The sequence below is a fragment of the Chryseobacterium taklimakanense genome, assembly GCF_900187185.1.
In the GTDB taxonomy this organism is placed as follows: Bacteria; Bacteroidota; Bacteroidia; order Flavobacteriales; family Weeksellaceae; genus Planobacterium; species Planobacterium taklimakanense.
This window is the reverse complement of sequence record NZ_LT906465.1, coordinates 574464-632134: the sequence shown is the minus strand read 5'-3', so window position 1 is coordinate 632134 and position 57671 is coordinate 574464. Positions and strand designations below refer to the sequence as shown.

The window sequence follows — 57671 nt, the reverse complement described above, 5'->3', positions numbered from 1 at the left end:
ATATCAAAGAAATCAACGAAAAACTTTCTGTAGGTTCAACGAACATACTTTTAGCAATAGGATTGATTTTGATGATGTATCCACCACTTGCAAAAGTGGACTATTCCCTGCTTCCAAAAGCATTTTCCGACAAAAAAGCAATGTCGCTTTCGCTTTTTCTCAACTGGATAATCTGACCTGTTTTAATGTTCGTGCTTGCCATTATTTTCTTGCGAAATGAACCGGATTATATGGTCGGATTAATCTTAATTGGTTTGGCGAGATGCATCGCAATGGTGATTGTTTGGAACGATTTGGCAAAAGGAAACCGAGAATATGGAGCATTGTTAATTGCTCTAAACAGCATTTTTCAAGTCATAACTTATAGTTTTTACGCTTGGCTTTTCATCAATGTTTTGACACAAAAATTGGGATTTGGAAATTTCAATGTTCAAGTTCCAATGAAAGATGTTGCAGAAAGCGTTTTAATCTATTTGGGAATTCCTTTTCTGTTGGGCTTTTTAAGCAGATACTTTTTAATCAGACAAAAAGGAAAATATTGGTTCGAGAGAAAATTTGTGCCATTTATTTCGCCCTTTACTTTGTATGCGCTTTTGTTTACGATTGTTTTGATGTTCAGTTTGAAAGGCGACAAAATTTTGGAATTGCCTTTCGATGTTATAAAAATTGCGGTTCCTTTGATCATCTACTTTATGCTGATGTTTTTTGTGAGTTTTTTTATTGGCAAATCGATGAAAATTCCTTACGACAAAAACGCTTCCATCGCTTTTACAGCAACCGGAAATAATTTTGAACTCGCTATTGCGGTTGCCATCGCCGTTTTCGGCATTCATTCGCCACAGGCGTTTGCTGGTGTCATCGGTCCTTTGGTGGAAGTTCCTGTTTTAATTCTACTCGTTAAAATCAGTCTTTACTTAAAATCAAAATATTATAAAAATGAAAACTGAAATAGGTGAAATCATTAATGGTTTTCAGAAAAACAAAATTTCTGAAGAACGAAAGCAAGTTTTGCAACCGTTAATAGACTACATTCGAGAAAAACAGACACACAAAGAAAAAATACGACTGAATTTTATCTGCACTCACAATTCAAGAAGAAGCCATTTGTCGCAAATTTGGGCGCAAACTATGGCCCATTATTTTAGAATTGACAATGTAGAATGTTTTTCCGGCGGCACAGAAGCCACGGCAATGTTCCCTAAAGTTGCGGAAACCTTGGCAAAACAGGGTTTTGAAATCACCAAATTATCAGAAAATCAAAATCCGGTTTACGCTATAAAATTTGACAAAGATGAAATGCCTGTGGTAGGATTTTCAAAGAAATACGATGATCCCTTCAATCCCGAAAGCGGTTTTTGTGCAGTTATGACCTGTTCTAGCGCAGACCAAGGCTGTCCTTTTATTGCGGGAGCAGACAAAAGAATTCCGGTTCGCTACGAAGATCCCAAAATGTATGACGGACATGCGGAAATGGACGAAAAGTATCTGCAAAAAAGTTTAGAAATCGGCCAGGAAATGTTTTATGTCTTTTCAAAAGTTGCCGAAAAGTAACACCAAATATTTCAACTTTTATCAAAAAAATACACCGTCCGGAAATTTTCGGACGTTTTTTTGATAAATGTCAAAACTAAATTTAAAGGAAAGCCCGAACTTTGCCTTAACAAACAACAGGACAATGAAAAACAACTTTTTACTGCTGCTGATTTTCCTTTCGGGGTTTTTCTTTTCTCAGGAATATAAGCCGGATATTTTGGGAAACGGTTTTGAGCAGAAAACATTGAATTTCCCCAACGATTACGAAGGAAAAGTTACCGCAACTATCATCCGCAAAAAAGCGGAAAGTCCGACCCATAAGGCAGTGCTGTATATTCACGGGTTTAACGATTATTTCTTTCAGGCGGAAATGGCTGAAAAATTCAATGAAAAAGGGTTTGACTTTTATGCTTTGGATTTAAGAAAATATGGACGTTCGTATCTGCCGCATCAAACTTTTAATAATGTCAGAAATCTGGACGAATACAATGCCGAAATCGATGAAGCTTTAAAAATCATTGCTGCTGAAAATCATAACAGAATTCTGTTGGCAGGGCACTCAACCGGCGGCTTGATTACGACACGGTATATGAAATATCACACTGGAAATCCGAACATTACCGGACTTTGGGTGAACAGTCCGTTTTATGATTTCAATATGGGGTTTCTGGCAAAAAAAATTGGAGTTCCCATCATCAGCGGTTTGGGAAAATATTATCCTGACACGAAAATTGGCGGTGGATTTTCCACTTTCTACGGTGAAAGCCTGCATAAAGATTTTAAGGGCGAATGGAATTATGATTTAAAACTGAAACCCAATGCCAACGGGAAAGTGAATTTTGGCTTTATCCGTGCGATTCACCGCGCACAGAAAGACATCCGCAACGCAGAACTAAAGGTTCCGGTATTGGTGATGCATTCTGAAAAATCGGGCTATCCAAAAGTCTGGAATGAGGAAGTGACTTCTACCGATATCATCCTGAACGTGAAGGATATTCATAAAAATGCTGAAAATTTTAAGGGGAATGTCACGATAATTCCCGTAAAAGGCGGCATTCACGATTTGGTGCTTTCCAAAAAACCGGTGCGCGAAAAAGTGTATGACGAACTTTTCAGTTGGCTACAAAAGATTGATTTTTAATAGTTTATTTTTTAATGTTTAGTTTGTGAATAATGCCTCATTTTTTGGGGCATTATTTTTATTTTTGCACAAACTGAATCCTGATGACTTTTCCCGAAATGCTTGCCACCTACATCACCATCGACGATGATATCCGCAGTTTTCTGAACACCCAGACCGAAAAAATATCTGTGAAAAAAGGAACCGTTATCAGCGATCAGAACACTTTAAACCGCAAGGTGTATTTTGTAGAAAAAGGGCTTCTGCGCTCGTTTTATTTTGAAAAAGGAAAAGACATCACCACCAATTTTTACCCCGAAAACAGCATTCTCGCCAATAAAGACACCATTTTTGAGAAAATTCCGGCGCGGCATTCCATTGAAGCCATAGAAGACAGTGAGATTGTCTTTTTCCGTTACTCGAAAATGGAAGAGCTCTGCGAAACTTCGCTCACCATAGCCAATTTCAGCCGCCGTGTTTTGGGACTTCTGATGACGAATATGGAAAGGCGCATCAATTCCTTGCAGTATATGACGGCAAAGGAAAAATATATTCAGCTTTTAGAAGATAATTCTGATATACTTTTGCGTGCGCCGCTTGGGATGATAGCTTCCTATCTTGGCATATCTCAGGAAACTTTGAGTAGGATCAGAAGTGAAGTTTAGAAAAGTTATCAAAGTACAGACAGGGATGCTGATTGAGTGGCGGTGCGAAAAAAAGTTCAGCGTTTTGTAAAGATTTTATGCTTGCGTCTGAAAAACGGCTAAGTGACTAAAAAAAATGTATATTTACAACACAGACCATGAAGCAATGCCGTCTCTGCGGCTGTTGGCTGCGGTGCGTGCTTTGTTGTTAATTGCTTTCTGAACAGGTTTGCAACCTTTACAGCCTTAAAACGGTTGTGTTTATCTGGTAGTTTTTAAACGCAAAACAGATCAGTAATTTTAAGTGTAACGGAATAAATGTATAACTGGAATATATGAGCAGGGGATTTGTGAAAGAAGGTGATCAGGAGGAAATTCCGCTGATTCCGCCGCGTGCCGATTTACCGCCCGGTACGGTAAACTTCGTTACAGAAATCGGATACGCTCAGTTACTCGCCGAACGTGATCAAATGATTCACGAGCGCGACAATACCTTGATTTCGGACGAGAATGAAAATCGCATTACCGTAAATTTAATCAATGCGAAACTGCAACTGTTACTCGATCGAATTTCGTCTGCGAAAATTGTTAACCTTGCCAAACAACCCAAAAATATAGTGAAGTTCGGTGCTGAAGTGTATTTTACGGTTGATTCCGATCCCAAAATCCAGCATTATCAGATCGTCGGCGTTGATGAGGCAAATGTTGCAGAAGGAAAAATAGCGTTTACCTCTCCGATTGCGAAAATCTTTATGGACAGAAAGGTAGGTGATCGCGTGACATTGAAATTGGGAAAAGCGGAAAAGCAGTTTGAAATTGTGTCGATAAAATACTGATGGATTTGTGAAGTTTTGAAAAAACGGATGAAACCCACGAGCAAAAAAAAGAGACCTTTCTGGAAGTCTCTTTTGTTTTTTTAAAATTTTTTACGGTAAACGCGGAATGTTGAAAACTAACGAAGATTCCGTTTAATATGAGTTTATCTCAACCCTTTATTATTTATCATGTTTTGATAACTTTTCAATTCATTGGTGGCTGTTCAAGGCTAACAAAACTTTGGTTATAAGGCGGTATTTTATGTTTTAATTTTTCAATTAATAATTTAATTTTGTTTTTATTCTCAATTAATTTTTTGCCTGTTGTACTTGCTTTCCTGACATTTCCAATATTTGGAATCTTTAATTTTCCCTGCGACAGTGAATACATCCAAATTAAGTCTATAACGTTCATAAAGAGATTTATCCGATAGAATAAAGAAGGATTTTCTGTTTCAAACCCCATTTTTTCTAACGTACGGTTATTAAAAAAATAGGATGTCCCAACAATATTTACAGTTTCAGGTATATTCTTTTTCTCTATTAATTGGATAATATTCAACAAGCCTTCTAAATGATATTTTAATATCCTGTTTCTAAATTCAATTCCGGGTTTATGATGGGTCATTACCATTAAATAATCAAAACTGGTCCCATTATGCAAGTCTATTTGTTTGTCAGTAGCATTGTAGCCCAGAAGCATCGGAGAATAATACCTGTAAATGCCTGTTAGTGTGCAAAATGGTGTAAAGGCAAATTGCGCAACAGGAATGTAGATCATAAAAAATAAGTAATACAGTGGTTGATTACTTGCTTTTATTATGATTATAAACATTGGAAGCAGCGCACCCAATAATAATGTTATGGCAATTATCCATTGAAATATAAGTTTTTGCCTATAAAATTTATTCATACGAGGTGATTTTTTAAAATGTCGCCAAACTTTTGAAGTTTTATGGTCGGGTGGGAAACCGAAACACAAAAAGCCGGTTTTATTACTAAAGTTCAATTGAAAACTGGCGTTGATTTTTGCGCTTAACCCCGCCTGACGTAAAACCCTTATTCCATTAAACCTCCGATAGCTTTATTATTAACATATATGACTTACTGTTGTAAAGTTAATTAAAATAAAGTATGAAAACGACACAAAAAAAGAGACCTTTCTACAAGTCTCTTTAATCTTCTTAAAAAATTTTTTAGGATAAAACCGGAAGGTTGAAAATGCTCCCAAGCTTCCCTACATAAGGAGTTTTAATGTTGGAATTGCAAGTTAAAGGAAACACTAATTATTGGTCACCGATAATTTCACTTCAATATTATTTCTCGTGGCATTAGAATAAGGGCAAATCTGATGCGCTTTTTTTGTAAGTTCCTGTGCTTCTTCCAGGGAAACCCCCGGGATATTTACATCGAGTTCCACGGCAAGCCCGAATCCGCCGTTTTCAATTTGGCCTATGCTTACTTTGGCTGTTACGGTGGTTTCACCGGTTTCGGTTTTAGACAGCATAATGACTCTGTTCAGGGCGCTGTCAAAACAGGCGGAATAACCTGCCGCAAAAAGCATTTCCGGGTTTGCGAAATCATCATTCGCGCCGCCCAGTGCTTTTGGCATTCGTACTGCCAAATCTATAACGCCATTATCGCTTTTCACCTGGCCGTTTCTGCCACCCTTTGCGGTGACACTGGTTGTGTACATTGGTTTCATAAGTTACTTTTTTAAATTATTGATTAATTGGGTTAGGGTCTCTTTAAAATTTTCGAGATCTTCAATTTTAATATTGATCTGCGAAAGAAGTTTTTGCGGAATGCTGCACGCCTGCTGTCTCAAATCTTTACCCTGTTCGGTGAGGAACAGCAGCACCATTCTTTCATCGTTCTTGTTTCTGACTCTGGTGATTAAGCCTTTGCTTTCCAGTCTTTTAAGAACAGGAGTCAAAGTGCCGCTGTCCAGAAAAAGTTTTTCACCGATAGCGGATACTGCCAGGCCTTCCTGTTCCCACAGCACCATCATCACGAGGTATTGTGGATAGGTTAAATCCAGTTCCTCCAGAATAGGCCTGTACAGTCCCGTAATTTCCTTGGAAAGAACGTAGAGCGGAAAGCAGATCTGTTGATCAAGTTTTAAAGATTCCGATTTTTCCATCATTTGCAGGGTAAGTTCATTTATTGCGAAATAACGAATTCCTCCATTGGGACTCTTACTTTTTTCATATTGGAAAGCCAGTCTCTTTCTTCGTCTCGGTAGCCAAGATAAAGCAAACTTACACTTTTTAAGCCCATTTCGCGCAGACCTAAAATTTCATCCACCACTTCATTGCTGAAACCTTCGGCTGGGGTGCTGTCGATTTTCAGTTCGGCAGCCTGAGCCATTGCCAGAGCAAGAGCAATATAGGTTTGGCGCGCTGTATGTGCAAAATGCTGATCTGCAGTTTGCGCTCCGTACATTTTTTTCAACTGATCGGTATAGCTCCCGAATCTTCCTCTTGGCAATTCTCTCACATCGGTGTGATAATCATAAACTTTGTCAATTTTTTCCTCGGAATAGCTGTCCCAGGCTGCAAAAACTAAGACATGTGAACAATCTCTCATTACTTCCGGATTTAGAGCGCCTGCCACCATTTTTTCCTTTAGTTCCTGGTTCTCCACAGAAATAATTCGGAAGGGTTGAAGTCCGGATGAAGTTGGAGCCAGCCTGGCCGCTTCTAAGATGCGGTTTAAATCTTCCTTTGCAACTTTTTTGGTTGGGTCATACGCCTTTACAGCGTGTCTCCACTGTAGATTTTCTAATAATGACATTGATATTGTATTTTAAATTAGTGAAATATTTTTTTAAACTTTTATAGTCTAAAAAATTGTTTGGCAAATGTACCACCAATTTAAATTGCGAACAATATAATTGTGAAAAACTTAAATTAGATAGAATCTATCCGGTCAATGCAATGCTGAATAGTTTTTAACAATTTATATATTTGTGAGATCACAAAATAAAAGAGCGTCAATCAAAACCAGTTTCGCCATCGGCTCTGCTTTCGGATAATCGTCAGCTCACGCATTGTTTCGCTTGAAAACCTGGATTAGGTTTAGAAGTGAGGTTTTAAATTATTATTAATGAAATCAGAAATAAAATTCAGAAAGGCAACTCAGGACGACGCCGATATAATCTGGAAAATTCTCCAGCAGGCCATCGAAAGACGCAGGCGGGACGGCTCCCTACAGTGGCAGAACGGTTATCCAAATCCCGAAACTGTAAACTCAGACATTCAAAAGCAAATCGGCTATGTCCTGACCGAAAATGACCGTGTTGTCGCCTACTGTGCCGTGCTGTTGAACGATGAGCCGGCTTATGAAAATATTGAGGGTAAATGGCTTTCGGACGGCGATTTCAATGTGGTGCACCGCGTAGCAGTCTCTGATGAGGTTGCCGGAAAAGGTTACGCCACAGAGATTTTCCGAAGGATTGAAGATTTCTCCCGCCAAAACGGAATTTTCAGCGTAAAAGTGGACACGAACTTTGATAACGCAGCCATGCTTCACATCCTTAAAAAACTGGGCTATACTTATTGCGGTGAAGTTTATCTGTCAGGCGGTGTAAGGAAAGCTTTCGAGAAACTTATTTAATCATAAAATTTAAAAACCATATGCTTGAGAATCTTACATTTTACCTGATCCTGGTGATCATCATCGTTTTGCTGGTGATGCTTGCCAAAAAAATACGGGTTGCATATCCGGTTTTGCTGGTCGTGGCCGGTTTGGGCATCAGTTTTATTCCCGGCACGCCTACGATTCATATAGAACCTGAACTGATATTTTTTATTTTTCTGCCGCCGCTTTTGTATGAAGCTGCCTGGGCGGCTTCGTGGAAAGAACTGTGGCGCTGGCGCAGGATTGTGGTCAGTTTTGCTTTTGTGGTGGTGTTTTTTACCTCTTTGGTTGTAGCTTTTGTCGCCAATCATTTCATTCCTGGATTTTCGCTGGCGCTCGGTTTTCTTTTGGGTGGAATAGTTTCGCCGCCGGATGCCGTGAGCGCCGGAGCGATTTTGAAATTTGTAAAAATTCCGAAACGGTATTCCTCTATTCTTGAAGGTGAAAGTTTGCTGAACGATGCTTCATCACTGATTATTTTCCGCTTTGCAATGATTGCCGTTGCCACGGGACAATTCATCTGGCAGGAAGCTGCCCTGAGTTTCGTGTGGATGTGTATCGGTGGTGCCGGAATCGGAATCCTTCTGGGGATTTTCTTTATGAAGATGCACCGCCTGTTGCCCACTGATGCCAATATCGATGTCGTGCTCACGCTCGTGGCACCGTTCTTCATGTATCTGGTAGCGGAAGAGCTTCACGCGTCCGGTGTTCTGGCTGTAGTTTCCGGTGGTTTGTTGCTTTCCAACAGAAGTCATTCGTTTCTGGCTACTTCATCGCGTTTAGGGACGCTAAATGTCTGGAGCAGTTTGGTTTTTTTGCTGAATGGAATTGTTTTTATGATGATTGGGCTCGACCTTCCGCAGATTGTTTCAGGGCTTGAAACAGACTTGTCCACAGCATTCGGTTATGGCGTTTTGATTACCGTTATTCTGATGTTAACAAGAATCGTTGCGGCTTATGGCGCCGTATTCATCACGATGATTATGCGTAATTTCATCACGGTTGCCGACCGACAAAATCCAGGCTGGAAAGCACCTGCATTAATCGGTTGGACCGGAATGCGCGGCGTGGTTTCGCTGGCTGCCGCACTTTCTATTCCGCTGACTTTGCAGGATGGAACGCCCTTTCCCCACAGGAACTTGATATTATTCATCACTTTCGTGGTCATTCTGCTCACTTTGGTGGTTCAGGGTTTAACGCTGCCTTTTCTCATCAAAAAATTCAAAATTCAGGATCCTGATTTTACCCGATCTGAAAAGGAAATCGATTATGAAATCCGGAACGAGCTTGCAAAAATAGGGGTGAAGAGAATCCGGGACACCCATTTCGACAAACTTGAAAAATTCCCGGCGTTACAGGATCAGTTGCAAACCTGGGAAAACCGTGTGAACAGTTCGGAAGTTATTCTGAATTTTCCGGAATACCGTGAAATTTACCTGGATATCATCAACCAGCAGCGCGAATGGCTGATCTCCAAAAACCGTGAAGAACTTCTGCTGGATGAAGAAATTGTACGTAAACATTTAAAAATGCTAGACTTACAGGAGGAAAAACTGGCCATGCAGTAAAATTTTTAAAACAGTGCACTTTGTTGACGTGGAGAGTTATTCTTTTCTGATGAAAGATATTTCACCTGATTTTTTCTTAAAGGATAATTAACTTTAATTTAAAAATCAATTCATTTGGCAGCCGTAGCTTTGATAAGGTGAAAGGCGCAATGAAAAAGGCTATATTTCTCATACTTACCACGCTTTTATGGTCCTGTTCCAAAGACCGGAACTCTATCAAAATAAAGGGCTCCGATACCGAGGTTAACCTTGCCGTCGAACTGGCGGAAAAATTTTATTCCCAGAACAGCAATTTCAGCCTGGCAGTTTCCGGTGGTGGCTCCGGTTTGGGAATCGCTTCGCTGTACAATGGGCAGGCCGATATCGCGAATTCGTCGCGTCCGCTTTCCGATGATGAGAAAAGTATGTTTCGGGAAAAAGGCATTAAACTTATCACAAATGTTTTTGCGGAAGATGCCACTGCGATCGTCGTAAATCCTCAGGTTCCGGTGGATGAAATTGATGTTCCTACACTTTCAAAAATCTTCAGCGGCGAAATCACCAACTGGAAATCACTCACCGGAAACGACCTGCCCATCAATATTTACGGCAGGCAAAGCAATTCCGGTACACATTCTTTTGTTCAGAAAAAGCTTAAAATAAAATTCTCGCAAAAAGCCAAGGAAATGAACGGCAATGCCCAAATTATGGAGGGCATAAAAGCCGATGCGTCCGGCATAGGGTATGTGGGCGCAGGTTACCTTCTGAATGAAGACCAAAAAAACATGAAAGTAAAAGCCCTGAAAATTTCTGAAGAAAAAGGCGCAACTGCAATCTCACCGCTGGATCACGAAGCAATAAAAGCGAAAAAATATTTCTTCCAGAGGCCGCTTTACCAGTTCATCCCAGAAAAATCCTGGGAGGCAGCCAAACCGTTCATCGATTTTGAAAAAACGGAAACCGGTAAGGAAATCATCAGAAATTCAGGTTACTATGTTGTGGATTAATGCTTTGAAAAAATGAACGCAGTAACGAACAGAGAAAAGAAAGACATCATCTTCAAATGGCTTTTCCGGATTACGGGATTGCTGGTTATTGCCGTGTTGGGCGGTATTTTTTTAATGCTGGTTTATAATTCAGTCGCTTTCTTTACACGGCAGTCGCCGCTAGATTTTATCTCGGGTTCGCAATGGAATCCCTCTTATGGGGAATACGGAATCTTGCCATTAATCGTTTCCACCACGCTGGTTACCCTCGGTGCGATGCTCATCGCCATTCCTTTGGGTCTAGGTACTGCAACTTTTCTTTCTGAATACTGCCCGCCAAAACTGAAAGCGGTCTTAAAACCGGCCATTGAGATGCTGGCCGCGGTTCCTTCTGTAGCCATCGGGTTTTTGGGAATTGTTTTGCTGGGTCCCGGAATCGCTGATGTTACCAACCAAAGTAACGGTTTGAACGCGATTAATGGGGCCATTCTTCTGGCGATTATGGCTTTGCCGACGATCATTACTGTAAGTGAGGACGCCATCAATGCCGTGCCGCAAACCTACCGCGAAGCCAGCCTGGGAATTGGTGCCGACCGATGGGAAACCGTGAGGAAAATCGTAATTCCTGCCGCAGCTCCCGGAATTATTGCTGCTGTAATGCTCGGCGTTGGACGCGCCATTGGGGAAACGATGACGGTCTTAATGGCCACAGGTAATGCCGCCGCCTTCCCGAAAGGTTTCTTCGACAGTGTGAGGACGATCACGGCAACCATCGCTATCGAAATGGGTGAGGTTCCCTACAATACCACCCATTATTATGCGCTTTATGCGATTGCAGCGGTGCTGTTTTTTATGACTTTAATTGTGAATCTGCTTGGCGAATTTTTTGTCAACAGGTTCAGAAAATTCCAGGCGATGTGATGATGAAGGGGCTGAACAAATATTTTGAGTGGTTCGTCTTACTGCTTTGCACGGCGATCGTCCTTCTGTTTTTAGGAATCATTATTTTTGATATTGTCGTGAAAGGTTCGGGCGCTTTCAGTTGGGATTTTATTTCCACATCACCAAAGAAAGCAATGACTGAAGGCGGAATTCTGCCTGCAATTATCGGCACGGTGATTCTTACACTTTTAACCGCACTGTTTTGTATTCCGTTTGGGGTGGCCTGCGCAATTTATCTGAATGAATATGCCAAGGAAAATTACCTTACCAAAACCATCCGCGCATCCATCAGGAATCTGTCGGGAATTCCGTCGATCATTTACGGGCTTTTCGGACTCGCGCTTTTTGTTCAGGGACTGAATTTGGGAACATCGATGCTTTCCGCTGGGCTCACGTTGGGCTTGCTTTCTTTGCCCTACATCATCACTACCACGGAAGAGGCTTTGAGAAGGATTCCAAATTCTACGCGCGAAGCCGCAATGGGTGTTGGTGCAACACAGTTTGAAAGTATAAAGGATGTCGTGCTTCCTTCAGCACTGCCGGGAATTTTAACGGGCGTTGTCCTTACGCTTTCCCGGGCGGCCGGAGAAACTGCACCTATTCTTTTCACCGGAGTTGCATTTTTCATCACCGGAAAAACCGGAAATGTGAACCAGGAATTTATGGCGCTGCCGTATCATTTATATATGCTTTCCACCCAGCATCAGGCAATTGAGCAGGTGAGGCCTCTGGCATACGGAACGGCATTGGTGTTGATTATGGTCGTTTTTCTTTTAAGTTTAACGGCTTTTTATATCAGATATAAATACTCTAAAAATGGAAAATAATATAAAACTTTCAGGCCACAGCGTGAACCTTTGGTTTGGCCAAAAACATGTCCTGAAAAACTGTAATATCGATTTCGAGAAGAACAGAGTTACAGCCCTGATCGGCCCTTCCGGTTGTGGAAAATCTACGTTGCTGAGATGCTTCAACCGTATGCATGACCTGAATACAGAAGCCAAAGTGGAAGGTGATTTCCGTTTGGATAATGAAGATATTTATGACCGCAGAACATCTGTTACCCAAATCAGGAAAAAAATCGGAATGGTGTTCCAGAAAGCAAACCCATTCCCGAAAAGCATTTACGAAAACATCAATTACGGCCTTAAAATCAATAATTTTCCGGTGCGGGACCGCGCAAAGATTATCGAAAAATCTTTAAAGGAAAGTTATATCTGGGATGAGGTGAAAGACGACTTGAAAAAACCTGCAACAAGGCTTTCCGGTGGGCAGCAGCAGCGTCTGTGTATTGCGAGAACAGTTGCTTTAAGGCCTGATGTCATTCTGATGGATGAGCCGTGTTCCGCGCTGGATCCTATTTCCACAAAAAAAGTAGAAGAACTGATCCACGAACTTAAAAAAGATTATACCATCGTCATCGTAACCCACAATATGCAGCAGGCGCAGCGTGTGGCCGATAAAACCTGTTTTATGTACCTGGGGGAAGTCATCGAATTTGGTGACACAGCGCAGATTTTCAGTAATCCTCAGCATGAGCTCACACAGAAGTATATCAGGGGTGCCTTCGGTTAAGGTCAGAGAAAAAATTAGTTTTATCTATCAGTGAAATGGTTCGTTTTTTTACGAACCATTTTTTTATATTTGTAACAAATTGTTTTACCATGGCGTCTAATAATATAAATATCGACGAAAACATCTTCAGAGATTTGCAGCGGTTTTACGGAAGTATTTTTAACCTCCCGCCGCTTGCCGCCAAGATTTATGCTTATTTAAAGTTTGATTTTGAAAAGAAGGGACTGACGTTTGAGGATTTAGTGGAAGTATTTTCAGCGAGCAAAAGTTCAGTTTCAGAAAATATTAATCTTCTCCTGAAACATAATTTGATTGAAAATTCTGAATCTTATAACGAAAGAAAAAGACATTTCATCATCAACGGAGATTACGTTAAAATAAGGTTTCAGGAAATCGTGGAAAAAATGGAGTCAGAAATCGATATTCTCGACAGGCTGCACAGTTACCGGAACAGCCCCGACGAAAGCCTGAACGAAAAATACAGCATATACCGCTTGCTTTTAACTAAAAATATTGAAAACATACAGGATTCATTAAAAAAACTATACAATGAAGAATAAACTGTTAATAATCGGCATCACCGCCTTATCTCTCGCAGCCTGCAAAAAGAAGGAAGAGAAAAAGCAGGACGGCCCCAAAACGGTTGCCACGGTGAAGGTGGAAACCCGCAATGTTATGGGCTATACTGAATTTCCTGCAAGTATTGAGGGGCGCGTGAACAATGAGGTGCGTGCAAAAATTCAGGGATATATCACCCAGGTTTTGGTGGATGAAGGGCAATATGTCTCGAAGGGACAGCCGCTTTTCAGGCTCGAAACCAATGTCCTCAGCGAGAGCGCTTCTGCAGCCCGAGCCGGAATTGGTGCAGCCCGTTCCAGTGTTTCAGCTGCTGAAGCCAATGTAAAGGCAGCACAGGCTGCAGTGAACGCTGCTCAGGTAGAAGTGAACAAGCTTCGCCCGCTGGTTGAAAAGAATATCATCAGCAACGTTCAGCTGCAAACCGAAGAAGCGAACCTTTCCAGAGCGCAGGCACAGATGTCTCAGGCAATTGCAGCCAGACAGCAGGCAACTGCGGGAGTATCGCAGGCGCAGGCAAATTATCAGGGCGTGCAGGCCAATGTGAATTACTCCGTCATCCGTGCGCCGATTTCCGGGGTTGTGGGTAAAATAAACCTTAGAACCGGAAGTTTGGTTGGCCCCGGCGATCCCACCCCGATTACTACAGTATCCGATACGGGTGAACTTTACGCCTATTTTTCGATGAATGAAAAGGAGTATCTGGACTTCCTTAAAAACTCTTACGGCGCTACCGTTCCGGAGAAGCTGAGAAATATGCCGATGGTAGAACTGGTAATGGCCAATGGTGATGTTTATCCTGAAAAGGGAAGGATCCAGGCAGTGACCGGACAGATTGATCCGTCCACAGGAACAATACAGTTCAGGGTCTCTTTGCCCAATCCGCAAAAATTGCTGAGTAACGGAAACACGGGGAAAATACGTGTTCCAAAGATGTACGACAGCACTTTGGTCATTCCGGAAAGTGCTACCTACGAACAGCAGGGCTTGGTTTATGCCTTCAAGGTTGAGAAGGATACGGCAAAAAATACAGTGATCCAGGTGATTGACCGCGTGAACAATATGGTTCTGGTAAAGGATGGTTTAAAGAAAGGTGAAACTGTCGTGGCGCAGGGCGTGGGAACCTTAAAGGATAAAACTGCTGTAAAGGCTGAACCAAAAAACTTCGACGAAATCGTAGGCGCCATCAAACCAATTTTTGAAGAGTAAAGAACTTCAACATCAATTTATAGGATTATGATCAAAAAATTAATAGACCGGCCGGTACTGGCTTCTGTAATTTCCATTATTATAGTGATTTTGGGGATTCTGGGGCTTTATGCGCTGCCGGTTACCCAATATCCAGACATTGCACCGCCAACGGTTCGGGTTTCGGCGAATTATCCCGGTGCCAATGCGCAAACGGTGATGAACTCCGTAGTGATCCCAATCGAGGAACAGGTCAACGGTGTGGAAGGTATGGACTATATTTCTTCTTCCGCCGGAAACAATGGATCGGCGAGTGTTACCGTCTTTTTCAAACAGGGTGTAGACCCGGATTTGGCAGCGGTGAATGTACAGAATGCGGTACAGAGGGCGATGCCTTTGCTCCCGGCTGAGGTTACCAGGTCGGGTGTTACATCCTCTAAGCAGAATTCCAGTGCCCTGATGTTCCTTTCTTTTTATACCGATAATCCTCAGTATAACGAAGTTTGGCTTCAGAATTACTTAAATATCAACGTCATTCCTGAAATCAGAAGGATCAATGGCGTTGGTGATGCTTCAGCATTTGGCGGGAAAAACTATTCCATGAGAATATGGCTTGATCCCGCAAAAATGGCAAGCTACGGCCTGGAACCTTCGGAAGTTGGGGCCGCCATCAATGAACAGTCTCGTGAAGCAGCTGCCGGACAGTTGGGTGAAAACAGCGGACAGTCGTTTCAGTACGTCATAAATTATAAGGGAAAACTGAGCGAAGTTCAGGATTACGAAAATATCATCATCCGTTCGTTGGGTGGCGGACAGTTTCTCCGGCTGAAAGATGTTGCGAGAATTGACCTGGATGCGCAGTCATACGGCGGAATCGGGGAGAACAACGGCCGCCGCTCCATCAGTATGGGGATTTTTCAGACGCCGGGTTCCAATGCACAGGAAATCATCAGGGAAGTAAAAATAAAACTGGAAGAAGCTCAAAAATCAATGCCGGCAGGTATCGGTTATACCATAAACTTTGATACCAATGAATTTCTGGAAGCCTCCATTGGAAAGGTAATCACAACACTTTTGGAAGCTTTTGTACTGGTGTTTTTGGTGGTGTTTATCTTTCTTCAGGATTTCCGCTCTACGCTGATTCCGGCGATTGCTGTACCGGTTTCCATTATCGGGACATTCTTTTTCCTTAACCTTTTGGGATATTCGATTAATCTTTTGACGCTTTTTGCCTTGGTACTCGCAATCGGTATTGTGGTGGATGATGCCATTGTGGTGGTGGAAGCGGTTCACGCCAAAATCGAAAACGGAGTACATGACAGCAAAAAAGCAACCGTGGAAGCGATGGATGAGATTACCACGGCGATTATTTCAATTACTTTGGTGATGGCAGCGGTATTCATTCCGGTAACCTTTTTATCCGGTCCGGCAGGTGTTTTCTATCAGCAGTTCGGGATCACGCTCATTATTGCGATCCTTATTTCTGCAGTGAATGCCTTGACTTTAAGTCCGGTGCTCTGTTCAATTTTTTTAAAATCACATTCAAAACAAAATAAAGAATATGAACAGATGAATTTTATGGACAAGATGTTCTATAAATTCAATGCTGCATTCAAAGCGGGAACACAGCGCTACGGCAGGTCATTCACTTATCTTTTGAGACATAAATGGATTACTTTACTGATTTTTGTGGCAGGAACGCTGACATTTTGGTGGGCCAATTCTACCATGAAAACCGGCTTCATCCCGAAAGAAGACCGGGGAATTATCTTTACAGATGTTCTTTTACCACCCGGTGCATCGATGGAAAGAACTTATAATGTGCTGAAAGAACTTCAGGAAGAAGCACGAAAAGTGCCCGGCGTACAAAACGTAACATTTACGGCGAGCCGTGGTTTTATGTCGGGCAACGGTTCCAATGTGGGGCAGGCCTTCGTAAGATTAAAACCTTTCAAGGAGCGTTATGGTGAAAAAGATCAGGACGATGCCGCGATCACAAAAAAACTGTTCGGCATTGCCTCTAAATTTCCGGATGCCAAGATTGTATTCTTTGCACCGCCGAGTGTGAGAGGTTTCGGTTCAAGTGACGGGTTTTCTGCAGTACTTCTGGACAGGGCGGGAGACGAGCTCGACCAGATGAGCAAGGTTTCGCAGGATTTTGTAGGCGCTTTGATGAAAAGGCCTGAAATCCAGTTTGCATCCGCATCATTTAATACCAATTATCCGCAGTATGAAATGGTGATTGATGTGGCAAAGGCCAAAGATGTCGGCGTTTCTGTAACCAATATTCTCGCGGCGATGCAGGGGTATGTTGGTGGAATATATTCTTCTGACTTTACAAAATACGGGAAGCAGTACCGTGTGATGATCCAGTCGCTGCCGGATGACCGGAAAAACGTACAGGGCCTGTCTAAATTCTACGTGCGTTCGGCTTCGGGGGAGATGTCGCCGGTTTCCCAGTTCGTGACGATGAAACGCACTTTCGGGCCACAGGCGATTGAAAGATACAACCTCTTTACGGCAGTAAATATTTCAGGGTCATCAAATCCGGGATTTTCAACCGGGGATGCAATTAAAGCGGTGCAGGAAACTGCTGCCGACAGCCTCCCTGCAGGTTATTCTGTAGAAATGACCGGACTTTCAAAAGAAGAAATGAAGGCTGGTGCCCAAACCGGTATTATCTTCCTGTTGAGTTTTATTTTCGTGTATTTCATTCTGGCGGCGCAGTATGAGAGCTTTGTATTGCCGCTTTCGGTGATGCTTTCTCTGCCGCTGGGTGTGATTGGCGCTTATTTCGGTCAAAGTATTTTTGGTCTGGAAAACAATATCTATTTCCAGATTGCGATTGTAATGCTCATCGGGCTATTGGCTAAAAATGCCATCCTGATCGTGGAATTTGCCATTCAGAGAAGGATTCACGGGGAAAGTATCGCGATGAGTGCCATCAATGCCGCTAAAGCAAGGTTGAGGCCGATCCTGATGACTTCCTTCGCGTTTATTTTCGGGATGCTGCCGCTGGTATTTTCCTCAGGTATAGGACAGGTTGGTAACCGCTCTATAGGTACCGGCGCTGCTGCAGGCCTGCTGATCGGAACGTTCTTCGGGTTGCTCGTGATTCCGGTACTTTACGTCATTTTCCAGAGCATTCAGGAGAAAATAAAACCTGTAACGGCAAAGGAAATAAATCTAAATGAATAACTGCAAACAGTCTGAACAATCCTTAGACTTAAAATTTTAAAATGAAAAACCTCTTTAAAATAAAATTCATTATTCCGGTAGTTCTCCCGGTGGTTCTTTCCTCCTGTGTGGCGCATCACAAGTATGAACGCCCTGCCGATATCGTGGATGAAAGGCTTTACAGAACGGATATGATTCAGCAGGACAGCGCTGGTCTGGGCGACTTATCCTGGAGAGAGATTTTTACGGATGCCGTTCTTCAAAATCATATTTCCGAAGCTTTGAACAATAATCTGGATATCCGGATCGCACTGCAGAACATCATCAGTGCGGAAGCTTATCTGAAACAGAGTAAAGCGGCGTATTTCCCAACGGTTTCTGTTGGCCCGGCTTACACATTTAATACCCCGTCTTTGAATACCCAAAGCGGACAAATTGTTGGTGACAGGCGTTACCTGAACAGTTTTGAACTGTCGGGTGATTTTTCCTGGGAAGCAGACATCTGGGGGAAACTTTCAGCCCAGGAACGCGCGCAGATGGCTTCATACCTTGGAACCACTGCCGCGCATAAAGCCGTGAAAAGTGATCTTGTGGCCGCGGTGGCTTCTGCCTATTATCAGTTGCTGACTTATGACGAGCAAAAAAGAATCATCTCAGAAACCATTAAAATCCGGAATAAAAACCTTGAGACGACCAAAGCGCTGAAAGAGGCCGGAACTGTTACCGAAGTCGCCGTGCAGCAAAGTGAGGCACTGGTTCACAATGCGGAATCGCTGCTGATCAACATCGATACCCAGCTCGAACTTCTGGAAAATGCCATCAGCCTGCTGAAAGGAAAACCTTCTGCGAAGGTGGAAAGAACAACGCTGGCACAGCAAAGAATCCCGGAAAATACCGATTTGGGATTTGCGGCAAAGCTGCTCTCCAACCGTGCTGATGTGATGCAGGCAGAATACAGCCTGATGAATGCCTTTGAACTGACCAACGCTGCAAAAGCCTCATTTTACCCAAATTTAAGAATCACTGGCAGCGGCGGAATTTTAAGCGGTGACATTGATAAACTGTTCAGCGCGAATTCGCTGTTTGCGACGGTTATTGGAAGCCTTACGCAACCCATTTTGAACAAAAGACAGATCAGAACACAGTATGAGGTTAGCCTGGCCACTCAGGAACGCGCTTATTTGAATTTCAGGAAAACGGTACTCACGGCAGGAAAGGAAGTTTCTGATGCTTTGAGGGTTTACACGGCGCAGGACAGATTTATCGAATTGAAACAAAAAGAACTTGACAATTATCAAAAGTCGGTGGAATATTCCCAGCAGCTGGTAAATTATGGTATGGCAAATTACCTTGAAGTGCTGAATGCCTCTGTAAACCAGCTGAATGCTGAACTGAACATCTCCAATGCGAGGCTTGCCAAGATGCAGGCTGGTGTGGAACTTTACCGAGCGCTGGGCGGCGGCTGGAAATAATTTTTGCAGTTTTTCAATAATGTTGTATTATTGCAAACTGTTAAGGGGGATTGGCGCAGTTGGCTAGCGCGTTTGACTGGCAGTCAAAAGGTCACGGGTTCGAATCCCGTATTCTCCACTAAAGCCTCAACTAAAACCATCTGTTTCAGGTGGTTTTTTGTTTTTCTTGAAGTTTTCTTCCCCACCACCTCCCCACACTTAAGGACATGCTAAAAAATATCAACATTTTAAGGAGTAAAAAGTGCCTTTAGTTTCCTATCATTCTTCTTAAAATTTAAGACGCAGGGGGTACGTCTAATTTCGGTTGAAAGACAGGGGAGTGTAATCTATATAGGTTACCTTTCTATCTATTTAGACTACTTTTAAGTTCTTCGATTTCTTTCTTCAGCAAAGTATAAACATCTTTAGCAGTAAACTCATCTTTTTTCAGATTGGTAAGTTCCTCCGTGTTAATGCTGCAAGCTAACTCCCATACTTCAATTATCTCTGACCTGCTGATAGTGAATGGCTCGTATAATTCATTATCAGTAATAACATTAATAATTTTGGCTGAACTATTCTGAAAACTCTTATAAGTCATCCCTTTCTTGGTAATGAACAAATAGCATTTTCCTATCTTTAAATCGTCAAGAGATTCAACATATTTACCGACTATATAAGTTCCATCAGTATAAGGCGGCATTGAATCACCTTCAACTGGAAAAGCTCTGAGGGTTCCATTTCTCAGGAACGGCAACGAAATTGTTTGAAGACTCTCTATGTATTCGGGGTCTGAGTAACTAGTCAAGTATCCCATCGAAGCTTTGTGTAGTATAATCTCAATCTTATTATCACCTTTGGAATCCACTGTATTGGAAGCACAATTCTATTATCGGGTAAAGCCAATATTTTATCCAAGGGATATTTCCTTACATCAACAGTTATTAACAAATCCACACTGACTTTATAAAACTTTGACATTTTAACCAATATATCCAAAGCAGGCTCGTTGGCTTCGTCTTCATATTCGCATAGCGACCTCGTGTGATTTTTAAGTTATCGGCTACCAATTGTTAAGCTTCCAGTTGACCTCTCAAATACCTGATGTTATCTGAAAAAATTGACATTGCTATAATTTAGATATGCCTATGATAAAGAAAAAGCCCTGGAAGTACAAAGGAATATCAAGGAAGATGTCAGCATGAATTGGAGAGCACCTTATCCTCAGGAACACGAAATTGGGTTGCCAAGACAAAAAATAAAATAAAATAATATTCTTACTTTTATAGAAATTCAAAAAACTTATTACATGGAAGAATATGACCACATACTAGTTGAGAGTTTCATAACGCATGAAAGGGGAAAGCACGGATTAGTACATATAAGACCTTTGCCAAATCAGGAACCGTATACTACAGACATGTACGTACAATGCTCTAAAACAATGTCCAATGATTTTCCTGTCGGCACGAAGTTCAGAATAAAGGCGAAAATTATTTATCCCGAAAATAAAAAACCATTTGTGTCAACACATTATACTTGGAAATATGAAGTATTAAAAGATTAAGTTTATATGTGCAACTATATCTCACTATTATCTGAAGCCCAGGAGCTCGAAGAATATTTTGGAGCTGAGTATGTGGGCGAGCCTTACCACCGAGAAATTCGAATTAATGGCTTTGCAACTCCAAGAGTACCTATAATTTTGGATGAAGATACTTCCCACATCGTTCCTGCCGAATGAGGGTTTTTAGCTCCATGGAGTAAAGACAGGAGCTTTCAGAAGAAAACTTTAAATGCACGTATTGAAACAGCTGACGAAAAACCAACCCATAAAAATTCTACAAGTAATAGATGCCTAATTTTAGTCAATGGCTTTCATGAGTGGCAGTGGCAGGATTATAAGGGAAAAGTTAAGCATCAATATTTAATCAATATCAAAGACCAGCCGATTTTTTTCTATTGGTGGGTTTTATAATCGTTGGACTAAACCCTGAAACCAATAAGGAGATAAACACTGTAACAATTGTCGCCACGGAAGCCAATGAGTTGATGGCTGAGATTCATAATACGAAACATAGAATGCCTATCCTTTTGAATAAACAAAACCAATTCAGATGGCTGGATGATATTCCACTGGAAGAATTTGCTTTTCCGAATTATGACCCTGTTCTGGATGCAAACAACTTTATTTTAGGATTTACGCATTGCGCAAAATGGATATTTTTACATAAAAAAATTTTATAAAATACCGTATATAAGCGTTTACAATCGGATATAATGCTAAACTACTGTAGTTTACATTTGTTTTGTATGTTGAGTAGTATTGCGTATATTTGAGTGTTATCGGCAATTTCAGAAAAACAGCGTCAATGAAAGAAAAATTTTACATTTTAACATTTATTTTATTTTATTCAAATTTGATTTTTGGACAAAAAGCAAAACTGAATATCTCAATTGATGACAGAATAGAGACACTTTATTCAGTTGCCTATTTTGATAATTACTTTTTAGTCAACAAACACGCAAATATTTATAAAAATACTCTTGACCAAAAGTTAGCATCTTTGAAAAATCATCGTGCAGTCGCATTATTTGATACAATTTCTAAAAAATATAATTTTTCATATTATAGACCTATTGAATGGACACTTCAATATTCAGACTTTCCAAAATTTGAAAAAATTAAAACCAAATCAGATGCCGAAGATGAAAGTATCACAAAAGGAAAAGAATATTTACTTGAAGAGTTTAGAAATGAATTAATCAAATTTAATCAGGACAGTCTATTTCAAAATTATTTAAAAGCCATCAAACCAATTAATGAAAAAATAATCAATAAAATTTTACAATCTAAAACAATCAGATATTTGCCTGATTATTTAGAAGATTATTACGGAACAAAACTTTCTTCATACAATCTTATTCTAGCGCCATTAGTTCATACGGGAGGTTTTAACGCTGAAATTACTAATCAGAAAGGAGAAAAAGAAGTTTATGCTGTCATTGGTCCGAATGGAGAAATTGATTTTTATCCGCATTTTGACAATGATTATTTAGAAACAGATATGATTTTGCACGAATTTGGACATTCATTCGTTAATCCGCTGTCTAAAAAATATGAAAAAGAAATTGAAAATTTACGAACTAAATACTATGACAAAAAACTTGAAAAAAGTGGCAAACAACAAGGATATAGTCAATGGAAATATGTTTTTAATGAAATTTTGCTTCGTGCTATCGTCATAAATATTAGCCGTTCAAAATTTGGAAACGAAAAAGCGGATAAACTTCTTGAATTTGAGAAAAGTGTCGGATTTGAATTAGTTGAAACAGTATCAAAAAAACTAAATACTTACGAAACTAAAAGAAAAAAATATAAAAAATTTGAGGAATTTTATCCTGTTTTACTAAATGAATTGAAATAAAGAAACTGCCGATAACATAGTATTTGCAAAAGGCGGGGTTGAATATATAATAGAAAAACCCGATACATTTAGTCGCAACTTGCTTTTCATATTGTATTTTTTTGTAATTTAACAATCTGAAAAAGCAATTTGCTTCGTTCAGGCGAAATTGAACTTGCAGTTAAATTTAGCCCGCCCTTCGCAAATACTTTTTCCGTTATCTGCAATCTTCTCAAAACCGCGTATAAAATTGACAATGAAGTTATTCCAATTTTTAAATAAAAAAAATGAAGAAAAATTTAAGTGTATTTGTTGCGGAAAAATTTATGATGAAATTCCATTAACTTTTGGAAGTGATTATCCAAATTATTACTACTCTATTCCTGAAAATGAAATTTCTGAACGAGTTGAATATCAAAAAAGTTTATGCATAATTGATGAACATTTTTTTCACAGAGTAAGAATTGAAATTCCAATAATCAATTACAAAGAAAATCTGAATTTTGACATTTGGACTTCAATAAGTGAAGAAAATTTCATAAAGAGAAATGAAGATTGGGAAAATGCAAATCGAATAAATAATGAATCATATTTTGGTTGGTTACAAAATGAAATCCCAACTTATAAGAATACATTAAATCTTAAAACAATTTCTAAAGAAAACGAACCTGGAATTATTCCAAATGCAAAAATTCTAGAGGAAAATAATCAGCTTCAAGTTGACCAACAAAATGGAATAACTCTTGAAAAAGCGATTGAAATTGCTCAAAAAATTCTAAAAATACAACATAACTAAAAAAGACTGCAGATAACATAGTATTGGCAAAAGACGGGGTGAATATTGTCTTTGAGAATTCAGTTAACAAAATTCGCAAAAATGCTTTTCATATTTCTTTTTTCAGTAATTTAGAAATCTGAAAAAGCATTTTGCTCAGGTTCGGTTTTCCTTTGAAATTGTCTGCAAGGTAGCCCGTCCTTCGCCAATACTTTTTCCGTTAGCAGAAATAATAGCAAAACAACCCTTAAAACAAGATTTTATATGAAAAAAAAATTTATTTTTTTAGCATTATTTTATTCAGTATTATCATTTTCACAAGATTTTGAAGGTTTAGGAATATTTAAACTTGGAAAATTCACAACTTCTCAACTTGACTCTTTAGCAGTTTCTAAAAAATTTATTTTAAAGGAGTGCGACGATTATTCTTGTTCTTCTTCATCAGCATTTGTCAAGCTACTTCCAAGCAAATTAGAAACTTATAAAAGTCCGTCTTATAGCTCATATTCCGAAAATGTAAAAGTCTATCAATTAAATGGCTTTAAACTTAATGATAAGTATAGCAACAGAGGAATGGTTCTTTCGTTTTACAAAGAAACATTGTATAAAATAAGCATTTCAAGTCCTGACAACAAATTGACTGATGACATTGAATTGAAGTATGGAAAAGGTACATTAGATAAAAGAGAAAGTACAGATAGATGTAGAATTGGCGGTCGTTCTTTTGAATTACCTTCTGTAACTTACTCAAAAACTTGGAATAATTCTGCGAAAAATTTTTCTATGCTGTATCTTTTAATGAGTGGTTATAATTCTGATTGTGACGAAAGAATAATTACATCAATTTCACTTTACGATAAAAACAAAAGTGTTATAGCAGAAAAAGAATCTGATGAAGCGCGAAAATCATTTTCTGAAAAAATCAATAACGAGAAAAAGAAAAGTTTAAACGACCTGTAAAAGAATTACTTCTGCTAATAGCTAAGTTTTCGTTGCGTGCGCAGCACGAACAATGAAAACCCTGTTGAACGGAACCTTCGGCAGCTTTTGGTTGGGTATTTTCCCACACTATGGGTTTATCGACAAAAGATTTTTAGAGATACAAGAGACTTTGAGAAGAGTCTCTTTTTTTGTGGGTGATTTTGGCGAGTTTTTCTTGGTTTTATCGTGCTTTCCTTCACGTTAGGTTAACATTTCCCTTACCCAAATCCGCTAAAATGCAGATTTAGGAGCAGGTAAATTTCGGCTCATCTCCAAAAACCAACTTGGCGGACCTCGTAGATCGAACGTGGCAATCGTCACAAGATTTCCATCTTTACAACACGTACATTTCGGCTGAAAAGCTTTTGGCGGAAGCTTTTCTTTGGGCTGGATGCCTAAATTTTGTTGTAGATTTTTAAGTTTGATACGCTTCCAGGTGCTGCTCAAAAAACCATAATGACGGATTTTTACAAATCTTTTCGGTAAAATATGCATCACAAAACGGCGGATAAACTCTTCATGGCTCAAAACCATCTGCTTTTTGATGCCTTTTTGGCGGTAATCTTTGTAAGAAAAAGTTACCGTTTCCGCGTCAATTTTCCTGATTCTCTGGTTGCTGATGGCGATTTTATGCGTGTATCTGCCCAAATATTCTACCACAGATTTTGGGCTTCCAAAAGGCTTTTTGGCGTAAACAACCCAAGACTTTTCCCACAGATTTTGCCTGATTTTGGTATACTCTTCAAAGTTTTTATCTTTTAATTTCTCACAAAATTTAGCCCTGAAAACTTTACTCAAAGCCTTTACCGGAAACAAAAATTTGCCGTCTGAACGTAGATTTTTCCAAGCTCCGCTTTCATCCACTCCACCGCCCGGAACAATGCAGTGCAAATGCGGATGAAGGCTCAGATTCTGCCCCCAAGTGTGCAAAACAGCAATCATTCCCATTTTTAAACCTCGATTTTCACCAAACGTTTGAAGCGTTTCCCAGGCAGATTCAAATAAAAAATCGTACAACATTTTGGGCTCGTGAAGCGCGGTTTTGTTCAATACATCAGGAAGCGTAAAAACCACGTGGAAATAAGGTACCGGAAGCAGTTCGGTTTCCCGATTTTCAATCCATTGCTCTCGGTTTTTGCTCTGACATTTTGGGCAATGACGGTTTCGGCAGGAGTTGTAACTGATGCTTACATTTCCACATTCATCACAAGCGTCAATATGACCACCCAAAGCAGAGGTACGGCATTTTTTCAACGCTGAAAGTGTTCGTAATTGCCAAGAATTAAGTCCTAAATCTTCCAATTTTGAACCTAATTTGTTTAAAACATCGGCGACTTCGTATTGAGGTTGAGATTGAGGTTGAACTGACTGTTTTTTTGAGGTTTTTAAACCGCTCATTTTTTCCCAAATTCTGAAAAAAGGGTATCGAGCGGTGAAAAGAGTTTTTGGGTTGAAAGCTGGGCAATTTGAAGATAAACCAGCGTGGTATCGATACTTTCGTGACCGAGAAGATTTTTGATGCTCAAAATATCCATCCCATCTTCCAGAAGATGCGTCGCAAAACTGTGCCGAAGCGTATGGACACTCACTTCTTTCAGGATATTTGCCGTTTTTGATGCCTGCTTTACCGCCCACTGAACGCCGCGCTGGGAGTAACGGGAATCGAAATCGCCACCAGCACGCCCTCCACGAGGTTCTCCAAAGAGATAATCTTCCGGTTTTTCCGCTTCGATATACTTTTTGAGCCCACGAATCAGATGTTCGGAAAGTGGTAAATAGCGGTCTTTTTTGCCTTTTCCCTGAACCACTTTGAGTTGTTTTCGACCAAAATCTAAGTCGCACAAACGGAGATTTCGAACTTCCATACAGCGCAATCCGCAGCCGTAAAGAATGCCGATCAAAATTTTATGTTTTAAAAGTTTACAGCCGGACAACATCTGCCAAACCTCCTGTTTACTAAGCACTACAGGCAGTTTTTTCTCTCTTTTAATTTCCGGAAGACTCAAATAATCATAGCTCAAACCTTCCGATTTAAGCAGAAATCGAAGTCCGTAAACGGTGTGTTTAAAATACGACTGTGAAGGTGATTTTGATTTTTTCTGAAGGTAAAAAAGGTAATCGTGAATTTGCTCGGGATCCAATTCTGTAGGAATTTTTCCGAAATGTAGCGACACCGCAGCGACGTGTCTGGAGTAATTTTGAAAGGTACTTTGGCTTCTTCCCAATACAGAAACCGTACGTTCAAACCTATGCAAAAGCTCCGCAAATCCCGGAACTTCGCGCTTTGCCTGATTGATGATCTTGTTTTCTCTAAGCTCTTCTACACTCTTTTTTTTGTTGCCATTTTACTGATTTTTAATTAGTTTTACAAAGTAACTAAATATAGCGCTGAGAAAGCTACCGAAGGTTTAGTTCAACATGGGTTTTGCAAGATGCGGGATTGAAGGAAATCTCAGTGAAATTCTATAAAGTACCCGCAAAAAACTTTTCCATTTTTTAGTTTTTTCGTAATTTTAAAAAATGGAAAAACTTTTTGCTAGCGTTCGGTCACCTCTTGAAATTTCGGTTGCAGTAGCCCGCACCTCGCAAAGCCCCTTTCCGTTATAGCCAATGCTAAGAGACAGTATAATCAAGTTTATCATCGTCAAATTCATATCCATCTACTGACACAAGTGTTAAACCTAAACTACCATCGACACTCGCAAAACCTTCTTTGTCTTTAAAGTCTGAAATAACACCCCGAACATTGAATGAATATCTTGTAGCAACCCGAATTGCTTCCATTGCATACTTTTTCAAAACTTCTGTTATTGGGTCATTATCTTTATCATAATCCCAAGTGAAAAATTCCAAAGTTGCTTTTGCGTGGTCGTTTGTAAATACATCAGTATCTACTGTAAAGACTGCTTCCGCTTCGTGACAGTCATAGTTAAAATTGAATGTTTTAATTGCCATTTTACCTTTGTTTTAAATAGTTTTCTAATCCTTTTAATTTTCGCTTGTCAGTCACATAGTGATAACTTCTCCCGTTGTAGAAGTAAGTTTCTTTTCTGACTTCAAGATTTGGGTCTTTCAAATCTTCTTCTCTTCCTTTACTACGAAATTCAGAGGCTTGGCATAATCGCCTAAATTGAGTTACACACATAATTTATTGATTCAAGAAGAAGCACTGGCTATAACACTGTGTTTCTAAAAAACGGGGTTGAAAGCACCTCTTGTTATTGCGGTTTTAGTTGTTAATTTGGTTTATACTTAGTTATTTCAGTTTCCGTAGCCCGTTCTTCAGAAACACTTTTTCGTTGTGCGCAATATTAGAAGCGCGGTATCAAAAAGAAATTTCGGTCTGAAAAATCAAAATTTTGACCTGAATTTAAACTTCTAAAACTGACTAAAATCTGAAATTCTTTGCGCTGATCTTCCTAAATCCAGAAAAAAAATTTACAAAAAACTTACGGATTTGAGTATAAAAATTGTGCTTGACTTTTACAAATTTTGAGCTTAACGGCGTGAATAAATTCTGCGTGAATAATTTTCCAAAATCCGTGAATAAAATTCTGAAAATCTTTGCGATTTCGTGCGTGAAAAAAATTGTCGTGCTTGATTTTTAATTCTCTGACCTGAATTTAACGAGTTAAATCCAAGTCGCCGAACTAAAAATACTGCGCACAACATGGGTTTGGCAAAAGCGGGGTTGAGAGTTATCATTTAGAAGATTTCAGCACTTTTAGCCGCAAAAAACCATTTCGTTTTTTTATTTTTTGTAATTTTGAAAAAACGAAAATGGTTTTTGCTCGGTTCGGGTTTAGTTGGAATTTCCGTCCTTCTTATCCCCGCCTTCGCCAAGCCCTTTCCCGTTATCTGTAACCGAAAACCAACTTTGTGTTAATAAATTGGTGCATCGAAATTCGGTATTAAACGATAGTGAGAAAATATTTTTGCCCATTCTTTCTTTTCACCTTCTTTCAGATAATTGAAGAAATGCACTTCATAAACTTCAGTATCAGATTTTTTTATTGCTATCAAAGTTCCTTGATAATCGGGCAAATCTTTTTCGCTTTCAATTTTAATCCATCCATTGTTGTCTTCAAATCCTTTTAATTCCATTGGAAAAGAGAATACAATTCCATCTGATAGAAATTCAATATCGTTAAGGTCAGATAATTTTTTTTCAGTTTCATCCTCAAAAAGCACCCTATCTATTAAGTGACCTCGTAAATAAGGTTTACATAAGTCATAGTACTTTCCGTATGCTTTTTTTATTACTTCCTGTTTTGTCATAATTCTGTAAATTCGGCTACAGATAACACGGCATTTGCAAGACGTGGTGGAATGTTATCAGTAGTCAGATTTGTTATTTTAATTTAGTTTTGTTTTAGTAGCACTTGCGAGCAATCAAGCCACGCCTCGCAAATGCTTTTCCGTTGTGCGTCACCCTATGACCAACCGTGTGCAACAACTAACCGACAAACAAAAAATGAAAAACCGAATATTAAATACTGACAATTCTAAAACGATAATCCTCATTCGACTAATGGTTGGTGCGGTATTTCTTTCCGAAGGAATTCAGAAATTTTTATTTGCTGACACACTTGGAGCAGGACGATTTGAAAAAATTGGCTTGCCTTCGCCTGAATTTCTAGGCAGTTTTGTTGGCGGTTTTGAAATTGTTTGTGGACTACTTATTCTTGTCGGACTTTTTACAAGACTGGCAAGTATTCCATTGATTATAATAATGTTGGTAGCCATTGCAACAACCAAATCTGAAGTTTTAGCCGAAAAAGGTTTTTGGGAAATGATGCACGGAAGCAGAACCGATTGGGCAATGCTTTTGGGAAGTTTGTTTTTGTTAATTAAAGGCGGTGGCTTTTGGTCGGCTGACAAAATTTTAACAAAAAATGGAGCATAAAGCGAGCTTAAAAGATATTGCCAAACTTTTTCTAAAACTGGGCATTATTGGTTTTGGTGGACCAGCTGCACACATTGCTATGATGCAAGACGAAGTGGTTACAAAAAGAAAGTGGTTAACAGAACAACATTTTCTTGACTTGATTGGTGCAACCAACTTAATACCTGGACCCAACAGCACCGAAATGGCAATTCATATAGGACACGAAAAAGGCGGTTGGAAAGGCTTAATAATTGCAGGTCTTTGTTTCATTTTACCAGCCGTTTTTATAACTGGCATTTTTGCTTATCTCTACAAACAATACGAACAAGTTCCAGAAGTTCAGCCCTTTATTTACGGAATAAAACCAGCCATAATCGCCATTATTTTGGGTGCAATTTTTCCATTGGCAAAAAAATCGTTAAAATCGACTGAACTCATCATTATCGGAATATTGGTTTTGATTGGTTCATTATTCAACATCAACGAAATTTATTTGATGTTTGGAGCAGGATTTATGGCTTTAATGTTGGCTTATGTGCGAAAAAATAATCAAAACAATATCAAGAGTTTTCTGCCATTAACGTTATTACAAATAACAAACACTACAATCCTTTCTGCAACCAACGCCAACCTATTTTGGATTTTCCTAAAAATCGGTGCAATACTTTACGGAAGCGGTTATGTTTTGTTTGCATTTCTCGATACGGAATTGGTTTCAACAGGACTTTTAACAAGACAAAAATTAATTGATGCCATTGCAGTTGGACAATTCACACCCGGACCCGTTTTTTCTTCAGTTACTTTTATTGGTTATCAAATCAACGGATTGACAGGTGCAATCGTTTCGACAATCGCTATATTTTTGCCTTCGTTTGTTTTTGTCGCATTGCTGAACCCAATCGTAAAAAAGATGCGAAATTCAAAACTATTTTCTGCATTTTTAGACGCTGTAAATGTGGCATCTGTCGCTATAATTGTAGCAGTATGTTTTGATATGGGCAAAGACACTATTACCGATTGGCGGACAATTTTGATTGCTGTTTTAAGTATTGCCATCGCATTTGGATACAAGAAATTAAACAGTGCATTTGTAGTTTTAGGCGGTTCGTTAATCGGTTATTTATTAACACTTATATGACAATAAACACGACAGAAAAGAAGGGCGAACGCACAACAGCAGTTTGGCAAAATGGCGGGTTTAGTGCTAAATCAACGGTAGTTCTTCGATTGAACTTTTGTGCAAAACTGAACATTTGAGCTTCGATTTCCGCCACTTCGCCAAGCTGCAAACCGTTAGCCGACATATCATAAAATTCTGCATAAAATTTAAAGTTGTTCTTTTGGACAACTTTTTGTATATTTGTACTCGATTATGGAAGACAAAAAATTTAGAAATATTTTCGTCTATAAAAATTACTTCCTTGACTTCTTTCAAAAACAGAAGCCAAAAGTAAAAGAGAAAATATTGTGGACTTTTATGGTAATTGAGACTGTTGAGAAAATTCCTGCTGAATATTTCAAGCATATGGAAGGAACAGACGGACTTTACGAAATAAGAGTTCAGTTTGGAAGCGATATTTTCAGAATTTTTTGCTTCTTTGACGACGGAAAACTCGTTGTTTTAACGAATGGATTTCAAAAGAAAACACAGAAGACGCCAAAAAAAGAAATTGAAAAAGCAATTAAAATAAAAGAAGAATATGAATCCGAAAGGATCACGAATACCAATAAAAAATAAAAATAAAATGAGTAAAACGAAAAATAAAAACCTTACTTCTTTGAGTGACATCCTAGACAAAGAGTACGGAAAGAAAGGAACAAAAAAACGCGATGATTTTGAAAAAGGTTTTGAGGAATTTAAACTCGGAATCCTGATTCAACGGGCAAGACTTGAAAAAGGTCTTACACAGGAACAACTTGCCGAAAAATGCGGAACAAATAAAGGATATATTTCTAAGGTTGAAAACAATATCAAAGATGTAAGACTTTCTACCCTTCAAAAAATTGTAGAAATTGGACTTGGAGGAAAACTACAACTTGGAATTAACCTTTAAATAAAAGATACGTCGGCTAACATCGGTTTTGCAAAAGCGGGGGTGAAGTTCCCTTGCGGTGAAAGTCGCCGGTTCAATAATCTAACGCAACAAATGTTAAAGAAATTAACTTATTTATTTTACGTTTGTCGCTATGAAAAATTACAGAAGATTAACCTTTGCCGAGAGGGTGAAAATTGAAGAATTCAGGAATCTTAAATACTCCGTCTCGCAAATTGCCAAAAAATTAAACAGAGCCAAATCCACCATCGCAAGAGAACTCAAAACCAACCGCTATGCACACTGTTCCTACAAGGCAGACCACGCCAACAGAAAAGCATTCTGCAGGTCGATGTACAGAAAGGACGGAAAAACAAAAATATCCTCCAATCCAAAACTTAAGGAATTCATCCACCAAAAGCTCGCCCTGCGCTGGTCGCCAGACCAAATATCCGTTACTTTGAAAAGACTTTACCCCAATGACAAAGCCATGAATATCTCCCACGAAGCCATTTATCTCTACATCTATGTACACTGTAAAAGTGAACTTAAAAAGGAACTTATTGCCCAGCTCCGGCAGGAAAGAAAATCCAGAGGAAACTTTAAAACAAGGGCCGTCCTGGAACCCAAAATTAAGGACCGTGTCTCCATCGACGAAAGACCCGAAGAAGTCCTTGGAAGGGAAATCCCCGGACATTGGGAAGGCGACCTTATCATCGGGAAAGACCACAAGTCATGCATCGGGACACTCGTCGAAAGATCCACGAGAACCATCATTATCGTTCCCCTAAAAAACAAGAACGCAGCCACGGTGAGAAAAGCTTTCGAAAAGGAACTCCTGAAAATTCCCAAAACCATGCGTAAAACACTTACCTACGACAATGGGACAGAAATGAGCGAACATAAACTCTTCACCAAAAACACCAAGATACAGGTCTATTTTACCCATCCCTACTCGCCCTGGGAAAGACCTACCAATGAAAACTCAAACGGCTTAGTGCGGGACTACTTCCCCAAAGGAACGGACTTCAATAAAATAACCAACAAAAAAATTAAACAGGTCCAAAACGAACTCAATGAGAGACCCAGAAAAGTTTTGGACTACCAAACCCCAAAAGATGTCTTTAACCAGTTCATCCTAAATCAATTAAAATGAAAAACAACGCTGTTGTCGAAGAAAATAAAATGTGGGGAACTTTTTGCCCAAAAAGGCTGAAAAAGTTATCCATATTTTATTTAAGATATCAAAACTTTATCATAATTTTACCCAATCTAACCGTTGCGTTAGATGTTTGAATCCACCAGTTTTGTAATTTTTATCCGCAAAAAACCATTTCGTTTTTTTATTTTTTGTAAGTTTGAAAAAACGAAAGTGGTTTTTGCTCAGTTCGGTGTTTATAGAAAATTCAGTTTTTCTTAGCCCCGCCTTCGCAAAGCCGTTTCCCGTTGTACGACATGCTGCCAAAATTGCGCATAAAGTGTGTGAAAATCGAAAAATTTATCTGAAATTTTTGAACAAGCCAAACTTCAACGTTCCTAAAAATTGGGGGAAAATCTTTGGAAAAACTGCGTGAATATTTCAAGCCGCAAAATTTTAGATACTTTGGAAAAACCGCGTGAAAAACGTTGCGTTAAAAATTGCGCCGAAAAACCGTCTTTGGAAAAACGCCGTAAAATCCACATCTCGACAAAATCACGTTAAAGTGCGTGAATATTTCAAAAGTGTCCATGAAGTTTGCAAAAAAATTGCGCAAAAATTTTCGGAAAATTTTTTAGGATTTTAGTCGGAGATTTTCCATGCGAAAGGAAAAAATTATTAACTTTATCGAAACAAAAAACGAAAAATTATAGGAAAAGAAAGCACGTCGCACAACATGGGTTTCGCAAGATGCGGGGTTGAAAGCCGCGCCCGGAAGATTTTCGCAGGTTGAAGATTTTTTCCACGCCCGAAGTTCATCGTTAGTTGTCCCGCACCTCGCGAAGCCCTTTCCCGTTATCTGCAAGCGTATCAAAACTCTGATCACAAATGGAACTTTGGAAAGAATTAGAAATTTTACAAAAAAACAAATCTTGGATTTTTGGAAAAGAGAATTTAGTAGAAAAAATTGAAGCTTTAAATAATATTGATAAAATAGGATTGCCAAGTGCAATTTCATATTTATTTCCGTTTTTAAAAAATGAAAACCCAGAAATTAGAAATCTAACATTATTTGTAATTTTAAACCTTTTCGAAAAAATTTCTTCAAAAAAAAGTTTTTATGAAACTTTAAAATATGCAGATATAAAAGATTATGATTTTTCTTTCTATAAAAAGAATTTTAATGATAATCATTATGTTGTTCTTTTAGCAATTGCATCTTTAAATTATAATGGTTTTATTCGTGAGAAAGCATTAAAAGAAATGATTGAGCTCCAGAATCCTTTTGCAATTCAATTCATAATTTATCGTCTTGCTGATTGGGTTAAAACTGTTCGTGAAGTTGCTGCTAATGCAATAGAAAAATTTAAGAAACCAAAGTTTTTACAAAATATAATCGAAAATATTGAAACTTTTGAATGGCTACAATCTGTTCAAAGAGTCAACCTAAATTTGGTTTATGCCGAAATTATTAATTTCATTATTCATCAAAATAAAAATTTTGTAATAACTAATTTTAAAACCTTTACAGATAATTCTAGAATTATCTTGGCAAAAGAATTATCAAAATCTGGAGAATTAGATAATCAAGATATAGAAATACTAGTTACTGACAAACATTTCATTGTTCGCAGTATGATACTTGAAAGATTTGATGTTTTACCACAAGAACAAATCAACTTACTATTAAACGATAAATCATCAAAAATACGTTTTGAAACCTTATATAAACTAAGAAATAATGTTGATTTTAATAGTATAATTAAAAAGTATATTGCGGACAAATCTGCTTCAATTAGAGATTTTGCAAGGTTTTCATTAAAAAATGAAAATTTAGATTTTGCAAATATTTATAAAACTAATTTAGAAGAAAATCAAAATGTTATTGGTTCACTTTGTGGATTGGCGGAATTAAGTTCTAAAGAATATACATATCTCATTGAAAAATATTTAGGGAATAATTCTTTAAAATTTCAAAAGTTTTCTTTTTTAGCTCTCACAAAACTAGATGAAGAAAAAGCGTATGAATTTGCTTATGATAATTTAGACACTAAAAATATTGGATTAAGAAATTTAATTATCAATTTTCTTTCAAACAGAAGTAATTCTAATGTTTTAGGAAAAGCAAGAGAAATATTTGAAAACGGAGATTTTGGTTTAAAAATTTCGATGTTAAGACTATTTGCGAAAATTGGAAGATTTACGACAATTGGAGATTTAATGATTGGCACAATAAATGAAAATGAAATAATTCGAAATATGAGTGTACAACTAGTTGATCAATGGAAACGAAAAGCAAATTCTTATTTTATTTCTCCAAGAATAGAAGACATTGAACGAGCAAATAAAATATTCAAATTTGTTTATGATTTTCACGATGATAAAAAACTGTATTTTCAAAATCCTGTAAGAGAAATTGATTTCTATTTGAAATAACTAAAAAACGCCTGCAGATAACATTGTATTGGCGAAAAACGGGGTGAATACTGTCTTTGAGAACTCATTTAACAGTATTCGCAAAAAATTTTTCCGCTTCCATTTTTTTAGTAATTTAGTCAGCGGAAAAAATTTTTGCTCAAGCTCGGTTTTCCTTTGAAATTGTCTGCAAAGTAGCCCGTTCTTCGCCAATACTTTTTCCGTTAGCAGAAATTTTATACCAATATTGTGGATAGATTAAAAGAAATTGATGAGAATTACATTGTTAAAAACCTCTATCATTTAGATGAACCCAATAAAATATTTTTAGGTAACAAAGAAGAAAGACTTTGTCGATTTTGTGGAAAAAATTCCAACGAAACTACATTTAAAAAAACTGCACACGCAATTCCTGAATTTGTTGAAAATTACAAACTTTTTAGTTTTTATGAATGTGATACTTGTAATGAAAATTTTTCTAAGAATTTAGAAAATCATATGTCTAATTTTATGAATTTGCACCATTCATTATCTCAGGTTAAAGGAAAACGTGGAATTCCGTCTTACAAAATTGGCAATAATAAATCTAGACTAGATTGGAATAATGAGGGATTAAGTATTATGCAGTATGAAGAAGATAATTTTAACATTATTGAACAAGACGAAGAAAATAAAACCATAAAAATACAAGGAAAAAGAGCAACTTATATTCCAATTGCTGTTTATAAATGTTTAACAAAAATGGCATTAAGTATAATGGATGAAGATGAAATAGTAAATTTTCAAAATACTATAAATTGGATTAATGAAGCAGATCATTCAAAAAGTAGTTACCAAATTGGCAATCTTAAAGCCATTTTTACATTTATTACATCTAGGAAAAGCACTCATACAGTTTGCTTTTTGTTAAAGAGAAGAAAAAACAACAAAAATAAGGTGCCATATATGATGTTTTTTCTTTCTTATAGTAATTTCAATTTTCAAATTCATATTCCAATGTGCGAACTTGACAAGCACCTTTTTAATGAGACTGTTATGATCTATGGAATACCAAACGTTTTTGAATTTGATGATGAAGAATTTGACGGACAGACAAGAACAGTGTTAGATTTAAGTTCCACCGAAAAAGTAAAAGATGAAATTGTAGAGATTTATCTTTCATATGAGAGTTCCAAATTGAGTGAAAATTAAAACTTCTGCTAACATTGTATTGGCAAAAAACGGGGTGAATACTGTCTTTGAGAACCCATTTAGCAGTATCCGCAAAAAATTTTTCCTTTTACTTTTTTTCGTATATTAGCAAAAGGAAAAAATTTTTGCTAAGGTTCGGTTATCCTTTGAAATTGTCTGCAAAGTAGCCCGTTCTTCGCCAATACTTTTTCCGTTATCTGCAAGCGTAACCAAAATAGCGCATAAAAATTCGTGAAATCTATGAAATCAGAGAAATTAATAAGTGAAATTCAAAACTCAACCAACGAATATATTTCTTCTGCCGAAAAACTAAAATCTAAAACTGAAGAAGAATTAAATTGGAAACAAAATTCTGAAACTTGGAGCATTTTGGAATGTTTAGAACACCTAAATCTTTACGCAAAATTTTATCTTCCCGAAATTGAAAATGCAATCCAAAAGACAAAATCAAAACGGCAAGAAGAATTTAAAAGTGGATTTTGGGGAAATTATTTTGCGAAAAGTATGTTACCGAAAGAAAAACTTAACAAAATGAAAACGGCAAAAGACAAAAACCCTCTGAATAGCAAACTTGACAAAAATGTCATTGAAAACTTCATTGCCCAACAAAAAGAGTTTAACAACTTGCTTGAGCGAGCAAAAAACGTTGACTTGAATAAAGAAAAAACAAAAATTTCTATCACAAATCTAATAAAACTAAGATTGGGAGATACTTTTTTATTTCTTAACAATCACACTTTTAGACATTTTAAACAAATTCAAAACATTGAGAAAAACGCCTGCAGATAACATGGGTTTTGCAAGATGCGGGGTTGAAGGAAATCTCAGAAAAATTCTAGAAAATACCCGCAAAAACTTTTCCATTTTTTAGTTTTTTCGTAATTTTAAAAATGGAAAAAGTTTTTGCTAGAGATGGGTTCACTTCTTGAAATTTCAGTTGCAGTAGCCCGCACCTCGCAAAGCCCCTTTCCGTTAGCCGCAATAATGCCAAAAAACCGTTTAAAAATTAGAAATCATGGAAAAACTAAATCTGCGAAACACAATTTGCGTTCTAATAGTAATGTTAATTTCCAATTTTTCATTTGGACAATCGAAAAAAGATTCTGAAGAAATTACAAGAATTGCCAATGGCGTTACAATTTATTTTTATGAACAAAAAATGGATTTATTTGACGAACTTTGGGCGGACAATGCAACCTTTATTACCGTTGAAGGATTAAAAGCAACGGGTAGAAAAAAAATAGTTGAACTCCATGCAATGGGCAAATTTTTAATTGACCCAACAAGTAAAACTTTAATTGAAAAACCTGTTTTTGGCTATTTTGATTCTACAACCGCGGTTGTATACAGCATTTGGGGCGGTTTAGTATTTAAAAATAAGGATGGAAAGCCAGGACCGACACAATCCGGATATTTGACAGTAGTCTTGAAAAAGTTAAAAAATAAGTGGAAAATAGTGTCCGCAACAAATGCTTATAATTTCAGAGGTAACCCCAATTATAATTTTAGAGAATATGAATCCCCTAAAAGTTTGAATAAGGACGACAAAAATTAAATTACTGCGGCTAACATGGGTTTGGCAAAAGCGGGGGTGAAGGCTCTTGCATTGAAGATTTTTGCACTTTTAGCCGCAAAAAACCATTTCGTTTTTTATTTTTTAATAATTTTGAAAAAACGAAAATGGTTTTTGCTCAGTTCGGGTTTAGTAGAAAAATTTGTCCTTCTTATCTCCGCCTTCGCCAAGCCCTTTTCCGTTGTGGGCAAGGCTAACAGACGACACCGAAAAAGAAAAATATGAATAAATCAGCACATTTTAAAATTGACCCGAAACTAGCCGAATTGCTCGGTGAGACATATCGCTCTATCGAAGAAGCGAGTAAGGAACTTATTGACAACTCTTATGATGCTGACTCTGAAAATGTAGATATTATTTTGCCTGACGACTTAACAGTTAATCCTACAATAACCATCAAAGACAATGGTTCAGGTATGAAAGAAAAAGAAGTTAGAAACGAGTATCTGAACATTGCAAATAGTCGAACTTCAAGAAAGGGAAGTATATCCTACCTTAAAAAAAGAAAAGTTAAAGGACGCAAAGGAATTGGAAAGTTTGCAGGACTAATGGTTGCAACTCAAATGAAGGTTGAAACATTTGCGGCAGGTAAAAAGACAATTATCGTAATTAATAAGGACGAATTAGCAAAAGCAGGTTACGATTTAGAGAAAGTTCCGCTACCAATTTCAGTTGAAGACTGTGACGAGAACTTACACGGAACAACAATCACACTTGAAGGGCTAAATCAAAATCTAAACTATCCCAACCCCGACAGACTAAAAGAATTATTAATTAGAGATTACGGTCGTGAGACAGATTTTAGCATAACTATTAATGGCGAAAACATTGGAGTTCTTGACTTGCAAGGAAAATCATACTCTGAAAGAATAGAGTTACCCGATGGAAAGATGGCTACTTTAAATTATACAATTACTGAAAAACCTGTAAAACAAGCTGGCATTGTAGTAAGAGTAAATAATAAAATCATTGGGAGACCTCAAAATTTTTTGGTAGAAGACGAAATAATTCCGAAAAAATTACAAAATAGAGTTTACGGTGAATTGATTTGTGATGACTTAGAAGAAGACTTGACAGCCGACTTTGGAGCTGTAATTGACAACAGCAAATTATATCAGAAAGTTACAACCGAGGCAACGGAAAAGTTGAAAAGTTCAGTTGATGAAGTCTTTGTTACCGATATGAAAATGGCGAGAGCCAGGTATCAGCGTAAAATCAATAAAGAACTCGAAAAACTACCTGAATATAAACAACCATTTGCTAAAAAGGCTTTATACAAAGTTCTAGAAAAATTCTATGGTGAAACAGAAGACAGGATAAACACAGTTATTTCTGTAACTGTTTCTGCAATGGAAAAAGACCACTACTGGGACATAATTCAAAATATCCAAGACACACGAGACGGAGACATAGAAAAATTTGCTGATGCTCTTTCTGAATTTGGACTATTAGAAATGAGCATAGTTACAAGTCAGGCATTAAACCGACTTAGGTTTTTAGATGAACTAAATATTTTAGTTGATAATCCAAAAACTCTTGAAAAGACCATCCATAAAGCTTTTGAAAATAATACTTGGTTACTTGGTGACGACTATTCTGTGATTTTTTCAGATACTGGAATGAAACAAGCTATTGAAAAAATGTTGCACAAAAAATATAAAGGTGACAACCCTGATAAAAGACCAGATTTATTGTTCGGTCGTAATCTAAGCCGACAACTCTGCTTAATTGAATTTAAAAGACCTAGTTTCACTCTAACAAGAGACACAGAGAAACAAGCAATTGAGTATCGAGACGACTTAAACACTTACTATCACAATCAAAAGATAGAAATCATTTTACTAGGTGGACGGGTAAAAGAGAACATAAGCTCTCATAACGAAAGAGAAGATGTTCAATTCAGAACGTATATTGATATTATTGGAGTAGCGAGACAAAAACTAATATGGCTGATAGACGAACTGAAACGACAGTAACAAGAAGCCCAGCCCACAACATCGGTTTGGCAATATGGCGCCTGAAGTGCTTCTATGAAACATTTGTGCAAGGTTCAACAGCAGTATTTCTATAGAACTTTCGTACTAAAAATCCGCCACATCGCCAAGCCGAGAACGTTAGCACCAATTTTATGGACAGAATATTAAGAGAACCAATTGAAAATTATTTGACGCAAAAGCAACTAACTTTTGCAGGTAATCAACTTGCAGACAGACTGCGAAATGAATTCCCAAATCTTTTAGCTCAAATTTTACCTGACCAGTCACGCTATAAAGTGGCAGGCTCACCAGGTAAAGGTAACTGGACAGATAATCCTTGGATAGCTATTTTAGACACATTAATTACAGACACACCTCAATCTGGTTACTATCCTGTTTTTCTATTTAAATCGGATATGTCTGGTGTATATTTATCTTTAAACCAAGGTGTAACTGAGGTTAGAGAATATTACAGAAGGGACGCTAAGAATGTTTTAAAATTAAGAGCCGAAGACTTTAGAGCTAAAATTGATATTGACGAAAATGACCTGTTAGAAATAGACTTAAATTCTAATAGTTCAAACGCTAAACTTTATAAGGCAGGTAATATCATTGCTAAATATTACTCCGCAGACAATTTGCCAAATGTCGCTGAATTAACTGCAGACGTTCTTCGCTTTTTGCATTTATATGAAGAACTAACATTTAATGACACTCAAATTGACGAAAAGAAAGACTTAACTGCAATTGAAAAAAAACAATATCGACTTCATTTTAGAATAGAACGTAATTCAGGTGTTTCAAAAAAAGTAAAAGATTTTAAAGGATATATTTGTGAGGCTTGTGACTTCAACTTTGTTGACAAGTATGGTGAACTTGGCCGTCAGTTCATAGCGGCTCATCATTTAACACCGATTGCCAATTTAGGAATTGGACAATTTCAAATTAATATTCAAACAGATTTTGCGGTTTTGTGCAGTAATTGTCACAGTATGATACATAGACTTGACGACCCTAGTGACCTTGAACAACTAAGACAAAATATAATGCAAAATGAATAGAAAAACTGGTGCTAACACGGGTTTTGCGTCAGGCGGGGTGACGTGCAATCTTAGAGCTTTGTGCTTCTATTTAAGTTCAGTGCTGGTTGACAGTTTTGTGCTCCGAAACCCGCCCGAACGCAAAGCCCGAAAACGTTATGCGATATTTTATGAAAACCGTTATTAATAGAACATTTCTGATTTTAATTCTATTTGCAACCATAAATATGTTGTTTGGACAGAATTTTAAATCTAAAATTGACGAAAATATATATTTAGAAAGGAAAAACAATCTTTATGGAATTGTAGACAGTTTAAATAAAACAATAATTCCTTTCAATTATGATTTTATCGAATATAAAAATTCAGTTTTTATCGTCAGAAAAGGCGACAACAATGGAATTGTAAATATTGAGAATAAAGAAATTATTCCATTACAATTTAAATACATTCTTCCCAGAGATAATAATCGTTTTATACTTTGGACTAAAAATTCAGAATTCGGCTTAACTGATACTAGTGGAAAAATTATACTTCCAGTAAAATATAAAAGAGTTTCATCAAATAAAAATGATGATTTTTATTTAACAGAAAATAAAAATGGTTATTGTGGAGTTTTCGATATCAACGGTAATATGATTTTTCCTGAAGAATACATTTTTTATACAGAAGATAATTATAAAATATTTGCAACAAAAAATAATAAACCATTAATTTTAGACCTTTTAAATCCCACAAATACAATTGTTTTAGATGAGAATATTTCATTTGTAAATACAGCAAGACACTTTTCAGTTGACGAAAAATATTATCAAATCATAAAACAAAATAATAAATATGGTTTAATTAATTCTATGAATGAAATTATTATTCCTGTAAAATTTGACAATTTAATTTCATCACAAAATTGGAGATATTTTATAATTGAACAGAATGGTAAAAAAGGCTTAATAAATACCGACAACAAAATAATTAAAGAACCTAAATACGACAAAATACAATTGATGAAAGAATATATCATATTAAAAACAAAGGGTAAAAAGGATGAATATTACTCTTATGAATATTAAAAAAACATCGCATAACATGGGTTTTGCAAGATGCGGGGTTGAAGGAAATCTCAGAAAATTTGTAAGCAGTAACCGCAAAAAACCATTTCATTTTTTTTTGTAAATTTGAAAAAAATGAAAATGGTTTTTGCTAGAGATTGGTTCTCCTCCCGACTTTCGGTTTGCAGTAGCCCGCACCTCGCAAAGCCCCTTTCCCGTTATGCGTAATGCTATCAAAACTCCCGTAGAAAATGGAAACAATAAGAAAATACTACAAACCAATTCAACCGACAGTTTCTAAAAATGACGGAGAAATAACTTATCAAGAAATTCATCCAAAAAACGAAATCCAAAATTTTGTTTACTGTTTTTGGCAACTGAAAACCAAAAGAAAATTATCAGAAGATTTCAATTATTGTGTTGTTTCTGATGGTTGTATTGATATTTTTTTTGACAATAAACAACCTGAGGAGAGTTTTGTTATGGGATTTTGTAGAAAATTTACTGAATTCAACATAGGAAAAGAGTTTAATTATATCGGCATTCGTTTTTTGCCAACTGCTTTTCCAATATTATTCGGAATAAACGCTAAAAAATTGAGTAATCACTCACAGGAACTGAAAAATATAAATCCCGAAATTTATAATTGGATATGTTCCGAAATAAAACCAAGAACTTCATTTGAAGATATTTCAAAAAAATTGAACAAAAAATTTCTAGAGGTTATTCATAATCAAAACATAGAATTAGACCAGCGTTTTTTGAACTCACTAATTCTAATTTTTCAAAAAAAAGGTTTCTTAGATACAGAAAAAGATTTGGATACAGGTTTAAGTGCTCGACAATTACGAAGAATTTTTGATTACTATATTGGAACAACAGCAAAATCTTTTAGTAACGTTATTCGCTTTCAATACATTTTAAATGCAAAACCTTCCCAACAAAGTTTGAAAAATAATAAACTTTATTTTGACGTTGGTTTTTTTGACCAAGCACACTTTATTAAAAACTTCAAAACATTCTATGGAATAACTCCTTCCGAAGCGTTCCGTTAGTTTGTCCGATTTTTACAATTCCAGCTGTTAATCTCAAACTAAATTTGTAAAACAAAATCGATTATAATGAAAACGATATTATTAACCGCATTTGTTTTGCTTTTTGGAATTTCAAATGCACAAACTACAAACAAAATGAAACTTAACGCAGGAATTATTACAGAAAAATTAAGTGAAACCAAAAAATTCTACAAAGAAGTGTTGGACTTTGGAGTGAGTTTTGAAAATGAATTTTATATTCTTTTGCACACACCAAACAATTCGTCAGAAATCAGTTTTTTGCAACCGAACCATCCAAGTCAAAAACCTATTTTCCAATCAGCATTTAACGGAAAAGGTGTTTATTTGACTATAGAAGTTGAAAATGTGGACGAAATTTATAAAAGGCTGAAAGAAAAAGGTGTCTCAATGGAGTTTGAAATCCGAGACGAACTTTGGGGCGACAGACATTTTGCAATTAAAGACCCAAATGGAATTGGAATTGACATTGTAACTTATACAAAACCAGCAGACTAAAAGCACTACGGATAACATGGGTTTGGCAAAAGCGGGGCGGAGTGTTATCACTTAGAAGATTTCAGCACTTTTAGCCGCAAAAAACCATTACGTTTTTTTATTTTTTGTAATTTTGAAAAAACGAAAATGGTTTTTGCTAAGTTCGGGTTTAGTTGGAAGTTTTGTCATTCTTAGCCCCGCCTTCGCCAAGCCCTTTCCCGTTACCTGCAATTCCCCTACTCGAAAACGAAGTTGTTTTTAGCCGCTAACGAGATAAAGTCTGTACTTCATATTACTATCTTAAATTCTTTGTTCTTATCTTAGTAATCGCTCCTTGAAAAGACCGGTTTAAGCAATGGTGTTTAAAAACCCGTCTGCAATTCAGGTAAGATTGCACAAAAGTCTTTGGTAGTAATACTTCAGACGGCGTTAGTTTTTAATGGCGAGTCTGCGATAAGCAGATATCCCGCTCAGAATAATTTCAAATTTAGCAAAGTGCAGTCCTTGGAGCTTTTTATTGGTTTAATTATAGTTTCCCCCAAATTTTGGACAGCAAATCATAAAAGTTAAGTTTGATTTTGTATGTTTTGGGTAGCAGGCGACAAACTTCAACTTAAACTGCGAATTGAATTTTATTCACGAAGGTTTTATTTTGTTAATGGAGTTCATGATGTGCTTCGCAGTTTCTCTATGTGACGTATTGTAAATTTAATAGGTTTTTTCCAATTAAACCCACTGTCCGATCTTCGGGGGGAACTATGTGAAGTTTTTCTTAACCAAAAATTAGCATTTTCTTATAATTTAATTGGTCTTTAAAGCCTTATCTTCGTAAATTAGTAGGTTGTAACCTTCAAACAAAACTTCAGGTCTATGCAAAACGTTCTGCCACACACGCTTTTTTCCGAACAGGATGTTTATCTTTTCAGGGAAGGTAAGCACTACCGCCTTTATGATAAATTCGGTTCACACGCTGCAACTGTTGAAGATCAGGATGGTACTTATTTTGCAGTTTGGGCACCCAACGCAAAGGAGGTTTCCGTCATTGGAAACTTCAATGGCTGGCATTCCGGGGTGCATAAGCTGTATCCGCGCTGGGACAGTTCAGGAATTTGGGAAGGCTTTATTCCCGGCTTATCCTGGGGCACGGTTTACAAATATGCGATCCGCACCGGCAAAGGCGAACTTTTAGAGAAAAGCGATCCCTACGCCCTGAGCTGGGAACAGAATTTACAGGCCGCATCACTCATTTCAACAACGTGGTTCGAATGGAATGATGACAGCTGGATGGCAGACCGCTGGAAGAGAAACAGCCTTGAAGCACCGCTTTCCGTATATGAGCTGCACTTGGGCTCGTGGATGCGCAGTCCGGACAATCCGGAGCGTTTTCTGAGTTACCGCCAGATTGCCGAAAGTTTGGTGCCATACATCAAAGAGATGGGTTTCACGCACGTAGAATTCATGCCGGTGATGGAACACCCGTACGAACCCAGTTGGGGCTACCAGATCACGGGGTTCTTCGCAGCCAATTCGCGTTTTGGTTCACCCCAGGATCTCATGTTTTTAATCAATGAACTTCACAGAAACGGAATCGGCGTCATTTTGGACTGGGTTCCCTCGCATTTCCCGGGCGATGCCAATGGTCTGCATTATTTCGACGGCACCCATCTTTACGAACACGAAGACCCAAGGAGAGGCTTCCATCCGCAGTGGAATTCCCATATCTTCAATTATGGCCGGCCGGAAGTGAAGTCGTTTTTAATCTCCAATGCGATGTTCTGGCTCGACCGTTACCATGCAGACGGTCTGCGGGTAGATGCCGTAACCTCGATGCTTTACCTTGATTATGCCAGGAAAGAAGGCGAATGGATTCCGAATATGTTTGGCGGAAATGTGAACCTGGAGGCCAAAGATTTTTTGCAGGATTTAAATACCGCAGTTTATAAGGATTTTCCGGATGTGATTACAATTGCCGAGGAAAGTTCAGATTTCCCGATGCTTACAAAACCCGTACACCACGGCGGAATCGGGTTCGGAATGAAATGGATGATGGGCTGGATGCACGATACGCTGAAATACTTTAAGGAAGATCCCATAAACCGGAAATACCACCACAACAAGCTCACCTTCCCGTCAATGTATATGTATAATGAAAATTATATGATGCCGCTTTCCCACGATGAGGTGGTGCACGGCAAGGCGAGCATGATCTATAAAATGCCCGGCGACGAGTGGCAGAAATTTGCCAACCTGCGGGCGCTCTACACCTATATGTACACGCAGCCGCCTGCCAAACTGCTATTTATGGGTAATGAATTCGGACAGACCAGCGAATGGCGTTTTGCAGAATCGCTCGACTGGCATTTGCTGGAACATAAGGTGCACAAGGGTTTACAGGAATTCGTGAAAGACCTTAACCACCTCTACCGGGACGAAAAATCGCTCTTCGAAAACCAGTTCAGTCCCTGTGGTTTTGAATGGGTGGAGGCTAACGACGGCAACAACTCCATTTATATTTACTTAAGAAAAGGGAAAGAGGAGGACGAGGTGACGATGACCGTGCTCAACCTGACGCCACGGGTTTTTGATTATAAAATCGGTGTGAACGAAGGCACAAACTGGGAAGTGATCCTGAATTCCGATGATGAAAAATACGGCGGCAGCGGTGTGAAGGCAGAGATCATTGACGAAGAAGATGATGAGTGGATGTACCGCCCGAATGCCATTATACTGAAACTTCCGCCATTGGCAGGTGTGGTTCTAAAACAAAAGAAAACGCCTGAAGGAAGGAAAAAAGCAGCCGCAGAAACTTCAGAAATCAAAGACGGAAAGAAACCGGCGGCAGGAAAAAAACCTGCTAAAACCACTGCGAAAAAGGCTGCAGTGCCTGAAGAAACCCGGCAAAAAGTTTCAAAGCTGAAAAAAGCAGCCGGTGAAGCTGCAAAAGAAATTAAACCGAAAAAGACAGTATAAACCACGCACTACCAAACTGAACCTGAACTTTGAATCCTGAACACCAGATGTTATGAAAATTTTTCACCTTTCCATGGAGTGCTATCCGGTCGCCAAAGTCGGCGGGCTCGGTGATGTGGTAGGCGCTTTGCCGAAGTATCAGAATAAGATTGAAGGAATCGATGCTAAAGTGGTGATGCCCTGGTACAACCGCCAGTTCGTGCACGATCACGATTTCGAGACTGTTTTCGACGGTTTTATCCATCAGTCGCACCATATGTTTCAGGTGCAGGTAATGAAGGAGCGAGGAAATACTCTCGGTTTTGAACTTTATCTGGTTAAAATCCCCGGGCTTCTGGATCGCGACAATCCGTACGGGTACTGGGATGAGAGCCAGCAGTTTCTGGCCTTTCAGCACGGCGTTTTGCACTGGCTGAGCGCGATGAAGATCCGCCCGGACGTTTTGCACTGCCACGATTACCATACCGGCCTGGTTCCGTTTATGGTGGAGCACTGTCCGGAATTCCGTTTCCTGAAAGGGGTAAAAACCATCGGTACCATTCATAACGGTGAATATCAGGGGCAGATGAAATGGGAGATGCTGAATTATTTCCCGTGGATAAATGGTGAAACCAATCTTGGGCTGCTGGACTGGGCCGGAATGATCAATCCGCTCGCTGCGATGCTGAAATGCTGCCACGCTTTCAATGCGGTGTCAGGCGGTTATATGGAAGAACTCTATCACAGTCTGCGGGGCCTTGAAACGCTTGTGCAGCAGGAACACGCGAAAGCTTACGGCATCATTAACGGGATTGACACTGAAGTCTGGAATCCGGAAACCGATGATATGCTTGATTTCAATTATGGAAAAGAGGACGCAGAACAGGGCAAACGCAGGAATAAAATCGAAATTTGTGAAGAGTACGGCTTAAATCCCGATTTACCGCTCATCGGATTCATCGGTAGGTTCGCCGGTGAAAAGGGGGCTGATTTGCTGCCGGAAATCGTGTGGAAAAGCATCCGGCAAACTCACGGAAAATTAAACATCATCGTTCTTGGCTCCGGTGATAAAGATACTGAAAACCGTTTGAAAGACCTGGATGATCACTTCAGCAATTTTGCTCTGGATCTGGGTTATAAAGAAGCCCTGTCGCACAGGATTTATGCTTCGGCAGATTTCCTGCTGATGCCTTCCAGGGTAGAGCCGTGCGGGCTTAACCAGATGTACGCCATGCGCTACGGCACCATACCGGTCGTTCGCTATACCGGCGGCCTCAAGGATACGGTGCAGGACATTACCACAGGTGGTGCGGGACTCAATTTTGCATACCCAAGTGCTGACGACGCGGTGAATGCTTTACACCGGGCGCTGAATATTTACGCGGATAAAAAACTGATGACAAATCTCATTGCCGCCAATATGAATTTCAATTTTTCATGGGAAAAATCTGCTGAAAATTATGTAAATTTATACAGGAAATAATCAGTAAAATTATACGCGATTAAAATCATTAAATAAAAATATGAATCCCAACGTTCTTTCAATTGTTTTAGGCGGTGGCAGAGGCACCAGGCTTTTTCCGCTCACTTATTCCCGCTCCAAACCGGCAGTGCCCATTGCAGGCAAATACAGATTGGTAGACATCCCAATTTCCAACTGTCTGAATTCGGGTTACAACAAAATACTTGTGCTGACGCAGTTCAACTCCGCTTCACTCAATTCACACATCAAAAACTCTTACAATTTTGATATTTTCAGCAGAGGGTTTGTCGATATTCTCGCAGCAGAGCAGAACGTGGAAAACGATCAGTGGTACCAGGGAACGGCAGATGCCGTACGCCAGAGCATGAAACATATGGATAAGTATGAATACGACCTTGTTCTTATCCTCTCCGGAGACCAGCTGTACCAGATGGATTTCCGGGAGATGGTGGATTTCCATTGCGCAAATGAAGCGGATATTACCATTGCTACCATTCCGGTTAATGCTAAAGATGCGACGGGTTTTGGTATTTTAAAGGCCAGTGAGGCGGGAAACATTGAATCGTTCATAGAAAAACCGGCAGAGGACATCCTCCACGAATGGCGTTCTGAAACCTCAGAAAAAAGCAGAAGTGAAGGCAAGGAATATCTGGCCTCCATGGGAATCTATATTTTCAATAAAAAGGTTCTGAAGAAAATTTTCGGTGAGGATCCGGGAGATGATTTCGGGAAAGACCTGATACCAAACGCAATGAACAACGGTTACAAGACGATGAGCTTTCAGTACGACGGTTACTGGACTGACATCGGTACGATTGAATCTTTTTACCAGGCCAACCTCGATCTGGCACAGGATCTGCCGAAATTCAACCTTTTCAGCACCAGCCCAATCTATACCAGGGCAAGAATGCTCCCGCCGTCTAAAATTATGGGCAGCTATGTGCAGCGTGCCGTTTTTGGGGACGGCTGCATCGTGATGGCCGACAAAATTGAAAATTCCATCATCGGCAACAGAACCCGGATCGACAAGGGAAGTACCGTAGTCAGTTCTTACGTTATGGGTGCCGATTTATATCAGCCAACCGAAGAGATCATGGAAAATGAAAACTCCGGCAAGCCTAATATTGGCATTGGTAAATACTGCTATATCGAGCGCGCCATCATTGATAAAAATGCCAGAATCGGGAATAATGTAAGGATCATCGGCGGCCGCCATTTGCCGGACGGCGATTATGACACCCACTCCATTAAAGACGGCATCGTCGTCGTGAAGAAAGGTGCTACCATCTACGACGGAACGCACATCGCTTAATTTTAAAACCTATAGAAAGAGTGGCCGCAAACGATTGGTCACTCTTTTTTTTATTTTTATTTTTGCGCCATGCGTTGGTTTAAATTTGGAGTTTTGGCAGTGCTTCTGTTGTTGGGAATTTATGCGGCTTCTATGTATTTTGTAGAGGAAAGCAAAACGTTTACTGTGGAAAAGGAAATCAGTTATCCCATCGAAAAAGTTTATCCGCAGTTCAACAATTTACAGAATTTCACCCGCTGGAACCACTACTTCAGCGATTCCAGGAACATGACCATCGATTACTTTTCACCCTACGAAGGGCAGGGCGCAGCCTTGTCATTCAATGATGAAAAAGCCGGTAAGCGGGGCGATATGTTCATCCGCTACGAAAACCCTTTCAGCACTTTAAAATATCAGCTCTTCGAAGGTAAGGAAAGCAACCCCTATCTCATCAATGTTAAATTTAAAATGGTGTCGCCAACCAGGACTAAAATGACCTGGTTTGTGCATACGCCGAAACAGCCTTGGATGAAACGCTCTGTGAACCTTTGGAGTGAAAGCGATTTCGTGGAGAATCTGGATAAAAGTATGGTCAGCCTTTCCAATATTCTCAGCAATAAAGTAGATAAAGACCAGCTTTTAACCTCGATAAAGTACGACAGCCTCATGGTGGAAGAAGCGGAAGGTAACCTCCTTTTAGGCGTGAATGTAAGCACCCCGAACAAAGGCGACCAGCTGATCAAAAATATCGTCCTGAACCATAACAAGGTTTTCAATTTCGTGACGAATGATTTGGATAAGCGTGAAGATGAATTCGGGTTTCCGGTACTGCTTACGGATGCCAATAACTACAGGGATAAGGAAATTGCCTATTTCTACGGCATTCCGCTTTCAAAGAGGATCGGTGTTTCAGACAATAATTTCAGTTTCCTCACGGTGAATCCCTCCAAACAGTATGTCATCTATTTTCAGGGAAACTATAAAAACCGATTGCGCGCCATTCAGGAGCTTTTGCAAAGGGCAAAAAAAGATTCGATGCGCTATGGTGAACTCCAGCAGATGTTCATAGAGCCACCTCACCAAGGGGGCGATGTGAATGTCAAACTTTCGCTGCCCGTCTACAGGTAGTCCGTATTTATTTTTTAAAAAAATGGGGCGAGAAATCCTGTGGCTTTTTCATTAAATAACACATAGTTCCGGACCTTGTTTCACAAAGTGAGATCGGCTACACAAAATCTATCGGTTTCATAGATTTTTTAGGTCAAATAATTACTTTTCCTCATTTATATTTTATAATTTTGTGGTTTAACATTTTATCTGAACAGAAACTGTAAATAATGGACCGATTTTCATTCCTAAACGCAGCCCATTCTCAATTTATTGAGGATTTATACCAACAATATCTGAAATATCCCGATTCTCTAGAGCCTTCATGGAAGGCCTTTTTTCAAGGCTTCGACTTTGCTCTTGAAAACTACGGAGAGGATGACAATTACAGTGCGGCACCTTCGCAGGCACTTAATGCAGCTGCAGTGAATTCATTCTCGCAGAATGGTGAAATCCCGGAAGATATCAAGAAAGAATTTAAGGTTCTCGACCTTATCAACGCATACAGACAAAGGGGCCACCTTTTCACAAAAACCAATCCGGTACGTGAAAGACGGCATTACGAGCCTACGCTGGCAATTGAAAATTTTGGGCTTTCACAGGCAGATCTCAACAAAAAGTTCAACAGTGCGACAGAAATAGGCATGCCGCAGGCGGCCACGCTGCAGGAAATCATCACCAACCTTGAAAAGATCTACTGCGATTCCATCGGTGTGGAATATATGCATATGGAAAGCGTGGAAGAGAAAGACTGGATTCGCAAATGGCTTCAGGTGAATGAAAACCACCCAACACTTTCTGCCGATGAGAAAACAGAAATCCTGCACAAACTTAACCAGGCTGTAGCATTTGAAAACTACCTGCACACAAAATTTGTCGGACAGAAACGTTTCTCCCTGGAGGGTGGCGAATCTTTGATCCCGGCACTGGACCAGTTGATTACCCGTTCCTCGCAGCTTGGTGTGGACGAAGTGGTTCTTGGGATGGCGCACAGAGGAAGGCTGAATGTTTTAACCAATATTTTCGGAAAATCCTACAAACAGATTTTCTCAGAATTTGAAGGTAAAGAGTTTGAAGAGGATGTGTTCTCGGGCGACGTGAAATATCACCTGGGTTCATCCAAAAAAATAACCACGGCGAACGGGGAAGAAGTCGCCATCAACTTAACGCCAAACCCGTCGCATCTGGAAACGGTGGCTTCTTTGGTAATGGGGATCTGCCGCGCAAAGGTAGACCACAAATATAAAGGCGATTACGGTAAAGTGCTTCCAATTGTGATTCACGGTGACGGTGCCATCGCCGGCCAGGGAATCGTTTATGAAGTGGCGCAGATGATGACGCTTGAAGGTTATAAAACCGGCGGTTCTGTTCATATTGTCGTAAACAACCAGGTTTCATTTACCACCAATTATCTTGATGCCCGTTCATCAATTTACTGTACCGATATTGCCAAGGTTACCAATTCACCGGTAATGCACGTGAATGCGGACGATGTGGAAGCGGTGGTACACGCCATCAGATTCGCTGCCGAGTACCGTGCGAAGTTTGGCAAAGATGTTTATATCGATTTGCTGGGCTACAGAAAATACGGCCACAACGAAGGTGATGAACCGCGTTTTACGCAGCCAAACCTTTATAAACAGATTTCAAAACACAAAAATCCGCGTGAGATTTACAAAGAACAGCTTTTCAGCGAGAATGTAGTTTCTGATGAGGTTCTGAAGAAAATGGAAACCGAATTCAAGGCTTTGCTTGATGAAAACTTCGACGCATCCAAAGAAATCCAGAAAAATACAATGGATATCTTCATGGAAGACGACTGGAAGGAGTTCCCGCTTTGCAAAAGAGGAGCGCTTCAGTCTCCTGTTGATACATCATTCGACATCAGTAAGCTGAAAGAGTTGGCCGTTCAGATGTCAACTTTGCCAAAAGATAAAAAATTCATCAACAAGATTACCCGTCTGTTCGAGACAAGACTGAAACAGATTGATGCGAACACGCTGGACTGGGCACTTGGTGAGTGGTTGGCTTACGCAACTTTGCTCAGCGAAGGAAAGGGCGTGAGAATATCGGGTGAAGACGTTGAAAGAGGAACTTTCTCTCACCGCCACGCTGTAGTGAAAACCGAGGACAGTGAAGAAGAATACATCCCTTTGAGACACATCTCAGACTCACAGTTTGATGTTTACAACTCGCACCTTTCTGAATATGGCGTGCTTGGTTTCGATTATGGTTATGCGATGGCTTCGCCAAATACGCTTACGGTTTGGGAAGCGCAGTTTGGTGATTTCGTAAACGGTGCACAGATCATTGTTGACCAGTATCTGGTTGCTGCCGAGGAAAAATGGAAAATCCAGGACGGTCTGGTGATGCTTTTACCACACGGTTCTGAAGGTCAGGGCGCGGAACACTCTTCAGCAAGGCTTGAAAGATTCCTTACGCTTTGCGCCAACGAAAATATGATCGTAGGTAATTTCACGACGCCTGCCAACCTGTTCCACGCACTGAGAAGACAGCTTAAATTCGGCTTTAGAAAACCATTGGTGATCATGTCGCCCAAATCGCTGTTAAGACATCCAAGAGTAATTTCAACATTTGAAGATTTGGCAAACGGGCAGTTCCAGCCCATCATTGATGACGCTGCCGCTGATGCTGCAAAAGTTGAAAAACTGGTGCTATGCTCAGGGAAACTGTACTATGAACTTCTTGCTAAGAAAGAAGAACTGGGCAGGGATGACGTAGCGCTGGTAAGATTAGAGCAGCTTTATCCGATTCAGGAAGATAAAATCGCTGAGATTTTTGCTAAATATGCTAACAGAAAAGAATTGATCTGGGCACAGGAAGAACCTGAGAATATGGGCGCATGGTCTTATATACTGAGAAACTTCCGGGATACCGGAATTCAGGTTATTGCACCGGTTCCGAGCGGAGCACCTGCGCCGGGCAGCCACAAAATGTTTGAAAGAAACCAGACGGCTGTGATCAACAGTGTTTTCGGTACCAACGACGCCCCTAACAGTAGGCCTGTAACAGCATAATTAACGATAATTTAAATTTAAAGAAATAAAAAACTTAAGATATGTCAGTTCTAGAAATGAAAGTTCCTTCACCGGGCGAATCGATCACAGAAGTTGAAATCGCAACGTGGTTAGTAAAAGACGGTGATTACGTAGAAAAAGACCAGCCAATTGCAGAAGTGGATTCTGATAAAGCGACTCTTGAGCTTCCGGCTGAGCAGAGCGGTGTAATTACCCTGAAAGCCGAAGAAGGCGAAGTGGTGCAGGTAGGCCAGGTGGTTTGCCTGATCGATATGGATGCTGCGAAACCTGAAGGCGCAGCTGCTGCACCGGCTGCTGAAGCTCCAAAAGCTGAAGAAAAACCCGCGGAAGCTCCAAAAGAAGAACCTAAAAAAGAAGAACCTAAAAAAGAAGAACCAAAACCTGCAGCAACTTACGCGACCGGAACACCGTCACCGGCTGCTAAAAAAGTTCTGGATGAAAAGGGAATGGAGGCTTCACAGGTACAGGGAACTGGCAGAGACGGAAGGATAACCAAGGAAGATGCTGTGAAAGCTGCCCCTTCTTTCGGAACTGCAGCTTCTACATCGGGTTCCAGAGCAATGACAACTACAAAACTTTCAATGCTCAGAAGAAAGCTGGCCGCGAGATTGGTTTCTGTGAAGAACGAGACGGCCATGCTTACAACTTTCAACGAGGTTGATATGTCTGAGATCTTCAGAATCAGAAAACAGTATAAGGATGAATTTGCAGCGAAACACGGCGTAGGTTTAGGATTTATGTCATTCTTTACCAAAGCGGTTACCAGAGCCTTGCAGATGTATCCGGATGTGAACGCGTCTATCGACGGTGATTTCAAGGTAAATTACGATTTCTGCGATATTTCTATTGCAGTTTCAGGGCCTAAAGGATTAATGGTTCCGGTTCTGAGAAATGCAGAAAATATGACTTTCAGAGGTGTTGAAGCCAACATCAAGGCGCTTGCGGACAAAGTAAGGGACGGAAGCATCAGCGTTGATGAAATGACCGGTGGTACGTTTACCATTACCAACGGTGGTGTGTTCGGCTCCATGCTTTCTACACCGATCATCAATCCACCGCAGTCCGCGATCCTGGGTATGCACAACATCATCCAGCGACCTGTTGCAGTGAACGGACAGGTGGAAATCAGGCCAATGATGTATCTTGCCGTATCTTACGACCACAGAATCATCGACGGCAGGGAATCTGTTGGCTTCCTGGTAGCGATCAAAGAAGCAATTGACAATCCGGTAGAATTCCTGATGGGTGGCGATGAACGTAAAGCACTTGAACTTTAAGAATTAACTGAAACATGATGAAAATCCTGCTGTGAAGAACGGCAGGATTTTTTATTTTGAACTGGGTGTAGTGTATTTCAACGTTAAAGTTTTAATGCTGAAAAAAGTTAGGCAACCTTTTTGTATGTATTTTGCAAATCGCAGATTATGGAGTCCAGGACCACTTCTAATATTCGGGTATCGGTACAGCCGGTTTACGATTATAAAAACAGTTATCCTTCTGAAAACCGCTTTGTTTTCCGGTATAACATCTATATTGAAAATCTCGGTAATATTCCGGTACAGCTTCTTCGCCGGAAATGGCTGATTTACGATGTCGGTTACGGGTTTACGGAAGTTGCCGGGGACGGTGTAATCGGCCTGACTCCTGAAATTATTCCTGACGGCGATTTCAGTTATTTTTCCAATGTAATCCTTCGTTCGGGATTTGGTAATATGACCGGCACTTATACTTTTAGAAATTTAATTTCAAAGGAAATTTTTGATGTTGAAATTCCCAAATTCGCGCTTCATTCGCAGGTTTTGAGTAACTGATTGACACAAAATAACTTCTGCTTAAAGCAGTTTTAAAGAATTTTTCATCACATCAGCCACTTCTTCATTTCTGGTGAGCATCAGTTGGTCGAAGGCAAGCATAGATAATTTTGCACAGACTTCTGCGTCATCACCGGCTCTGTGATGGTTGAACTCAATCTGATGCTGATTGGCGAGATTTTTTAAACCGTAACTGTGTAACCCTTTCCACGATTTTTTGGCCAACTGAATGGAGCAAAGGTATTTTATTTTTGGTTTGAAAAGTCCGTAATAATCCAGGCAGCCGCGCAACACTCCGGCATCGAAACCCGCATTGTGCGCAATCATCAGATTTCCGTACAGCATTTCTTCAGCTTCGTACCAAATTTCATCAAAAGTTGGAGCGTAAAGAACATCTTCCGCTGTAATACCGTGCACCGCAACATTATGGCGGTTAAAGTAAGGGAAACTCGGCGGTTTGATGAGCCAGGTCTTTGTCTCGACGATTTCTCCGTTTTCCACGAGGCAAATGCCCATTTCACACGCTGAATTTCTTTCGTGGGTGGCGGTTTCAAAATCAATAGCGCAAAAATCGAGCATGAAGTTTATGGTTAGATTAAGTTTAATGTTGTCTGAAATGGTGGTGGCGTTACTAAAAATCTGTGTAATCTGCGGGAAAATATCTACAAAATTCTGTTCAGTTCGGTCTGGAACTCCTCAAATTTCGATAAATCGTCGTGGCTGCCGCCTTTAATTTCGATGAATTTCTTTTCGAGTTCAGGTTTTTCGGTGTGAAGCGTTTCAAAAAGTTTTTTTCCGGAATTGATTGGCACTACAAAATCTTTGTCACCGTGAAAATGATATAACGGACAGTTCACTTCGAGAATATTTTTATTGGAATGAAAGTGATAGGTCATTTTTGGCGAAATTTTTTCGGTTGCCGAATTGGGCAGCCAGCGGTTGACAATGTCCTGAAGGTTGAAAAATGTGGCTTCCAGGATAAGTTTTTTAGGTTCGTTATCGGCAGCCATTTTTACTGCGAAGGCTCCGCCGAGGCTTCTTCCGTAAACAATAATGTTTTCTTCGCCGTACTGTTTCTTTAAAAAATCGTAACAGAACTGCGCGTCCGAAAAAAGGTATTCTTCATTTCGTGGGCCGGTGCTTTTGCCGTAATGGCGGTAATCCGGTACAAAAACATCATAACCAAATCCAGTCAGGTCAGAAGCAATTTTTCCCCACCGCACAAGATTGTCCGAATTGCCGTGAAAATAGAGGATGACGCCTTTCGGTTTTTGAATTTTGAAATGAACGGCATTGATCTTACCTTCATTTGGCGTATCGAAAAAATACTCTTCGAAAGCACAGTCAAAACTGTACTCGAAATCCTCCGGAAGTTTTACCGGAAGGAATACGACTTTTTCCTGCAAGTACTGGAAGATTTTTGACATATTTTCGCTTCAAAATTACGATTTTATTCCCTGTGACTCATATTGAGGCTCGTTTGCGAGAAATTAATTTCTTCTCCAGGCTCATCGATGTCCTCAAAAATTTCATTCAGGATCCGGTGATATTCCTTGAATTTATGCACATCCAGATGCCCGGCTTTCAGGATGATGTACAGCCGCGTGTTTTCAGGCTGGATTTCGGAAAGTTCGATCGCGGTTTTTACGGGAACCAGCTGATCATCGCTGCCGTGAATGATTTTGATGGGGCAGCGCACACTTTGCAGATATTTGTAAGTCGGAAAATTAAAATTTACAAAATATTTTGCCGGCAGAAACGGAAGATAGCGCATCACCGATCTTTCGATGCTGTAAATAGGGGAGTTAAGGATCAGGAGCCTCGGATGGTTTCTTGCCGCGAGCATGGCGGCAAACGGTGTTCCCAAACTTCTGCCGTAAACGATGAGCCGTTCCTCGGGAACCTGCTTTTTAACCAGATTATAGATAAACTGGATGTCATGTTTCATTCCGTCGGAAGTCCTTTTGCCGGTGCTTTTCCCGAATCCGCGGTAGTCGAGCATGATCACATCGTAGCTCAGCCGCGTAAAGTCAATCGCAAATTTTCCCCAGCCTTTGATGCTTTTGGTGTTGCCTTTCAGATAAAAGACAATGCCTTTCGGGTGCTCGGTTTTAAAGTGCAGGTAATTGATTTTCACGCCCGGTTCCGTTTCCACCGTCAGTTCTTCAGCGTTCAGGTTATCATAGGCAAATTTGAAATCTTCAGGAAGTTTTTCGGGATGGAAGAAAAATTTCTGCTGGAAAAAATAGATAATCAGCCCCAAACCCAAAATGATGATGAGCACAACTGCCAGGATATTATAGAGGTCGATTTTCATTTCAAAAATAAATGTAGGGAATTTATCCGGTTATAAACGCAATGATATACAAAGTTTTATTGCTTAGAGTGAAATTTATTAAGTTAAATAAAAGAATATCTGAACATGTCTTGATCAATGAATTCAACTGTTCTGTGCAAATCTGTGTAATATGTGAGAACTAATTGTGCAGCACCAAATATTCCCACGGCTCCATCGTCAGAACCAGTTTTCCTGGTAACTGCATCTGTTTTCCGGTAAAAAGAATGGTGTAATGCCCCTTGTCGTATTCTGTATCGAAAGTGACGGTAATTTTTTCCTTACTTAAATTTATAAAAGTCAAAACCTTGTCGCCGTTTTTCTCGCGCACAAATGAGATGGCGTTTTTCATTTGGTCATTGGTAATACGGACCATTTCGCCGCCCCATTTTCCGTTCCAAAGTGCCTGATTTTTATGCTTCAG

At 39.2% G+C, this 57671-nt stretch carries 56 protein-coding genes, 1 tRNA gene and 1 pseudogene (2 of these 58 cut by a window edge); 44 read left to right on the top strand and 14 right to left on the bottom strand.

Annotation, left to right across the window (positions count from 1 at the left end; all coding sequences use genetic code 11):
• From arsB to CKV81_RS03120, 5 genes and pseudogenes are all read left to right on the top strand, one after another.
• A pseudogene (arsB, locus tag CKV81_RS03140) lies at positions 1-947 on the top strand (ACR3 family arsenite efflux transporter); it begins 94 nt to the left of the window's first position.
• Positions 937-1551: an arsenate-mycothiol transferase ArsC gene (locus CKV81_RS03135; protein ID WP_095070318.1), complete on the top strand. Its 615-nt coding sequence runs from the start codon at positions 937-939 to the stop codon at positions 1549-1551. Before arsB ends, CKV81_RS03135 begins: the two are co-directional and overlap by 11 nt.
• 124 nt (positions 1552-1675) lie before the next feature.
• Complete coding sequence (locus tag CKV81_RS03130; protein WP_095074186.1) at positions 1676-2674, top strand: alpha/beta hydrolase; 999 nt, start codon at positions 1676-1678, stop codon at positions 2672-2674.
• A gap of 83 nt (positions 2675-2757) precedes the next feature.
• The gene (locus CKV81_RS03125) at positions 2758-3318 is read left to right on the top strand and encodes a Crp/Fnr family transcriptional regulator (RefSeq protein ID WP_095070316.1); all 561 of its coding nucleotides are present in this window, start codon (positions 2758-2760) and stop codon (positions 3316-3318) included.
• Positions 3319-3632: 314 nt separating this feature from the next.
• On the top strand, positions 3633-4133 hold the full coding sequence (locus CKV81_RS03120; protein ID WP_095070314.1) for a GreA/GreB family elongation factor: 501 nt from the start codon (positions 3633-3635) through the stop codon (positions 4131-4133).
• A gap of 184 nt (positions 4134-4317) precedes the next feature.
• Here CKV81_RS03120 and CKV81_RS03115 read toward each other — a convergent pair whose 3' ends face one another.
• The 4 genes from CKV81_RS03115 to CKV81_RS03100 form a co-directional block, all read right to left on the bottom strand.
• Positions 4318-5025, bottom strand: coding sequence for a hypothetical protein (locus CKV81_RS03115; RefSeq protein WP_095070312.1), 708 nt, complete (start codon positions 5023-5025; stop codon positions 4318-4320).
• A gap of 369 nt (positions 5026-5394) precedes the next feature.
• Positions 5395-5817, bottom strand: coding sequence for an organic hydroperoxide resistance protein (locus tag CKV81_RS03110; protein WP_095070311.1), 423 nt, complete (start codon positions 5815-5817; stop codon positions 5395-5397).
• Between the two features lie 3 nt (positions 5818-5820).
• Entirely contained in the window at positions 5821-6258 is a 438-nt protein-coding gene (locus CKV81_RS03105) for a MarR family winged helix-turn-helix transcriptional regulator (protein ID WP_309300022.1), read from the bottom strand.
• 17 nt (positions 6259-6275) lie between these two features.
• Positions 6276-6908 carry a nitroreductase family protein gene (locus CKV81_RS03100; RefSeq protein ID WP_095070309.1) on the bottom strand — a complete coding sequence of 211 codons (633 nt, stop codon included), beginning with the start codon at positions 6906-6908 and terminating at the stop codon, positions 6276-6278.
• A 312-nt stretch (positions 6909-7220) separates the two neighbouring features.
• Here CKV81_RS03100 and CKV81_RS03095 point away from each other — a divergent pair, with 312 nt between their 5' ends.
• From CKV81_RS03095 to CKV81_RS03045, 11 genes are all read left to right on the top strand, one after another.
• A complete protein-coding gene (locus tag CKV81_RS03095) occupies positions 7221-7730 on the top strand; it encodes a GNAT family N-acetyltransferase (protein ID WP_095070307.1) in 510 nt (169 codons plus the stop codon).
• A 20-nt stretch (positions 7731-7750) separates the two neighbouring features.
• A complete protein-coding gene (locus tag CKV81_RS03090; RefSeq protein ID WP_095070306.1) occupies positions 7751-9322 on the top strand; it encodes a Na+/H+ antiporter in 1572 nt (523 codons plus the stop codon).
• A 149-nt stretch (positions 9323-9471) separates the two neighbouring features.
• Positions 9472-10308, top strand: a complete 837-nt coding sequence (locus CKV81_RS03085; RefSeq protein WP_095070304.1) for a PstS family phosphate ABC transporter substrate-binding protein — start codon at positions 9472-9474, stop codon at positions 10306-10308.
• A 12-nt stretch (positions 10309-10320) separates the two neighbouring features.
• Positions 10321-11208 (top strand): phosphate ABC transporter permease subunit PstC, encoded by an 888-nt coding sequence (gene pstC, locus CKV81_RS03080; protein WP_095070303.1) that lies wholly within the window; start codon positions 10321-10323, stop codon positions 11206-11208.
• A complete protein-coding gene (gene pstA / locus CKV81_RS03075; RefSeq protein ID WP_095070302.1) occupies positions 11208-12056 on the top strand; it encodes a phosphate ABC transporter permease PstA in 849 nt (282 codons plus the stop codon). The genes pstC and pstA overlap by 1 nt, the downstream gene beginning before the upstream one ends.
• The gene (gene pstB / locus CKV81_RS03070) at positions 12046-12804 is read left to right on the top strand and encodes a phosphate ABC transporter ATP-binding protein PstB (RefSeq protein WP_095070301.1); all 759 of its coding nucleotides are present in this window, start codon (positions 12046-12048) and stop codon (positions 12802-12804) included. Before pstA ends, pstB begins: the two co-directional genes overlap by 11 nt.
• 89 nt (positions 12805-12893) lie before the next feature.
• On the top strand, positions 12894-13364 hold the full coding sequence (locus CKV81_RS03065; protein ID WP_095070299.1) for a GbsR/MarR family transcriptional regulator: 471 nt from the start codon (positions 12894-12896) through the stop codon (positions 13362-13364).
• Entirely contained in the window at positions 13354-14589 is a 1236-nt protein-coding gene (locus CKV81_RS03060; protein ID WP_095070298.1) for an efflux RND transporter periplasmic adaptor subunit, read from the top strand. Before CKV81_RS03065 ends, CKV81_RS03060 begins: the two co-directional genes overlap by 11 nt.
• 27 nt (positions 14590-14616) lie before the next feature.
• Positions 14617-17766, top strand: coding sequence for an efflux RND transporter permease subunit (locus CKV81_RS03055; protein WP_095070296.1), 3150 nt, complete (start codon positions 14617-14619; stop codon positions 17764-17766).
• A gap of 41 nt (positions 17767-17807) precedes the next feature.
• Entirely contained in the window at positions 17808-19217 is a 1410-nt protein-coding gene (locus CKV81_RS03050) for an efflux transporter outer membrane subunit (protein ID WP_095070294.1), read from the top strand.
• 44 nt (positions 19218-19261) lie between these two features.
• Positions 19262-19335: transfer RNA gene (locus tag CKV81_RS03045), tRNA-Ala, on the top strand.
• 225 nt (positions 19336-19560) lie between these two features.
• On the opposite strand, the gene CKV81_RS13645 is transcribed toward CKV81_RS03045, so the two are convergent.
• The gene (locus CKV81_RS13645) at positions 19561-20013 is read right to left on the bottom strand and encodes a S24 family peptidase (protein ID WP_309300021.1); all 453 of its coding nucleotides are present in this window, start codon (positions 20011-20013) and stop codon (positions 19561-19563) included.
• 492 nt (positions 20014-20505) lie between these two features.
• On the opposite strand from CKV81_RS13645, the gene CKV81_RS13490 reads away from it, so the two are divergent.
• From CKV81_RS13490 to CKV81_RS03010, 7 genes are all read left to right on the top strand, one after another.
• The gene (locus CKV81_RS13490; protein ID WP_095070291.1) at positions 20506-20763 is read left to right on the top strand and encodes a hypothetical protein; all 258 of its coding nucleotides are present in this window, start codon (positions 20506-20508) and stop codon (positions 20761-20763) included.
• 6 nt (positions 20764-20769) lie between these two features.
• Positions 20770-20940, top strand: coding sequence for an SOS response-associated peptidase family protein (locus CKV81_RS13295; RefSeq protein WP_157727355.1), 171 nt, complete (start codon positions 20770-20772; stop codon positions 20938-20940).
• Between the two features lie 60 nt (positions 20941-21000).
• Complete coding sequence (locus tag CKV81_RS13680; protein WP_407641681.1) at positions 21001-21174, top strand: SOS response-associated peptidase family protein; 174 nt, start codon at positions 21001-21003, stop codon at positions 21172-21174.
• Entirely contained in the window at positions 21162-21443 is a 282-nt protein-coding gene (locus CKV81_RS03025; RefSeq protein ID WP_157727354.1) for an SOS response-associated peptidase family protein, read from the top strand. The genes CKV81_RS13680 and CKV81_RS03025 overlap by 13 nt, the downstream gene beginning before the upstream one ends.
• A gap of 125 nt (positions 21444-21568) precedes the next feature.
• The gene (locus CKV81_RS03020) at positions 21569-22624 is read left to right on the top strand and encodes a DUF4932 domain-containing protein (protein ID WP_157727353.1); all 1056 of its coding nucleotides are present in this window, start codon (positions 21569-21571) and stop codon (positions 22622-22624) included.
• A 235-nt stretch (positions 22625-22859) separates the two neighbouring features.
• Positions 22860-23399: a DUF2199 domain-containing protein gene (locus tag CKV81_RS03015; protein ID WP_095070285.1), complete on the top strand. Its 540-nt coding sequence runs from the start codon at positions 22860-22862 to the stop codon at positions 23397-23399.
• 243 nt (positions 23400-23642) lie between these two features.
• Complete coding sequence (locus CKV81_RS03010) at positions 23643-24338, top strand: hypothetical protein (protein WP_095070283.1); 696 nt, start codon at positions 23643-23645, stop codon at positions 24336-24338.
• Between the two features lie 252 nt (positions 24339-24590).
• Here the strand turns inward: CKV81_RS03010 and CKV81_RS03005 are convergent, their stop codons facing one another.
• From CKV81_RS03005 to CKV81_RS02990, 4 genes are all read right to left on the bottom strand, one after another.
• The gene (locus CKV81_RS03005) at positions 24591-25757 is read right to left on the bottom strand and encodes an IS91 family transposase (RefSeq protein WP_024564049.1); all 1167 of its coding nucleotides are present in this window, start codon (positions 25755-25757) and stop codon (positions 24591-24593) included.
• Positions 25754-26614, bottom strand: a complete 861-nt coding sequence (locus tag CKV81_RS03000) for a tyrosine-type recombinase/integrase (RefSeq protein WP_029728479.1) — start codon at positions 26612-26614, stop codon at positions 25754-25756. The genes CKV81_RS03005 and CKV81_RS03000 overlap by 4 nt, the downstream gene beginning before the upstream one ends.
• A gap of 358 nt (positions 26615-26972) precedes the next feature.
• Positions 26973-27314, bottom strand: a complete 342-nt coding sequence (locus CKV81_RS02995) for a DUF2528 family protein (protein WP_095070282.1) — start codon at positions 27312-27314, stop codon at positions 26973-26975.
• 927 nt (positions 27315-28241) lie between these two features.
• Complete coding sequence (locus CKV81_RS02990; protein ID WP_095070280.1) at positions 28242-28637, bottom strand: hypothetical protein; 396 nt, start codon at positions 28635-28637, stop codon at positions 28242-28244.
• Between the two features lie 196 nt (positions 28638-28833).
• Between CKV81_RS02990 and CKV81_RS02985 the strand changes: the two genes are divergently transcribed.
• Both CKV81_RS02985 and chrA read left to right on the top strand, forming a co-directional pair.
• On the top strand, positions 28834-29265 hold the full coding sequence (locus tag CKV81_RS02985) for a DoxX family protein (protein ID WP_095074179.1): 432 nt from the start codon (positions 28834-28836) through the stop codon (positions 29263-29265).
• Positions 29255-30385: a chromate efflux transporter gene (gene chrA / locus CKV81_RS02980; protein WP_095070278.1), complete on the top strand. Its 1131-nt coding sequence runs from the start codon at positions 29255-29257 to the stop codon at positions 30383-30385. The genes CKV81_RS02985 and chrA overlap by 11 nt, the downstream gene beginning before the upstream one ends.
• Here chrA and CKV81_RS13290 read toward each other — a convergent pair.
• Positions 30378-30551, bottom strand: a complete 174-nt coding sequence (locus tag CKV81_RS13290; protein WP_157727352.1) for a hypothetical protein — start codon at positions 30549-30551, stop codon at positions 30378-30380. The genes chrA and CKV81_RS13290 overlap by 8 nt on opposite strands.
• A gap of 68 nt (positions 30552-30619) precedes the next feature.
• Between CKV81_RS13290 and CKV81_RS02975 the strand changes: the two genes are divergently transcribed.
• The 19 genes from CKV81_RS02975 to apaG all read left to right on the top strand — a co-directional run bounded on the left by CKV81_RS02975 (position 30620) and on the right by apaG (position 54912).
• Positions 30620-30985 (top strand): type II toxin-antitoxin system RelE/ParE family toxin, encoded by a 366-nt coding sequence (locus tag CKV81_RS02975; RefSeq protein WP_095070276.1) that lies wholly within the window; start codon positions 30620-30622, stop codon positions 30983-30985.
• A 7-nt stretch (positions 30986-30992) separates the two neighbouring features.
• Positions 30993-31301: a helix-turn-helix domain-containing protein gene (locus tag CKV81_RS02970; protein ID WP_095074177.1), complete on the top strand. Its 309-nt coding sequence runs from the start codon at positions 30993-30995 to the stop codon at positions 31299-31301.
• A 133-nt stretch (positions 31302-31434) separates the two neighbouring features.
• Positions 31435-32436: an IS30 family transposase gene (locus CKV81_RS02965; protein ID WP_095069381.1), complete on the top strand. Its 1002-nt coding sequence runs from the start codon at positions 31435-31437 to the stop codon at positions 32434-32436.
• Positions 32437-33306: 870 nt separating this feature from the next.
• Positions 33307-34854: a hypothetical protein gene (locus CKV81_RS02960; RefSeq protein WP_095070275.1), complete on the top strand. Its 1548-nt coding sequence runs from the start codon at positions 33307-33309 to the stop codon at positions 34852-34854.
• A gap of 228 nt (positions 34855-35082) precedes the next feature.
• Positions 35083-36024 (top strand): hypothetical protein, encoded by a 942-nt coding sequence (locus CKV81_RS02955; protein WP_095070274.1) that lies wholly within the window; start codon positions 35083-35085, stop codon positions 36022-36024.
• Between the two features lie 240 nt (positions 36025-36264).
• Entirely contained in the window at positions 36265-36813 is a 549-nt protein-coding gene (locus CKV81_RS02950) for a DinB family protein (RefSeq protein WP_095070273.1), read from the top strand.
• Positions 36814-37039: 226 nt separating this feature from the next.
• A complete protein-coding gene (locus CKV81_RS02945; RefSeq protein ID WP_157727351.1) occupies positions 37040-37579 on the top strand; it encodes a YybH family protein in 540 nt (179 codons plus the stop codon).
• Between the two features lie 239 nt (positions 37580-37818).
• A complete protein-coding gene (locus CKV81_RS02935; RefSeq protein ID WP_095070268.1) occupies positions 37819-39573 on the top strand; it encodes a Shedu anti-phage system protein SduA domain-containing protein in 1755 nt (584 codons plus the stop codon).
• Positions 39574-39725: 152 nt separating this feature from the next.
• Positions 39726-40634 (top strand): MrcB family domain-containing protein, encoded by a 909-nt coding sequence (locus CKV81_RS02930; RefSeq protein WP_095070264.1) that lies wholly within the window; start codon positions 39726-39728, stop codon positions 40632-40634.
• A gap of 149 nt (positions 40635-40783) precedes the next feature.
• Positions 40784-41683 carry a WG repeat-containing protein gene (locus CKV81_RS02925; protein WP_169842762.1) on the top strand — a complete coding sequence of 300 codons (900 nt, stop codon included), beginning with the start codon at positions 40784-40786 and terminating at the stop codon, positions 41681-41683.
• Between the two features lie 230 nt (positions 41684-41913).
• Complete coding sequence (locus CKV81_RS02920) at positions 41914-42717, top strand: AraC family transcriptional regulator (RefSeq protein ID WP_095070258.1); 804 nt, start codon at positions 41914-41916, stop codon at positions 42715-42717.
• 135 nt (positions 42718-42852) lie between these two features.
• Complete coding sequence (locus tag CKV81_RS02915) at positions 42853-43233, top strand: VOC family protein (RefSeq protein ID WP_095074175.1); 381 nt, start codon at positions 42853-42855, stop codon at positions 43231-43233.
• 849 nt (positions 43234-44082) lie between these two features.
• Positions 44083-46182, top strand: a complete 2100-nt coding sequence (glgB, locus tag CKV81_RS02910; protein ID WP_095070256.1) for a 1,4-alpha-glucan branching protein GlgB — start codon at positions 44083-44085, stop codon at positions 46180-46182.
• Between the two features lie 52 nt (positions 46183-46234).
• Positions 46235-47644 (top strand): glycogen synthase, encoded by a 1410-nt coding sequence (locus CKV81_RS02905; RefSeq protein ID WP_095070254.1) that lies wholly within the window; start codon positions 46235-46237, stop codon positions 47642-47644.
• Positions 47645-47684: 40 nt separating this feature from the next.
• Complete coding sequence (locus CKV81_RS02900; protein ID WP_095070252.1) at positions 47685-48956, top strand: glucose-1-phosphate adenylyltransferase; 1272 nt, start codon at positions 47685-47687, stop codon at positions 48954-48956.
• A gap of 99 nt (positions 48957-49055) precedes the next feature.
• Positions 49056-50063 carry an SRPBCC family protein gene (locus CKV81_RS02895; protein WP_258454591.1) on the top strand — a complete coding sequence of 336 codons (1008 nt, stop codon included), beginning with the start codon at positions 49056-49058 and terminating at the stop codon, positions 50061-50063.
• A gap of 209 nt (positions 50064-50272) precedes the next feature.
• On the top strand, positions 50273-53080 hold the full coding sequence (locus CKV81_RS02890; RefSeq protein WP_095070248.1) for a 2-oxoglutarate dehydrogenase E1 component: 2808 nt from the start codon (positions 50273-50275) through the stop codon (positions 53078-53080).
• 41 nt (positions 53081-53121) lie between these two features.
• Positions 53122-54378 carry a 2-oxoglutarate dehydrogenase complex dihydrolipoyllysine-residue succinyltransferase gene (gene odhB / locus CKV81_RS02885; RefSeq protein ID WP_095070246.1) on the top strand — a complete coding sequence of 419 codons (1257 nt, stop codon included), beginning with the start codon at positions 53122-53124 and terminating at the stop codon, positions 54376-54378.
• A gap of 147 nt (positions 54379-54525) precedes the next feature.
• Positions 54526-54912: a Co2+/Mg2+ efflux protein ApaG gene (apaG, locus tag CKV81_RS02880; RefSeq protein ID WP_185116912.1), complete on the top strand. Its 387-nt coding sequence runs from the start codon at positions 54526-54528 to the stop codon at positions 54910-54912.
• Between the two features lie 21 nt (positions 54913-54933).
• On the opposite strand, the gene CKV81_RS02875 is transcribed toward apaG, so the two are convergent.
• From CKV81_RS02875 to CKV81_RS02860, 4 genes are all read right to left on the bottom strand, one after another.
• A complete protein-coding gene (locus CKV81_RS02875) occupies positions 54934-55491 on the bottom strand; it encodes a 3'-5' exonuclease (RefSeq protein ID WP_095070244.1) in 558 nt (185 codons plus the stop codon).
• Positions 55492-55574: 83 nt separating this feature from the next.
• Positions 55575-56339 carry an alpha/beta hydrolase gene (locus CKV81_RS02870; RefSeq protein WP_095070242.1) on the bottom strand — a complete coding sequence of 255 codons (765 nt, stop codon included), beginning with the start codon at positions 56337-56339 and terminating at the stop codon, positions 55575-55577.
• Between the two features lie 23 nt (positions 56340-56362).
• Positions 56363-57229, bottom strand: a complete 867-nt coding sequence (locus CKV81_RS02865) for an alpha/beta hydrolase (protein WP_095070240.1) — start codon at positions 57227-57229, stop codon at positions 56363-56365.
• A gap of 160 nt (positions 57230-57389) precedes the next feature.
• Positions 57390-57671: the 3' end of an alpha-amylase family glycosyl hydrolase gene (locus CKV81_RS02860; RefSeq protein WP_258454480.1), read on the bottom strand. Its footprint extends 1038 nt past the window's final position; only the last 282 of its 1320 coding nucleotides appear in the window; the start codon falls outside the window, past its right edge; it ends in the stop codon at positions 57390-57392.

What these genes read in the sequence shown, in the direction of transcription:
- CKV81_RS03135 (WP_095070318.1), top strand. Translation starts at nt 937, where the DNA reads ATGAAAACTGAAATAGGTGAAATCATTAATGGTTTTCAGAAAAACAAA.
- CKV81_RS03130 (WP_095074186.1), top strand. Translation starts at nt 1,676, where the DNA reads ATGAAAAACAACTTTTTACTGCTGCTGATTTTCCTTTCGGGGTTTTTC.
- CKV81_RS03125 (WP_095070316.1), top strand. Translation starts at nt 2,758, where the DNA reads ATGACTTTTCCCGAAATGCTTGCCACCTACATCACCATCGACGATGAT.
- CKV81_RS03120 (WP_095070314.1), top strand. Translation starts at nt 3,633, where the DNA reads ATGAGCAGGGGATTTGTGAAAGAAGGTGATCAGGAGGAAATTCCGCTG.
- CKV81_RS03115 (WP_095070312.1), bottom strand. Translation starts at nt 5,025, where the DNA reads ATGAATAAATTTTATAGGCAAAAACTTATATTTCAATGGATAATTGCC.
- CKV81_RS03110 (WP_095070311.1), bottom strand. Translation starts at nt 5,817, where the DNA reads ATGAAACCAATGTACACAACCAGTGTCACCGCAAAGGGTGGCAGAAAC.
- CKV81_RS03105 (WP_309300022.1), bottom strand. Translation starts at nt 6,258, where the DNA reads ATGATGGAAAAATCGGAATCTTTAAAACTTGATCAACAGATCTGCTTT.
- CKV81_RS03100 (WP_095070309.1), bottom strand. Translation starts at nt 6,908, where the DNA reads ATGTCATTATTAGAAAATCTACAGTGGAGACACGCTGTAAAGGCGTAT.
- CKV81_RS03095 (WP_095070307.1), top strand. Translation starts at nt 7,221, where the DNA reads ATGAAATCAGAAATAAAATTCAGAAAGGCAACTCAGGACGACGCCGAT.
- CKV81_RS03090 (WP_095070306.1), top strand. Translation starts at nt 7,751, where the DNA reads ATGCTTGAGAATCTTACATTTTACCTGATCCTGGTGATCATCATCGTT.
- CKV81_RS03085 (WP_095070304.1), top strand. Translation starts at nt 9,472, where the DNA reads ATGAAAAAGGCTATATTTCTCATACTTACCACGCTTTTATGGTCCTGT.
- pstC (WP_095070303.1), top strand. Translation starts at nt 10,321, where the DNA reads ATGAACGCAGTAACGAACAGAGAAAAGAAAGACATCATCTTCAAATGG.
- pstA (WP_095070302.1), top strand. Translation starts at nt 11,208, where the DNA reads ATGATGAAGGGGCTGAACAAATATTTTGAGTGGTTCGTCTTACTGCTT.
- pstB (WP_095070301.1), top strand. Translation starts at nt 12,046, where the DNA reads ATGGAAAATAATATAAAACTTTCAGGCCACAGCGTGAACCTTTGGTTT.
- CKV81_RS03065 (WP_095070299.1), top strand. Translation starts at nt 12,894, where the DNA reads ATGGCGTCTAATAATATAAATATCGACGAAAACATCTTCAGAGATTTG.
- CKV81_RS03060 (WP_095070298.1), top strand. Translation starts at nt 13,354, where the DNA reads ATGAAGAATAAACTGTTAATAATCGGCATCACCGCCTTATCTCTCGCA.
- CKV81_RS03055 (WP_095070296.1), top strand. Translation starts at nt 14,617, where the DNA reads ATGATCAAAAAATTAATAGACCGGCCGGTACTGGCTTCTGTAATTTCC.
- CKV81_RS03050 (WP_095070294.1), top strand. Translation starts at nt 17,808, where the DNA reads ATGAAAAACCTCTTTAAAATAAAATTCATTATTCCGGTAGTTCTCCCG.
- CKV81_RS13645 (WP_309300021.1), bottom strand. Translation starts at nt 20,013, where the DNA reads ATGGGATACTTGACTAGTTACTCAGACCCCGAATACATAGAGAGTCTT.
- CKV81_RS13490 (WP_095070291.1), top strand. Translation starts at nt 20,506, where the DNA reads ATGGAAGAATATGACCACATACTAGTTGAGAGTTTCATAACGCATGAA.
- CKV81_RS13295 (WP_157727355.1), top strand. Translation starts at nt 20,770, where the DNA reads ATGTGCAACTATATCTCACTATTATCTGAAGCCCAGGAGCTCGAAGAA.
- CKV81_RS03020 (WP_157727353.1), top strand. Translation starts at nt 21,569, where the DNA reads ATGAAAGAAAAATTTTACATTTTAACATTTATTTTATTTTATTCAAAT.
- CKV81_RS03015 (WP_095070285.1), top strand. Translation starts at nt 22,860, where the DNA reads ATGAAGTTATTCCAATTTTTAAATAAAAAAAATGAAGAAAAATTTAAG.
- CKV81_RS03010 (WP_095070283.1), top strand. Translation starts at nt 23,643, where the DNA reads ATGAAAAAAAAATTTATTTTTTTAGCATTATTTTATTCAGTATTATCA.
- CKV81_RS03005 (WP_024564049.1), bottom strand. Translation starts at nt 25,757, where the DNA reads ATGAGCGGTTTAAAAACCTCAAAAAAACAGTCAGTTCAACCTCAATCT.
- CKV81_RS02995 (WP_095070282.1), bottom strand. Translation starts at nt 27,314, where the DNA reads ATGGCAATTAAAACATTCAATTTTAACTATGACTGTCACGAAGCGGAA.
- CKV81_RS02990 (WP_095070280.1), bottom strand. Translation starts at nt 28,637, where the DNA reads ATGACAAAACAGGAAGTAATAAAAAAAGCATACGGAAAGTACTATGAC.
- CKV81_RS02985 (WP_095074179.1), top strand. Translation starts at nt 28,834, where the DNA reads ATGAAAAACCGAATATTAAATACTGACAATTCTAAAACGATAATCCTC.
- chrA (WP_095070278.1), top strand. Translation starts at nt 29,255, where the DNA reads ATGGAGCATAAAGCGAGCTTAAAAGATATTGCCAAACTTTTTCTAAAA.
- CKV81_RS13290 (WP_157727352.1), bottom strand. Translation starts at nt 30,551, where the DNA reads ATGTCGGCTAACGGTTTGCAGCTTGGCGAAGTGGCGGAAATCGAAGCT.
- CKV81_RS02975 (WP_095070276.1), top strand. Translation starts at nt 30,620, where the DNA reads ATGGAAGACAAAAAATTTAGAAATATTTTCGTCTATAAAAATTACTTC.
- CKV81_RS02970 (WP_095074177.1), top strand. Translation starts at nt 30,993, where the DNA reads ATGAGTAAAACGAAAAATAAAAACCTTACTTCTTTGAGTGACATCCTA.
- CKV81_RS02965 (WP_095069381.1), top strand. Translation starts at nt 31,435, where the DNA reads ATGAAAAATTACAGAAGATTAACCTTTGCCGAGAGGGTGAAAATTGAA.
- CKV81_RS02960 (WP_095070275.1), top strand. Translation starts at nt 33,307, where the DNA reads ATGGAACTTTGGAAAGAATTAGAAATTTTACAAAAAAACAAATCTTGG.
- CKV81_RS02950 (WP_095070273.1), top strand. Translation starts at nt 36,265, where the DNA reads ATGAAATCAGAGAAATTAATAAGTGAAATTCAAAACTCAACCAACGAA.
- CKV81_RS02945 (WP_157727351.1), top strand. Translation starts at nt 37,040, where the DNA reads ATGGAAAAACTAAATCTGCGAAACACAATTTGCGTTCTAATAGTAATG.
- CKV81_RS02935 (WP_095070268.1), top strand. Translation starts at nt 37,819, where the DNA reads ATGAATAAATCAGCACATTTTAAAATTGACCCGAAACTAGCCGAATTG.
- CKV81_RS02930 (WP_095070264.1), top strand. Translation starts at nt 39,726, where the DNA reads ATGGACAGAATATTAAGAGAACCAATTGAAAATTATTTGACGCAAAAG.
- CKV81_RS02925 (WP_169842762.1), top strand. Translation starts at nt 40,784, where the DNA reads ATGAAAACCGTTATTAATAGAACATTTCTGATTTTAATTCTATTTGCA.
- CKV81_RS02920 (WP_095070258.1), top strand. Translation starts at nt 41,914, where the DNA reads ATGGAAACAATAAGAAAATACTACAAACCAATTCAACCGACAGTTTCT.
- CKV81_RS02915 (WP_095074175.1), top strand. Translation starts at nt 42,853, where the DNA reads ATGAAACTTAACGCAGGAATTATTACAGAAAAATTAAGTGAAACCAAA.
- glgB (WP_095070256.1), top strand. Translation starts at nt 44,083, where the DNA reads ATGCAAAACGTTCTGCCACACACGCTTTTTTCCGAACAGGATGTTTAT.
- CKV81_RS02905 (WP_095070254.1), top strand. Translation starts at nt 46,235, where the DNA reads ATGAAAATTTTTCACCTTTCCATGGAGTGCTATCCGGTCGCCAAAGTC.
- CKV81_RS02900 (WP_095070252.1), top strand. Translation starts at nt 47,685, where the DNA reads ATGAATCCCAACGTTCTTTCAATTGTTTTAGGCGGTGGCAGAGGCACC.
- CKV81_RS02890 (WP_095070248.1), top strand. Translation starts at nt 50,273, where the DNA reads ATGGACCGATTTTCATTCCTAAACGCAGCCCATTCTCAATTTATTGAG.
- odhB (WP_095070246.1), top strand. Translation starts at nt 53,122, where the DNA reads ATGTCAGTTCTAGAAATGAAAGTTCCTTCACCGGGCGAATCGATCACA.
- apaG (WP_185116912.1), top strand. Translation starts at nt 54,526, where the DNA reads ATGGAGTCCAGGACCACTTCTAATATTCGGGTATCGGTACAGCCGGTT.
- CKV81_RS02875 (WP_095070244.1), bottom strand. Translation starts at nt 55,491, where the DNA reads ATGCTCGATTTTTGCGCTATTGATTTTGAAACCGCCACCCACGAAAGA.
- CKV81_RS02870 (WP_095070242.1), bottom strand. Translation starts at nt 56,339, where the DNA reads ATGTCAAAAATCTTCCAGTACTTGCAGGAAAAAGTCGTATTCCTTCCG.
- CKV81_RS02865 (WP_095070240.1), bottom strand. Translation starts at nt 57,229, where the DNA reads ATGAAAATCGACCTCTATAATATCCTGGCAGTTGTGCTCATCATCATT.